The organism is Cellulomonas composti (genome assembly GCF_007990245.1).
Lineage (GTDB): Bacteria > Actinomycetota > Actinomycetes > Actinomycetales > Cellulomonadaceae > Cellulomonas > Cellulomonas composti.
This window is the reverse complement of the sequence record NZ_BJWG01000003.1, coordinates 230,687-288,357: the sequence shown is the minus strand read 5'-3', so window position 1 is coordinate 288,357 and position 57,671 is coordinate 230,687. Positions and strand designations below refer to the sequence as shown.

The 57,671-nt window shown below is 72.8% G+C and carries 47 protein-coding genes, 1 tRNA gene and 1 pseudogene (2 of these 49 running past the window's edge); 30 read left to right on the top strand and 19 right to left on the bottom strand.

All coding sequences use genetic code 11. From position 1 onward, the window contains the following. Positions 1–199 carry the 3' portion of a choice-of-anchor L domain-containing protein gene (locus CCO02nite_RS05470; protein ID WP_186812582.1) on the top strand. It extends 2,759 nt beyond the left edge of the window, so the window shows 199 of its 2,958 coding nt (coding positions 2,760–2,958); its start codon lies beyond the left edge, outside the window; the stop codon is at positions 197–199. A 55-nt stretch (positions 200–254) separates the two neighbouring features. On the opposite strand, the gene CCO02nite_RS05465 is transcribed toward CCO02nite_RS05470, so the two are convergent. Beyond that, positions 255–887 (bottom strand): GNAT family N-acetyltransferase, encoded by a 633-nt coding sequence (locus CCO02nite_RS05465; protein WP_146842066.1) that lies wholly within the window; start codon positions 885–887, stop codon positions 255–257. 117 nt (positions 888–1,004) lie between these two features. Here CCO02nite_RS05465 and CCO02nite_RS05460 point away from each other — a divergent pair, with 117 nt between their 5' ends. The 6 genes from CCO02nite_RS05460 (at position 1,005) to CCO02nite_RS05435 (ending at position 8,968) form a co-directional block, all read left to right on the top strand. Beyond that, on the top strand, positions 1,005–2,543 hold the full coding sequence (locus CCO02nite_RS05460) for a type I restriction-modification system subunit M (RefSeq protein ID WP_146842064.1): 1,539 nt from the start codon (positions 1,005–1,007) through the stop codon (positions 2,541–2,543). Then, positions 2,540–3,664 carry a restriction endonuclease subunit S gene (locus CCO02nite_RS05455; protein WP_146842062.1) on the top strand — a complete coding sequence of 375 codons (1,125 nt, stop codon included), beginning with the start codon at positions 2,540–2,542 and terminating at the stop codon, positions 3,662–3,664. The genes CCO02nite_RS05460 and CCO02nite_RS05455 overlap by 4 nt, the downstream gene beginning before the upstream one ends. Continuing rightward, entirely contained in the window at positions 3,664–4,572 is a 909-nt protein-coding gene (locus CCO02nite_RS05450) for a restriction endonuclease (protein ID WP_146842061.1), read from the top strand. The genes CCO02nite_RS05455 and CCO02nite_RS05450 overlap by 1 nt, the downstream gene beginning before the upstream one ends. A 43-nt stretch (positions 4,573–4,615) precedes the next feature. Continuing rightward, the gene (locus CCO02nite_RS05445; RefSeq protein ID WP_146842059.1) at positions 4,616–5,074 is read left to right on the top strand and encodes an XRE family transcriptional regulator; all 459 of its coding nucleotides are present in this window, start codon (positions 4,616–4,618) and stop codon (positions 5,072–5,074) included. Continuing rightward, on the top strand, positions 5,071–5,433 hold the full coding sequence (locus tag CCO02nite_RS05440; protein WP_222593141.1) for a HepT-like ribonuclease domain-containing protein: 363 nt from the start codon (positions 5,071–5,073) through the stop codon (positions 5,431–5,433). The genes CCO02nite_RS05445 and CCO02nite_RS05440 overlap by 4 nt, the downstream gene beginning before the upstream one ends. A gap of 91 nt (positions 5,434–5,524) precedes the next feature. Then, positions 5,525–8,968 (top strand): DEAD/DEAH box helicase family protein, encoded by a 3,444-nt coding sequence (locus CCO02nite_RS05435; protein ID WP_146842057.1) that lies wholly within the window; start codon positions 5,525–5,527, stop codon positions 8,966–8,968. A 371-nt stretch (positions 8,969–9,339) separates the two neighbouring features. Here the strand turns inward: CCO02nite_RS05435 and CCO02nite_RS05430 are convergent, their stop codons facing one another. From CCO02nite_RS05430 to CCO02nite_RS05420, 4 genes and pseudogenes are all read right to left on the bottom strand, one after another. Continuing rightward, positions 9,340–10,590: a protein NO VEIN domain-containing protein gene (locus tag CCO02nite_RS05430; RefSeq protein WP_146842055.1), complete on the bottom strand. Its 1,251-nt coding sequence runs from the start codon at positions 10,588–10,590 to the stop codon at positions 9,340–9,342. Between the two features lie 146 nt (positions 10,591–10,736). After that, positions 10,737–13,259, bottom strand: coding sequence for a hypothetical protein (locus CCO02nite_RS05425; RefSeq protein ID WP_146842053.1), 2,523 nt, complete (start codon positions 13,257–13,259; stop codon positions 10,737–10,739). A gap of 13 nt (positions 13,260–13,272) precedes the next feature. Next, positions 13,273–13,689, bottom strand: a pseudogene (locus CCO02nite_RS16330) (sacsin N-terminal ATP-binding-like domain-containing protein); the annotation flags it as partial. Between the two features lie 308 nt (positions 13,690–13,997). After that, positions 13,998–14,068: transfer RNA gene (locus CCO02nite_RS05420), tRNA-Gly, on the bottom strand. Between the two features lie 110 nt (positions 14,069–14,178). Here CCO02nite_RS05420 and CCO02nite_RS05415 point away from each other — a divergent pair. The 7 genes from CCO02nite_RS05415 (at position 14,179) to CCO02nite_RS05385 (ending at position 21,174) form a co-directional block, all read left to right on the top strand. Continuing rightward, positions 14,179–14,946 carry a class I SAM-dependent methyltransferase gene (locus tag CCO02nite_RS05415; protein ID WP_146842051.1) on the top strand — a complete coding sequence of 256 codons (768 nt, stop codon included), beginning with the start codon at positions 14,179–14,181 and terminating at the stop codon, positions 14,944–14,946. Positions 14,947–15,110: 164 nt separating this feature from the next. Continuing rightward, on the top strand, positions 15,111–16,472 hold the full coding sequence (gene tig / locus CCO02nite_RS05410; protein WP_146842049.1) for a trigger factor: 1,362 nt from the start codon (positions 15,111–15,113) through the stop codon (positions 16,470–16,472). A gap of 168 nt (positions 16,473–16,640) precedes the next feature. After that, positions 16,641–17,258, top strand: coding sequence for an ATP-dependent Clp protease proteolytic subunit (locus CCO02nite_RS05405; protein ID WP_146842047.1), 618 nt, complete (start codon positions 16,641–16,643; stop codon positions 17,256–17,258). Positions 17,259–17,307: 49 nt separating this feature from the next. After that, complete coding sequence (locus CCO02nite_RS05400) at positions 17,308–18,003, top strand: ATP-dependent Clp protease proteolytic subunit (RefSeq protein ID WP_146842045.1); 696 nt, start codon at positions 17,308–17,310, stop codon at positions 18,001–18,003. A gap of 190 nt (positions 18,004–18,193) precedes the next feature. Further along, complete coding sequence (clpX, locus tag CCO02nite_RS05395; protein WP_146842043.1) at positions 18,194–19,471, top strand: ATP-dependent Clp protease ATP-binding subunit ClpX; 1,278 nt, start codon at positions 18,194–18,196, stop codon at positions 19,469–19,471. Positions 19,472–19,479: 8 nt separating this feature from the next. Next, a complete protein-coding gene (locus CCO02nite_RS05390; protein ID WP_246117361.1) occupies positions 19,480–19,809 on the top strand; it encodes a chorismate mutase in 330 nt (109 codons plus the stop codon). Positions 19,810–20,007: 198 nt separating this feature from the next. After that, complete coding sequence (locus CCO02nite_RS05385; protein ID WP_146842039.1) at positions 20,008–21,174, top strand: baeRF2 domain-containing protein; 1,167 nt, start codon at positions 20,008–20,010, stop codon at positions 21,172–21,174. A 3-nt stretch (positions 21,175–21,177) separates the two neighbouring features. Here the strand turns inward: CCO02nite_RS05385 and CCO02nite_RS05380 are convergent, their stop codons facing one another. From CCO02nite_RS05380 to CCO02nite_RS05365, 4 genes are read right to left on the bottom strand one after another with little or no spacing between them, the layout of a single operon-like run. Continuing rightward, positions 21,178–22,962 (bottom strand): AMP-dependent synthetase/ligase, encoded by a 1,785-nt coding sequence (locus CCO02nite_RS05380; RefSeq protein ID WP_146842037.1) that lies wholly within the window; start codon positions 22,960–22,962, stop codon positions 21,178–21,180. 1 nt (position 22,963) lies between these two features. After that, on the bottom strand, positions 22,964–23,803 hold the full coding sequence (locus CCO02nite_RS05375; RefSeq protein WP_146842035.1) for an aldo/keto reductase: 840 nt from the start codon (positions 23,801–23,803) through the stop codon (positions 22,964–22,966). A gap of 28 nt (positions 23,804–23,831) precedes the next feature. Next, positions 23,832–26,492 (bottom strand): valine--tRNA ligase, encoded by a 2,661-nt coding sequence (gene valS, locus CCO02nite_RS05370; RefSeq protein ID WP_146842033.1) that lies wholly within the window; start codon positions 26,490–26,492, stop codon positions 23,832–23,834. Between the two features lie 39 nt (positions 26,493–26,531). Beyond that, positions 26,532–27,017: a levansucrase gene (locus CCO02nite_RS05365; protein ID WP_146842031.1), complete on the bottom strand. Its 486-nt coding sequence runs from the start codon at positions 27,015–27,017 to the stop codon at positions 26,532–26,534. Between the two features lie 184 nt (positions 27,018–27,201). Here CCO02nite_RS05365 and CCO02nite_RS05360 point away from each other — a divergent pair, with 184 nt between their 5' ends. The 3 genes from CCO02nite_RS05360 (at position 27,202) to CCO02nite_RS05350 (ending at position 33,663) form a co-directional block, all read left to right on the top strand. Next, positions 27,202–28,287, top strand: a complete 1,086-nt coding sequence (locus CCO02nite_RS05360; RefSeq protein WP_146842029.1) for a DsbA family protein — start codon at positions 27,202–27,204, stop codon at positions 28,285–28,287. A 160-nt stretch (positions 28,288–28,447) separates the two neighbouring features. Beyond that, on the top strand, positions 28,448–32,353 hold the full coding sequence (locus CCO02nite_RS05355) for a Pls/PosA family non-ribosomal peptide synthetase (protein ID WP_146842141.1): 3,906 nt from the start codon (positions 28,448–28,450) through the stop codon (positions 32,351–32,353). Then, positions 32,350–33,663: a M1 family metallopeptidase gene (locus CCO02nite_RS05350; RefSeq protein WP_222593140.1), complete on the top strand. Its 1,314-nt coding sequence runs from the start codon at positions 32,350–32,352 to the stop codon at positions 33,661–33,663. The genes CCO02nite_RS05355 and CCO02nite_RS05350 overlap by 4 nt, the downstream gene beginning before the upstream one ends. A gap of 8 nt (positions 33,664–33,671) precedes the next feature. Here CCO02nite_RS05350 and CCO02nite_RS05345 read toward each other — a convergent pair whose 3' ends face one another. Further along, positions 33,672–34,265 carry a CGNR zinc finger domain-containing protein gene (locus tag CCO02nite_RS05345; RefSeq protein ID WP_146842025.1) on the bottom strand — a complete coding sequence of 198 codons (594 nt, stop codon included), beginning with the start codon at positions 34,263–34,265 and terminating at the stop codon, positions 33,672–33,674. 92 nt (positions 34,266–34,357) lie between these two features. On the opposite strand from CCO02nite_RS05345, the gene CCO02nite_RS05340 reads away from it, so the two are divergent. Genes CCO02nite_RS05340 through cofE form a run of 3 tightly spaced genes read left to right on the top strand, consistent with a single transcriptional unit; the run spans position 34,358 to position 37,155 of the window. Next, positions 34,358–35,335, top strand: coding sequence for an EamA family transporter (locus CCO02nite_RS05340; RefSeq protein ID WP_246117360.1), 978 nt, complete (start codon positions 34,358–34,360; stop codon positions 35,333–35,335). After that, positions 35,332–36,336, top strand: a complete 1,005-nt coding sequence (locus tag CCO02nite_RS05335; protein ID WP_281284566.1) for a TIGR03557 family F420-dependent LLM class oxidoreductase — start codon at positions 35,332–35,334, stop codon at positions 36,334–36,336. The genes CCO02nite_RS05340 and CCO02nite_RS05335 overlap by 4 nt, the downstream gene beginning before the upstream one ends. Then, on the top strand, positions 36,337–37,155 hold the full coding sequence (cofE, locus tag CCO02nite_RS05330; protein ID WP_146842021.1) for a coenzyme F420-0:L-glutamate ligase: 819 nt from the start codon (positions 36,337–36,339) through the stop codon (positions 37,153–37,155). On the opposite strand, the gene CCO02nite_RS05325 is transcribed toward cofE, so the two are convergent. Then, entirely contained in the window at positions 37,110–37,475 is a 366-nt protein-coding gene (locus CCO02nite_RS05325; RefSeq protein WP_146842019.1) for a YbjQ family protein, read from the bottom strand. The two genes, cofE and CCO02nite_RS05325, sit on opposite strands and share 46 nt — an antisense overlap. A gap of 70 nt (positions 37,476–37,545) precedes the next feature. Here CCO02nite_RS05325 and CCO02nite_RS05320 point away from each other — a divergent pair, with 70 nt between their 5' ends. Next, positions 37,546–38,748 (top strand): glycoside hydrolase family 3 N-terminal domain-containing protein, encoded by a 1,203-nt coding sequence (locus tag CCO02nite_RS05320; protein ID WP_146842017.1) that lies wholly within the window; start codon positions 37,546–37,548, stop codon positions 38,746–38,748. Between the two features lie 53 nt (positions 38,749–38,801). Here the strand turns inward: CCO02nite_RS05320 and CCO02nite_RS05315 are convergent, their stop codons facing one another. From CCO02nite_RS05315 to CCO02nite_RS05290, 6 genes are all read right to left on the bottom strand, one after another. Continuing rightward, positions 38,802–39,371: an HhH-GPD-type base excision DNA repair protein gene (locus tag CCO02nite_RS05315; protein ID WP_146842014.1), complete on the bottom strand. Its 570-nt coding sequence runs from the start codon at positions 39,369–39,371 to the stop codon at positions 38,802–38,804. Then, a complete protein-coding gene (locus CCO02nite_RS05310) occupies positions 39,368–42,175 on the bottom strand; it encodes a helix-turn-helix transcriptional regulator (RefSeq protein ID WP_146842012.1) in 2,808 nt (935 codons plus the stop codon). Before CCO02nite_RS05310 ends, CCO02nite_RS05315 begins: the two co-directional genes overlap by 4 nt. A gap of 78 nt (positions 42,176–42,253) precedes the next feature. After that, positions 42,254–43,051, bottom strand: coding sequence for a putative F420-0 ABC transporter ATP-binding protein (locus CCO02nite_RS05305; RefSeq protein ID WP_146842010.1), 798 nt, complete (start codon positions 43,049–43,051; stop codon positions 42,254–42,256). 1 nt (position 43,052) lies between these two features. Beyond that, the gene (locus CCO02nite_RS05300) at positions 43,053–44,090 is read right to left on the bottom strand and encodes a putative F420-0 ABC transporter permease subunit (protein ID WP_146842008.1); all 1,038 of its coding nucleotides are present in this window, start codon (positions 44,088–44,090) and stop codon (positions 43,053–43,055) included. After that, positions 44,087–45,121 carry a putative F420-0 ABC transporter substrate-binding protein gene (locus CCO02nite_RS05295; RefSeq protein ID WP_246117359.1) on the bottom strand — a complete coding sequence of 345 codons (1,035 nt, stop codon included), beginning with the start codon at positions 45,119–45,121 and terminating at the stop codon, positions 44,087–44,089. The genes CCO02nite_RS05300 and CCO02nite_RS05295 overlap by 4 nt, the downstream gene beginning before the upstream one ends. Positions 45,122–45,266: 145 nt before the next feature. Beyond that, positions 45,267–46,295, bottom strand: a complete 1,029-nt coding sequence (locus CCO02nite_RS05290; RefSeq protein ID WP_281284570.1) for a glycosyltransferase family 4 protein — start codon at positions 46,293–46,295, stop codon at positions 45,267–45,269. A 215-nt stretch (positions 46,296–46,510) separates the two neighbouring features. Between CCO02nite_RS05290 and CCO02nite_RS05285 the strand changes: the two genes are divergently transcribed. The 7 genes from CCO02nite_RS05285 to CCO02nite_RS05255 all read left to right on the top strand — a co-directional run bounded on the left by CCO02nite_RS05285 (position 46,511) and on the right by CCO02nite_RS05255 (position 55,119). Continuing rightward, complete coding sequence (locus CCO02nite_RS05285; protein WP_146842006.1) at positions 46,511–47,638, top strand: glycosyltransferase; 1,128 nt, start codon at positions 46,511–46,513, stop codon at positions 47,636–47,638. Between the two features lie 56 nt (positions 47,639–47,694). After that, the gene (locus tag CCO02nite_RS05280) at positions 47,695–48,693 is read left to right on the top strand and encodes a glycosyltransferase (RefSeq protein WP_146842004.1); all 999 of its coding nucleotides are present in this window, start codon (positions 47,695–47,697) and stop codon (positions 48,691–48,693) included. After that, positions 48,690–50,240, top strand: a complete 1,551-nt coding sequence (locus CCO02nite_RS05275; protein WP_246117357.1) for a glycoside hydrolase family 130 protein — start codon at positions 48,690–48,692, stop codon at positions 50,238–50,240. The genes CCO02nite_RS05280 and CCO02nite_RS05275 overlap by 4 nt, the downstream gene beginning before the upstream one ends. Continuing rightward, positions 50,237–50,644, top strand: a complete 408-nt coding sequence (locus tag CCO02nite_RS05270) for a cupin domain-containing protein (RefSeq protein ID WP_222593139.1) — start codon at positions 50,237–50,239, stop codon at positions 50,642–50,644. The genes CCO02nite_RS05275 and CCO02nite_RS05270 overlap by 4 nt, the downstream gene beginning before the upstream one ends. 75 nt (positions 50,645–50,719) lie before the next feature. Then, positions 50,720–51,472, top strand: coding sequence for an SDR family NAD(P)-dependent oxidoreductase (locus CCO02nite_RS05265; protein WP_146842002.1), 753 nt, complete (start codon positions 50,720–50,722; stop codon positions 51,470–51,472). 102 nt (positions 51,473–51,574) lie between these two features. Continuing rightward, positions 51,575–53,353 carry an ABC transporter ATP-binding protein gene (locus CCO02nite_RS05260; protein WP_246117356.1) on the top strand — a complete coding sequence of 593 codons (1,779 nt, stop codon included), beginning with the start codon at positions 51,575–51,577 and terminating at the stop codon, positions 53,351–53,353. Next, positions 53,350–55,119: an ABC transporter ATP-binding protein gene (locus CCO02nite_RS05255; RefSeq protein WP_146842000.1), complete on the top strand. Its 1,770-nt coding sequence runs from the start codon at positions 53,350–53,352 to the stop codon at positions 55,117–55,119. The genes CCO02nite_RS05260 and CCO02nite_RS05255 overlap by 4 nt, the downstream gene beginning before the upstream one ends. Before the next feature lie 31 nt (positions 55,120–55,150). Here CCO02nite_RS05255 and CCO02nite_RS05250 read toward each other — a convergent pair whose 3' ends face one another. Together CCO02nite_RS05250 and CCO02nite_RS05245 are read right to left on the bottom strand one after the other, a co-directional pair. Next, positions 55,151–55,909 (bottom strand): MerR family transcriptional regulator, encoded by a 759-nt coding sequence (locus CCO02nite_RS05250; protein WP_146841999.1) that lies wholly within the window; start codon positions 55,907–55,909, stop codon positions 55,151–55,153. Positions 55,910–55,961: 52 nt separating this feature from the next. After that, positions 55,962–56,627: an HAD hydrolase-like protein gene (locus CCO02nite_RS05245; RefSeq protein WP_146841998.1), complete on the bottom strand. Its 666-nt coding sequence runs from the start codon at positions 56,625–56,627 to the stop codon at positions 55,962–55,964. 140 nt (positions 56,628–56,767) lie between these two features. Between CCO02nite_RS05245 and CCO02nite_RS05240 the strand changes: the two genes are divergently transcribed. Together CCO02nite_RS05240 and CCO02nite_RS05235 are read left to right on the top strand one after the other, a co-directional pair. Further along, positions 56,768–57,550: a glycerophosphodiester phosphodiesterase family protein gene (locus tag CCO02nite_RS05240; protein ID WP_146841996.1), complete on the top strand. Its 783-nt coding sequence runs from the start codon at positions 56,768–56,770 to the stop codon at positions 57,548–57,550. A gap of 92 nt (positions 57,551–57,642) precedes the next feature. Continuing rightward, on the top strand, positions 57,643–57,671 hold the 5' end (the start) of the coding sequence (locus CCO02nite_RS05235) for a glycoside hydrolase family 9 protein (protein ID WP_186812580.1). Its footprint extends 1,726 nt past the window's final position; only the first 29 of its 1,755 coding nucleotides appear in the window; it begins with the start codon at positions 57,643–57,645; the stop codon falls past the right edge of the window.

The window sequence follows — 57,671 nt, the reverse complement described above, 5'->3', positions numbered from 1 at the left end:
GGTGGTGCCCGGCGCCGCCGGCGCCTGCACCGGTGGGGGAGTCGCCGTGCCGAACGGCCTGACGACGGTCGGGCCCGTGGTGACCTCGCTGGTCGCGCCGGGCCGGATCCAGCTCAACGGCGGCGTCGACCTGACCGGCACCGTCACGGGCGGCTGCCTGGCGGCGACCGGGAGCGTGACGATCCGATCCGTGTCCTGAGGCTCGTCGGCCGACCCGTCGCCCCCTGCGGCGGGCCGGCCGACGCGGCTGACGATCACCGCGGCCGGCCGTTGCGCGTGACCGTCACCCGCTCGTGCTCGTGCTCGACCCGGTCGATCACGTCGGAGAAGTGGTGGGTCGGAGAAGTGGTGGTCGGAGCGTCGTCGCGGGCTTCGAGGATCGCGTAGTGGTAGGAGTCGTGCCAGACGGGCCGGCCGTGTTCGTCGTCGGCGAAGGTGGCCGCCTGGAGCATGTGCGCCTCACGCCGCATCCCGAGCCGCTCGAGCAGGCGCCAGGACCGCTCGTTGCGCACGTCGCAGGCCGCGACGACCCGGTGCGCGCCCTCGACCTCGAACAGGTCGCGCACCAGCCGGGCCGCGGCCTCGGTCGCGTACCCGTGGCCCCAGAACCGGGGACCGAACACGTACCCGATCTCCCACGTCCGCCACGTGGGCGGACCCTCGACGGACCGGTACAGGTTGCCGATCAGTGTCCCGTCCCGCAGGCACACCGCGACGAAGCGCTCGTCGTGGGCGCGGTCGGCGGCCAGCGCGTCGCACTCCTCGCGCGTCGGCACCCCGTACGGCTCGAAGCGCACCGCCTCCGGATCGGCGAGGTAGCCGAAGATCCCCGCGCCGTCGTCCGGCGCGAACGGACGCAGCTCGAGACGTTCGGTACGGGTAGCCATCGCCAGCAACCTAGCCACGCCCCGCGCCGGCCGGAACCAGCCCTTAGTCCCGAGCCCCCGCCGCCGAACCGGATGCTCGGGCATCGACGCGGGGCTGCGTGACCTAGGCTCGCCACCGTGATCACGGGTGAGCTGAAGGCCAAGGTCGACCGCGTCTGGGACGCCTTCTGGTCCGGCGGTATCTCCAACCCGCTCGAGGTGATCGAGCAGATCACCTACCTGCTGTTCATCCGCCGGCTCGACGACCTGCAGACCGCCGAGGAGAACAAGGCCAACCACCTCCGCACCCCGCTCGCGCAGCGGTTCTTCCCCGCGGGGGAGGCTCCGACGGGCGTGCCCTACGCGCACCTGCGCTGGTCGCACTTCAAGGACGAGGCGCCGCAGACGGCGTTCGACCTGGTGGACAAGCACGTCTTCCCGTTCCTGCGCACGCTGGGCGGCGACGGCTCGACGTATGCCGCCCACATGGAGGGCGCACGTCTGACCATCCCGACGCCGGGCTTGCTCGCCAAGGTCGTCGATCTGCTGAACGACATCCCGATGCACCGCCGCGACACCAACGGCGACCTGTACGAGTACATGCTCGGCAAGCTCGCGACGTCCGGCCAGAACGGCCAGTTCCGCACCCCGCGGCACATCATCGAGCTGATGGTGCGGCTCATGGCGCCGACGCCGAAGGACGAGATCTGCGACCCGGCGTGCGGCACCGCGGGCTTCCTGATGTCCGCCGCGCGCTACGTGCGCGAGGAGCACCCGAGCGTGCTGACCGACGCCGTTCAGCGCAGCCATTACCACTCGTCGATGTTCCACGGGTACGACTTCGACCGCATCATGCTGCGCATCGGCTCGATGAACATGCTCATGCACGGCGTCGAGACCCCGGACATCCGCTACCGGGACTCGCTCTCGGAGTCCGCCGCCGGCGACGAGGGCAAGTACTCCCTGATCCTGGCCAACCCGCCGTTCGCCGGGTCGCTGGACTACGAGGCCGTGAGCAAGGACCTGCTCAAGGTCGTCAAGACGAAGAAGACCGAGCTGCTGTTCCTCGCGCAGTTTCTGCGGCTGCTCCAGCCGGGCGGGCGTGCCGCCGTGATCGTGCCCGACGGCGTGCTGTTCGGCTCGTCGACCGCGCACAAGGCGCTGCGCAGGATGCTCGTCGAGGACCAGAAGCTCGACGCCGTCATCAAGCTGCCGTCGGGCGTGTTCCGCCCGTACGCCGGTGTCTCGACCGCGATCCTGGTGTTCACCCGCACCGACTCCGGCGGCACCGACGACGTCTGGTTCTACGACGTCCAGGCCGACGGTTACTCCCTCGACGACAAGCGCAACCCACTGCTCGACGACGGTCAGCTCGGCGTCGCGCCCACCGAGCCGTTCGTCGTGGCGAACCATGCGAAGAACAACCTCCCCGACGTGCTCGACCGCTGGCGCCAGCGCGCGGCCTCAGAGCGCTCGCGCGCACGGACCGAGCAGTCCTTCTGCGTGCCGAAGGCCGAGATCGCCGCGCAGGGCTACGACCTGTCCCTCAACCGCTACAAGGAGATCGTCCACGACGAGGTCGAGCACCGAACTCCGACCGAGATCCTCGGCGACATCAAGTCCCTCAACGACGAGATTACCCAGGGCATCGCCAATCTGGAGGCGATGCTCGGATGACGACGACGGTTCCAAGGGTCACGCTCAGTGAGGTCGTCGCAATCGAGCGGACGGGCGTGGACCCAGCGAGCCTCGCCCCAGACGTGCGATACCTCGGCCTCGAGCACATCGAGCGCGGTGGCCGGATCATCGGTCACGACACCGTCGGTGCTGCGGCGCTTGCGAGCACGAAGTTCCAGTTCACTCCGGAGCACGTGCTCTTTGGAAAGCTGCGTCCGAACCTGGGGAAGGTCGCGCGTCCTGACTTCGAGGGCGTATCGAGCACCGACATCCTGCCGATCAAGCCTGGCCTGCGCCTGGACCGAGACTACCTGGTCCATTTCTTGCGGCAGCCGTCGATGGTCGAGTACGCGGCGACCCGAGCGAGCGGAGCGAACCTTCCTCGACTGAGCCCAACGGTGCTCGGAACCTTCGAGATCCCGCTCCCGCCGATCGAGGAGCAGAGGCGGATTGCGGCGATCCTCGATCAGGCCGACGCTATCCGCACCAAGCGCCGCCAGGTCCTCGTTCGCCTGGAGGACCTCATTCGGTCGGCCTTCCACACTACGTGTGAGACCGGAGAGGTATTTCCCGTCAAGCCGCTCGCCTCCCTAGGTGCCATTTCGACGGGGAGGACTCCCCCCACGGCCCAAGCCGCTATGTTCGGCGGCCCGATCCCCTTCGTTACGCCCGGGGACCTCGACTCGGGTCGACCGGCATCTCGATCGGTCACAGAGGCTGGCGCCGCGGTCAGCCGCACAGTCCGCGCCGGATCGACCCTCGTGTGCTGCATCGGGGCCACGATCGGCAAGACCGGGATCGCTCGTGAGCGATCCGCCTTCAATCAACAGATCAATGCCGTCGAGTGGGGCGATGACGTCGTCGACGAGTACGGATTTCAGGCGGTGCGTGCCCTGAGGCCGGTAATCGTGGCACGCGGGGCATCCACAACGCTTCCCCTTCTCCCGAAGAGCAAGTTCTCCCAACTGGAAGTTCCCGTTCCTCCCCTCACTGTCCAGCGAGCGTTCGCCCGACAGGTCGATGCCATCTTGAAGCAGCGTGCAGCAGTTGAGAACGCGCTTCTCAGGGACGAGGAGTTGTTCGCATCACTCCAGTCGCGTGCGTTTCGAGGGGAGTTGTAATGGTTGCTCCGACGTGGGAGCAGTACATGATTCCGTCGCTGCAGGTGTTGGCCGACGGGCAGGTGCACCGGGCTCGCGCTGTCACCGAGGCGGCGGCCGACCTGCTCGGCCTGTCCGACGACGAGCGTTCCACGCGGATCCCCTCGGGGATGCCGAGGTACCGCAACCGGGCGATGTGGGCCCTGTCGTACCTGTTCCGGGCTGGTGCGGTCGAGCGTCCCGCGCGCGGCCAGTACCGGATCGGCGAGCTTGGTCGTCGCCTGTTGTCCGAGCACCCGGACGGGCTGACGGAGCGCGACCTGCGAGGGCTCCCGGGCTACGTCTCGCCCTACGTGAAGGGTGCGGCGGCGGCGCCCGATAGCGGCGTCGTGGTCGAGGAGGACGCGACACCGCTCGACCCGGTCGAACAGATCGAGACCGGCATCGCCCGCATTCACGCCGAGGTCGCTGCGGAACTGCTGTCGAGGCTGCACGCGCAGGACCCGGCGTTCTTCGAGCAGGCCGTGCTCGACCTGCTGATGAAGATGGGCTACGGCGGGACCGAGGGGACCGCGACGCGCACGCAACTGTCCAACGACGGCGGGATCGACGGCATCATCGACCAGGACGCGCTGGGGCTCGCCCGTATCTACGTGCAGGCGAAGCGCTACGCGCTCGACTCGTCGATCGGGCGGCCGGAGATCCAGGCGTTCGTCGGCGCTCTGCACGGCAACCAGGCGAACCAGGGCGTGTTCATCACGACGGCGCGGTTCAGCTCGGGCGCCCGCCAGTACGCGGACTCGGTCGCGACGCGGGTCGTCCTGATCGACGGCGACCGCCTGGCGCGGTTGATGATCCGTTACGGCGTGGGTGTCCAGGTGAAGCAGACGTACCACCGGGTCGAGATCGACGAGGACTTCTTCGAGTAGCGGGAGGTCGACGCGTGATAACGCGCGAGGTTATCGTGACCGTGTGACGACCCCATACGGGCAGTTCGTGCGGGCTCGGCGGCAGATCCTCGGCCTGACCCAGCGCGAACTCGCCGAGCGGTCGGGTGTCAAGCAGCCGCTCATCGCGGCGATCGAACGCGGCCGCCGTGCCCCGTCGGAGGCGGCGCGCGAAGCCCTGGGCGCGTCGCTGGAGCTGCGCCCGTCGACGGCTCTGGCGGCGCGTCGCGCACAGGTGCGTGACGTCTTCCTCCGGTCCGGGCTCGTGGAGCCCCGAGTCTTCGGATCGGTGGCGCGAGGCCAGGACGGCCCGTCGTCGGACGTGGACCTGCTGGTCCCGTTCAGCGACAAGCACGACATCGTCGACCTGCTCGACCTCGAGGCGGAGCTCGAGGAGCTCCTGACGGTGCACGTCGACTTGGTCGACGCCCGGGCCGACGGTGCCGTCGTCGAGCGAGCCCGGGCCGAAGCGGTCGCCCTGTGACCGACGAGGAGCACGCCGCCGAGGACGAGCGGATCGCCTGGCGGTTGGCCGATCTCGCCGAGTTCGGACATGACGCCGCCTACACCGTCGCGCAGGGCCTTGATGCGTACCTCGACGAGGGGCCGGCGGGGCGGGTGCTGCGCAACAACGGGCGTCAGATCCTCATCCAGACCGCAACCGTTGTCGAGAAGTTGCCGGAGGACTTCAAGCGCGCGCATCCGGACGTCGAGTGGGTGCGCATCGCCCGGATGCACAACCTCATCGCCCATCACTACGACAGGGTCAACGACCGGCTCGTCTTTACCGCGCTCGCCCAGCGCGTCCCGCAGATGCTGCAGGCCCTCGGCATCGTCGCGTGATCCGGGATGTCGTCGCACTCAGATGCGGTCCGTCTGCGAGGCTGTCCGCCGACGGGGCGACGAGCTCCGAGGCCGTGAGCAGGGAGGACACGTGACCAACTTCGCCTTTCTGCAGGAGGAGTGCGGCGCGGTCTTCGTCGAGGCATCCCGGGCCGAGCAGTTCGCCAAGGTGGACCCCCGCACGTCGTGCTTCTACGCCCGGCGTGCACTGGAGGTCGCGCTGACCTGGATGTTCCAGTACGACACGTCGCTCAAGGCGCCCTACCGCGACGATCTCGCGGCGATGATCCACGAGCCCACCCTGCGGTGGCTCGTCGGCAACGACGTGCAGGCGAAGATGGAGATCGTCCGCAAGAAGGGCAACGCCGCAGTGCACGCGGTGCGACCGACGTCAGCGCAGGACGCCGTGACGACGCTCCAGCAGCTCTTCCACGTCCTGTACTGGTATGCGCGCACGTACACGTCGAACCCGGGGAGTGTGCCGGCGAGTCTGCAGTTCGACGTCGCGGCGCTGCCCGACCCCGGAGCCACGAGGGTCAAGACGCAGGCGCAGCTCCAGTCGCTCGCGGCCGATCTGGAGAACAAGGACACGCAGCTCGCGGCCGCTGCCGAGAAGGCGGCGGGCCTGGAGGCCGAACTGGCAGCGCTGCGCGCGCAGGTCGCGGCGGCGAAGGCGGCGAACGAGACCGTCCCGGACACCCACGACTACGACGAGGCCGCGACTCGCGACCTGTTCATCGACACGCTCCTGGAGGAGTCCGGCTGGGCGCTGGCCGAGGGCCAGGTGCCCACGGCCGGCGCGCCCGCGTCGTACACGGTCGAGGTCGAGGTCGCGGGGATGCCCAACGCGCAGGGCGTCGGGTTCGTCGACTACGTGCTGTGGGGCGCGGACGGGCTCCCGCTCGCCGTCGTCGAGGCCAAGCGCACCCGGCGCGACCCGCAGGTAGGACAGCAGCAGGCCAAGCTCTACGCCGACACGCTCGAGGCGAGGTACGGCCGCCGCCCGGCCGTCTACTACACGAACGGCCACGAGCACTGGCTGTGGGACGACCACGCTGGCGCCGGGTACCCGCCGCGCCGTGTCGCGGGATTCCGCACCCAGGACGAGCTCGAGTACCTGATCGGGCGCCGCGGGAACCGCAAGAGCCTGCTCGTCGCACCGATCGACGAGGCCGTCGCGGGGCGCTACTACCAGCAGCGGGCCATCCGGGCGATCGACAAGGCCTTCGAGACGGACAACCAGCGCCAGGCGCTCCTGGTCATGGCGACCGGCTCAGGCAAGACGCGCACCGTCGTCGCCCTGGTGGACCAGCTCATGAAGGCCGGCTGGGTGCGGCGGGTGCTGTTCCTCGCCGACCGCGTCGCCCTGGTGAACCAGGCGACAGGCGCCTTCAAGGAGCACCTGCCCTCGTCGTCACCCGTCAACCTGGTGACCGACCGGCACGGCGACGGGCGCGTGTTCGTCTCCACGTACCCGACGATGATGAACCTCATCGACACCCGCTCGGAGGGCGCGCGCAGGTTCGGTCCGGGCTACTTCGACCTGGTCATCGTCGACGAAGCGCACCGGTCGGTGTACCAGAAGTACCGCGCGTTGTTCGACTGGTTCGACGCGCTGCTCGTCGGGCTGACCGCCACCCCGAAGGACGAGATCGACCGCAACACCTACGAGCTGTTCCACCTGGAGAACGGCGTGCCGACCGACGCCTACCCCCTGGACCAGGCCGTCGCCGACGAGTACCTCGTACCGCCGACGCCGATCTCGGTCCCGCTGAAGTTCCAGCGCGAGGGCATCCGATACGCCGAGCTGTCCGAGGCGGAGAAGGACGAGTGGGACGCCCTCGAGTGGGGCGAGGACGGACCGCCCGACGAGGTGGACCCTGACGCGGTCAACAAGTGGCTGTTCAACACCGACACGGTCGACAAGGTGCTGCAGACCCTGATGACGCACGGTCTCCGGGTGGCTGGCGGCGACCGGATCGCCAAGACGATCGTCTTCGCCAAGAACGACGCTCACGCCCGATTCATCGCCGAGCGGTTCGACCTCGCCTACCCGCAGCACAAGGGGGAGTGGGCGCGCGTGATCACCTACTCCACCGAGTACGCGCAGTCCATCATCGACGCATTCTCGACGAGCGAGCGGGCACCGCACATCGCGATCAGCGTCGACATGCTCGACACGGGGATCGACGTGCCCGACGTCGCCAACCTGGTCTTCTTCAAGATCGTGCGGTCCAGCTCGAAGTTCTGGCAGATGATCGGCCGCGGCACCCGCCTGCGCCCGGACCTGTTCGGCCCCGGTCAGGATAAGAAGGAGTTCTACGTCTTCGACTTCTGCCAGAACCTCGAGTACTTCGGGCAGAACCCCACCGGCCACGATGGCTCGGTGCAGCAGTCGGTGTCCCAGCAGATCTTCACCGCCCAGGTCGAGCTCCTCCTCGGCATCGCCAGGGCCGACGGCGACACGGTCGTCGGCGCGGGCGACGACGGCACGACGTCGCTGCCCGCGCTGGGCGAGGACCTGCGTGCTGTCCTGCACGAGAAGGTCGCCGGGATGACGCTGGACAACTTCGTCGTCCGTCCGCACCGGCCGTGGGTGGAGCGGTTCTCCGAGCGCGAGTCATGGGCCGGCATCGACGAGCAGGCCGCGCGCGACGTCGTCGGACACCTGGCGGGACTGCCAACGACCGTCGTCGACGAGGACGAGAAGGCCAAGCGGTTCGACCTGACCATGCTCAAGCTCCAGCTCGGCGTGCTCGACCCGACCCTGTCCACCGACCGGTTGCGTCGCCAGGTCCAGGAGATCGCCTCAGGTCTGCTCGAGCAGACCAACATCCCGCAGGTCAAGGCCCAGGCGGCACTGCTGGACGACCTCTCCGGGGACGAGTGGTGGGTCGATGTCACGCTCCCCATGCTGGAGTTCGCCCGGCAACGGGTGAGGTCGTTGGTGCGCCTGTTGGCCCGCACCAAGCAGGCGATCGTCTACACCAACTTCGAGGACACTCTCGGCCGGTTCGAGATCATCGACCTCGGCCGGCCGCACGTCGGCGTCGACCCGCAGCGGTTCCGCGAGAAGGCGCGCGCCTACCTGCGCGCCCACGAGAACCACACGGCTCTGCAGAAGGTGCGCCGTGGGCGTCAGCTCACGCCGACCGACCTTGACGAGCTCGAACGGATGCTCCTCGAGTCCGGCGTCGGCACCGACGTCGAGATCGCCGCGGCCAAGGCCGTCGAAGGTGGGCTCGGAGTCTTCATCCGGTCGCTCGTGGGGCTCGAACGGTCAGCGGTCGAGGATGCCTTCGCCGAGTTCCTCGCCGGCACCACGTACTCCGCCGAGCAGATCGACTTCGTGCACCTCGTCGTCGAGAACCTCACGTACAACGGCGTCATGAAGGTGGATCTTCTGTGGTCGCCGCCGTTCACCGACGACGCACCCGGTGGACCGGACGATGTGTTCGAGTCCGGACTGGTCGACGTCCTGCTCGCGAAGATCCGCCACTTCACCACGACAGCCGAGGCTTCGGCCGCCTCGTAGCGCGTGATCGCGCCGCGACCCGCCGACCGCCGAGCGGACGCACTGCTCGACCTCCGCTCCACGGAATGGCAGGCGACCGGCGGGGGGCCGCGGCCAGCACCCGTGCGCCGCACGTCGGGCACATCGCGGCGATGGCGGGGAGCGAGGTTTCGGAAAGCGGTCTGACCTCGCTGATCGGTGACCATCCTGCTTGACGCACCACACCAAGGGTGTCACGCCGCCACAGGTCGAGTCGCTGGAAGCGCTGCACCACTTCCAGGGACTCGACCACGTGCCGCGCTGAGCTTCGGTGTCGTCCGGCTCGAGGCCGAGTCCATGTAGGTGTTCGACCTGCTGGCGCGCTTGCGTGCGGCCCAACCGGCGCAACGGTTCTACTCGTCGGCCCCGAAACGCATGCGTGCGCTCGCTGTGTCCAGAGTGGCCTTCCCGGACCTGACCAATGCGATCGGGTCCAGGTACGCAGTCACGTGCGGTGACGAGGAGCGAGCGGACGTCACCCGGTAGATGCGGTACCGGTCGCCGTGCCGAATCGCCTGCATCAGCTCCGCGTGCGAGATGTCGAACGGCGCAGACGGGTCGTCGCCGCTCGTCGCCTTCACTTCGATGTACACCCGCACACCGTTCTCGTCGACCGACTCGATGTCGTACGGGGCGAACTGCTGAAGGTCCGCGCGGTGCACCACGACCGACGGGTCGTACCCCATCGCCACGACCCTCTGGCGTTCGACCTCAAGCGCCGCGAGCTCACCCTGCCGTCCGAGCAGATGCCGGTCCGGGCCGACCAGGTCCGCAGTCCACGCACCACCTCCGCCTCCCCCTCCGCTGCCGCCACCGGCGCCGGGGTTTGGGGAAGGCACCTGGCCGGGGTTCGCCACCTCGAACGTGATCTCGGATAGTTCGAGCTTCGGCAGAGCCGGTGGTGCCGTCCTGCTCGTCCCACCAGGAGCTGCGCCACCTGTGCCGCTGCCGCCGGCAGGGGCATCGACCCCGGTCGGCGGCGCAAGCTCGGGAGCGTCGGGCGCCGGCGTACCCTTGCCCGGAGGTAGGGCGTCGCCGGCCGTTGGTGTGGCGTCCCCTTGCGCTGCTGGCTCGCCCCCCGGCTCTTGCGGGTCGCCAGATGGCCTCTGCGCGGGCAGCGGCGGTTCCAGCACGTCCTCGAGGTCCAGCTCGTGGGCGCGGCCGAGCAGGTCGGCAGCTGCCGCCAGGTCGTCGCGTGTGACCTTCTTCGCCGCGAGGATCTGCTCACGAGCTCGGTCGTCGGACGCGAGGATGTGCCCGAACTGGTCCCCGTACGCGTCCACGCCCATGAACGCGGCCAGCTGCGGCCCGAACTCGTACCAGTACGGCACTTGCGTGACCCGGTCGACCTCCAGGTACGCGGTCCCGACCAGGGCCGCGAACGCGCCCTGGCGTTCGGACGGCTCCCGGCTCGTGGCGATGTGCGCGACGGCCTGCGCCAGCTGCTGCGTCTGCCCGTCGTACTCGTATTCCAGGACCAGCTCGTTGCACACGATCACGCTCAGGCGCGCGATCCGGCGCACGAAGTCGTCCACGGCTGACGGGCGCCCCTTCGCCAGCAGCGCCAGCATCCAGGCCGCTGCCGCGTCGATCTGCGTCCGCACCTGGGCGGTGAGATCTTCTCGCGTCCCGTACGCCAGTGGCCGCGGCGTGACGACGTCGTCCAGCGTGACCAGTCCGAGCGCCGCCGGCAGGGCGCGGATGTCGTCGTCGACCGCGAGGACTGCGCTGGTCGCACCCCACGCCTCCTTCAGCAGCGGTCACGCACCACCAGCGGGTCGGACACGAACAGGCGCTGGCCGTCCCTGACTGACAGCAGCGGGAGCGGGTCGTCCGGCGCGGGCACCTGCCGAGTGCGCAGAACCTCGTCGAGCTGGCGTGCCGCCCACTGCGCCGCCTTCACCAGCTCACCCTCAGGCTCACCGGCCTCACCTTCGGCGGCCAGCGCCCGAAGCAGGTCGAACAGCTCGTCGGCGTCCAGTCGAGCTGCGTCGATCACCCCGAGCTCGTTCACCAGGCGCGAACCTGGGCCGTGCACCATCGCATCCGGCAACGTCGGCACCCGCCGGCTGACATGCCTGGGGGTCTGGTTCGCTGCGCGCCACGCGCTGCCTGGCGCTACCTGGACTCGTTGCGCACCGAGGTGTGCCGGAACCCACTGCCCGGTCGTCAGCTGGTGCCACAGCAGCGAAGGGACCAGGCGGTTGCGCTCTCCGGAGTGCGACCCGTGTACGCACCGGAACACTGCGGTGGTCGCACGCTCGTACCGATGACCCCAGTCCTGGGCAAGTGCGTCCCACAGGTGCTGCAGCCGGTCAGGGTCGCCGGCCTCGACGAGCTCGTCGAAACGGTCCAGCGCGAACGACGCGCTCAGCCGCTGCGACTGCGGATGGTTCTGCGGGCACGGCAGCGCACCCTGCACCTCATCCAGCGCGAGCCATGCCGCCCACCCGGGTGCGTCGCGGTGCGGGTGCTCCCACAGGGCCGTCGTCGAATACGCGTACGGGCCTCCAGCCGTGGCCTCCATGACCCGGGGGTTGTGGTCCACGCTGAGGAACTCCCAGAACGTCTGCTCCTGCGTGAGCTCCTGCTCGTCGGCTGGGACGGGTGCGTCGAGGAACTCGGTGGCTCCGAACGCGCCGTAGATCTTCTCGGCGCGGCCGGAGCTGTCCCAGTCGGCCCCGAAGTACACCTGCCCAGCGGGCACCAGCGCACGCTGGGTGCCGGACGCATCCCGAGCCGGGACGAGGACCGCCGCGACGGCTTCCCGCAGCGACGCGTCACCGGCTCGCTGGACCCGCAGGACGTACGCACGCAGCGCGTTCAGTGCCCGCTCCCGCTCGTCCGGGTCCTGCTGCGGGTCGGTCAGCAGCGGCACCAAGTACCCCGGGATGATGGTTCGCCAGTCGAACTCGCTAACCCCAGCGTCCTTGAGCAGCGACCGGAGCACGGCGTCGTCCGGAATCACCGCGATCGGCAGCGGCAGGTCGTCCGGGATGTTGTCGTCGGTGCGGGGAAAGTACACCCGAGAGACCGGGGTCATGACCTGCGCGTACTGCGTCAAGACGCACGGGATGGCCTTCAAGGACCGAATGAACTCGGAACGCCCCGTGTGCTCGCTCCACGCGACCAGGTGCCCGTAAAACTCCGGCGCCGACTCGGGCGTCGGTGGGCGCAGCATCCTGAGGGTGTCGGTCAGGTCCAGCGCCCGGTCGCCCGGCCCCAGCGTGCCGAGCTCGCGAATGAACGCCCGGGTGAGTACATCAGCCTCAATGTCGGGCAGCACCAGAGCGGGGTGCGAGCGCACGTCCGCCAGAGCGTGAAACTCGTGCACGTCCGGGCACGCGGAGTTCAGCAGATCGACCTGGGCTGGCTGCAGCGCGTGCCCGCCGACCGTCGGGACGAACGGCACACGTGGGAGGGCTGCGAGCAGCGCCTTGTGCAAGCGGGCTCCGAACCCAGCCGAGGTACCACGTGGAGTCAGCACGGCCGCCGTCGCAGTCGGGTCATCCAGGCGGATGGCGAGGTCAGGGGCAACCACGTCGCAGATGAGCTCGACGACAGCCGCCGTCAGGAGGTCGTTGTACGGCACGGCCTCGGGAGCGTTCGACAGCTGGCGCCGGTCCAGGTGCAGCGCCCAGTCCGCGTGCGCGATGAAGGCGAACCCGCCCTCCTCCTCGGTCGGGAAGTACACGTGCAGCGGGTAGGTCCGCTCCGTGTGCACGGTCTCATCCGCACCGAGCGGAACGGCCACCGCGGTACCTACCGCATGGACCTGCTTCCAGCCCTCACCCATCGGGTCGACCAGGTCGCGTTCGACCGGAAGCTGCCGGGTGTACACCAGCCACTCGGTCGACGTGCCGTCCGCTTCGAGCAACACCTGCTCGACGCCGTCCTGTTTGGTCTCCCTGGTCACGAAAGCGACGAAGTCGTTCGCGGTCCCCGACAGATGGAGCTCCTCGAGCGAGCGCAGGAACAGCATCAGTTGCGGAGCAAGGTTGTCCTGCAGGTGCTGCTCCACCTCGGCGCGGTCTACCCCGGCCCGAAGTGGAAGCCGCATCACGGTGCTGTATCCGGACGCCAGGAGCTCGTCCACGATGCCGCGGTCCGGCCCGAGGGCGGCGTCCGACAGCGTGAACGGGAACGTGTATGTCGGCAGCCGCTGGCCTGTAGGCAGATCCCCGAGCATTCGGGTCACCTCCTGCAGGACACGCTCGTCGTCGAACTCGAACCCCACCTCGGACGTGATGACCTGAGGGCGGTCGGTGATCACCGACGGACTTGAATCCGAGCCCCTTGTACCCGATGGACTTCGCCGGGTTCTTCGACGAGCGCGCCAGCGAACAGATCGACTCGATCTGTTCTGGTCCGAACCCCGTGCCGTTGTCAGCGACCAGTAGCGCAGACCCCGACAGGTGAAACCGGACCCTGCCCGGTCGGCCGGCCTCAGCGGACGCGTCCGCCGCGTTCTGCATCAGCTCGAACGGGTACCGGCCCGAGTACTGCTGACGCACCAACTGCTGCCCTGCGCCGCGCTCGTCGAGCGACTTCAGCTCGCGACGACGTCCGGGCGCGGTCTCGGCCGCACGCTTGATCCCGTCGAGCTCGTCCTTCGTCACCTGAAGGACGAGATCCCGGACCGTCACAGGCGGCCCGCTCTCTGTGCGGACGGCCACGTCGCCTCCTCGCGCTGGGTACGCCATAGGTACCACAGGGCTGGCTCGACCCGGCCACCGCCCGCCGCGAGGTCCACCCGCCACAACCTCCGCCACTCCACCTGCGGCCGCCGAAGCCCCATCGACTGCGAGAACGCCCACCACGCGCCTACGCTGACGCTCGCCGCGTGAGACCACCCGCGTGTCCACCATCAGGGGTCAAGGCCCCAGAGGCGCGTCATGGGAGCTGTCGGACACTCCTGTTCTGGTGCCTGCACCAGCGAACGACGGTGCGTACGGGCCTCGAACAACGGGTTCCGGGACTGCATCGGGCTCAAGTACTGAACCACCCTGGGAGCGGACGACGGGAATCGAACCCGCGTAGCCAGTTTGGAAGACTGGGGCTCTACCATTGAGCTACGTCCGCGCTGGTCCGGGGCGCGCACGCCGGCCGGACCGCGCACCAGGGTACCGGGTGGGCGCGGCGCATCTGACACCGCACGTGACGGCCCGCGCTGACGGGCCTACCGTCGCAGGGTGGGCTTCGATGTGGGCGCGGACGCTTACGACCGGTTCATGGGCCGGTTCTCCCGGCCCTTGGCGCGCCGACTCGTCGAGATCGTGGGCGCGCGGCCCGGCCAGCAGGCGCTCGACGTCGGGTGTGGTTCGGGGGCCGTCACCGAGCGGCTCGTCGAGGTGCTCGGCATCCACGCCGTGCACGCGATCGACCCGACGGTGCCGTTCGTCGAAGCGGTCCGCGAGCGGCTGCCGGGCGTGGACGTGCGGCTCGGGGCGGCGGAGAGCCTGCCGTACGACGACGACGCGTTCGACCTCGTCGTCGCGAACCTCGTCGTGCCGTTCATGGCGGACCCGGCCGCGGGGATCGGTCAGATGCGGCGGGTTGCGCGACCGGGTGCCTCTGTCGTCGTGACCGTGTGGGACCACGTGCACGACAGGGGAGCGGCGTCCATGTTCTGGCGGGCGGTGCGGGACGTGGTGCCGCAGCCCGAGGCGGTGGGTGAGGGGATCCTGATGGCGGCGATCGAGAGCCGGCTCGAGGCGCTCTGCGAGGAGGGCGGTCTGCGCGGGCTGCGCACCTCGGACGTGACCGTCACGCTCGGGTTCGACTCGTTCGAGCAGTGGTGGGACCCGTTCGAGCTCTCGGTCGGTCCCGCGGGGGACTACTACGCCGGGCTCGACGACGAGCTGCGCGTGGCGGTGCGCGCGCGGGCGGCGGAGCTGTTCGGGCCGGGCCCGTTCGACGTCGCGGCGACCGCGCGCGTCGTCGTCGGGACCGCGCCGTAGGACCGGAGCGCCCGACCGGCCGGGTCAGCGGCTTTGGCGACGTATCCCCTCGGTGGCGTAGCATCGAGGGTCGCGCGTGCGCGCCTTCTGGCTGCGCGCGCCCTCACCTGTCCCAGGCACCGGAGTCGCCGGCGCCGGGCCCCTATCCGTTGGAGAGCATCGAAGTGAAGAGCGCCGTCGAGACCCTGGAGCCCACGAAGGTCAAGCTGACCATCGAGGTGACCTACGACGAGCTGCGGCCGAGCATCGAGCACGCCTACCAGCACATCGCCGAGCAGGTGACGGTGCCGGGCTTCCGCAAGGGCAAGGTGCCGCCGCGCATCATCGACCAGCGCGTCGGGCGGCCCGCGGTCATCGAGCACGCGGTCAACGAGGGCCTGGGCGGGTTCTACGCGCAGGCCGTGCGCGAGAACAAGCTGCGCCCCATGGGTCAGCCCGAGGTCGAGGTCACCAAGGTCCCCGGCCTCGTCGCGGGCGACGAGAGCGGCGAGCTGGTCTTCGAGGCGCAGGTCGAGGTCCGGCCCGAGCTGACGCTGCCCGAGCTCGACGCGATCGCGCTGACGGTCGACGGCATCGAGGTCTCCGACGAGGACGTCACGGAGCGCCTGGACGCGCTGCGCGAGCGGTTCGGCACGCTGGTCGGCGTCGACTCGCCGGCGGTCGAGGGCAACTTCGTCGTGGTCGACCTCGTGGCGTCGATCGGTGACGAGCAGGTCGACCAGGTCTCCGGCGTGAGCTACCAGATCGGTTCGGGCAACATGCTCGAGGGCCTCGACGAGGCGCTCACGGGCCTGTCGGCGGGCGAGACCACGACGTTCGAGACCGTGCTCGCCGGCGGCGAGCACGAGGGCGAGAAGGCGCAGGTCACCGTGACCGCGGTGAGCGTCAAGGAGCGTCAGCTCCCCGACGCGGACGACGACTTCGCGCAGCTCGCCTCCGAGTTCGACACGCTCGACGAGCTCACGGCGGACCTGCGCGAGCAGGCGGCACGCACCAACGCGTCGAACCAGGCCGTTCAGGCGCGCGACCTGCTCGTCGAGAAGCTCGTCGAGGCCACCGAGATCCCGATCCCGGCCGGCGTCGTGGAGGCCGAGGTGCACCGTCACCTCGAGTCGGAGAACCGCCTGGCCGACGACGAGCACCGCGCCGAGGTCACCGAGCAGGCCCAGACCGCGCTGCGCAACCAGATCCTGCTCGACACGCTCGCCGAGACGCTCGAGGTCAAGGTCAGCCAGGCCGAGCTCGTCGAGTACCTGGTCAGCGCGTCGCGGCAGTACGGCATGGACCCCAACACGTTCATCAAGACGATCGACGAGGGCGGTCAGATCCCCGCGATGGTCGCCGAGGTCGCGCGCTCCAAGTCGCTCGCGGTCGCGCTGCGTCACGTGACGATCACGGACGGTGACGGCGGAGCCGTGGACCTGTCGGACTTCATCGGTTCCGACGAGGACGACGCGGCCGACGAGCAGGACGACGTGGCCGCCCAGGCGGCGGCCGTCGCGGACGCCGCGGTCGCCGAGAACTGATCGAACCAGCTTCCCGACGAGGGCCTCGCACCGGCTGCCGGTGACGGGGCCTTCGTCGTACCCGGCCGTGCTGCGCCCACAGCGAAACGGGGCCGCGGAGGGCCCTGACGGGCCACGGCGTCGCGTTAGGGTCACAGCAAAGCAGGACCGTCAGACGAAGGAGCCTTCGTGAACCAGCAGGTGCCGGCAGTGGCTCGGGCAGAGACCCCGGGCCTCGGCCTCAACGACCACATCTACAACCGACTGCTGCGTGAGCGCATCATCTGGCTCGGTTCCGAGGTGCGCGACGAGAACGCGAACGCGATCTGCGCGCAGATGATGCTCCTCGCCGCGGAGGACCCGGAGAAGGACATCTGGCTGTACATCAACTCGCCGGGTGGCTCGATCACCGCGGGCATGGCGATCTACGACACCATGCAGTACATCCAGCCGGACGTCGCGACGATCGCGATGGGCATGGCGGCGTCGATGGGGCAGTTCCTGCTCTCGTCGGGCGCCAAGGGCAAGCGCTACGCGACGCCGCACGCCCGCGTGATGATGCACCAGCCCTCGGGCGGCATCGGCGGCACGGCGACCGACGTGCGGATCAACGCACAGCTCATCCTGCACATGAAGACGGTGCTGGCCGAGCTCATCGCGGAGCAGACCGGTAAGTCGGTCGAGCAGATCACCAACGACTCGGACCGTGACCGCTGGTTCACGGCGCCGGAGGCACTCGAGTACGGCTTCATCGACCACGTCGTTGAGTCCGCCGGCTCGGTCACCGGCAAGGGCGGCACGGCCTGAGCGCCGCGTGCCACCAGCCACCCCTTCTGCTTCACCGAGGAGACCTGAGATGAGCACCGAGTCCCAGTTCGTCGCCCGAGCCGCCGCGCTCGCCGGCGGCATGGCGCCGGCGTCGCCCGCCGGGCGCTACGTCCTGCCCCAGTTCGAGGAGCGCACCGCCTACGGCATCAAGCGCCAGGACCCGTACACCAAGCTGTTCGAGGACCGCATCATCTTCCTCGGTGTCCAGGTGGACGACGCGTCGGCGGACGACGTCATGGCGCAGCTGCTCGTGCTGGAGGGCATCGACCCCGACCGCGACATCATCCTGTACATCAACTCGCCCGGCGGCTCGTTCACGGCGCTCACGGCGATCTACGACACGATGCAGTACATCAAGCCGCACATCCAGACGGTGTGCCTGGGCCAGGCCGCGTCCGCGGCGGCCGTGCTGCTCGCGGCGGGCTCGCCCGGGAAGCGCCTGGCGCTGCCGAACGCGCGCGTGCTGATCCACCAGCCGGCCATGGAGGGCGGCGGCTACGCGCAGGCCTCGGACATCGAGATCCACGCCAACGAGCTCATCCGCATGCGCGAGTGGCTCGAGGAGACGCTGGCCCACCACACGGGCAACCCGGTGGACAAGATCCGCGCGGACATCGAGCGCGACAAGATCCTCACGGCGCACCAGGCGCTCGAGTACGGGATCGTCGACCAGGTGCTCGCGTCCCGCAAGGGTGTGAAGGCGACGGTCGTCGAGCCCTCCTGAGCTCGCGCACCCCACCAGTTGGGGGACACGCCGCGCCCGATGTCGGGGGTTCGCCTGACATCGGGCGCGGCGTAGTGTCCAATGGGTGGGTCACCGCGGTGCGCGGCTCCCGACGGGGGCCGGCTGCGCGGGACGACGGCAGCTCGACGGCGGTTCGACGGCAGGGATGCCCACGACGGAAGGGGACGCAGTGGCTCGGATCGGGGACGGTGCCGACCTCCTGAAGTGCTCCTTCTGCGGCAAGTCCCAGAAGCAGGTCAAGAAGCTCATCGCGGGCCCCGGCGTGTACATCTGCGACGAGTGCATCGAGCTGTGCAACGAGATCATCGAGGAGGAGCTCGCCGAGGCGAGCGAGGTCGGCCTGGTCGAACTGCCCAAGCCGAAGGAGATCTTCGAGTTCCTCGAGCAGTACATCATCGGACAGGAGTCCGCCAAGAAGGCGCTGTCCGTCTCGGTGTACAACCACTACAAGCGGATCCAGGCCGGCGACGGCCCGCGCTCGGCCGAGGACCACGTCGAGATCGCGAAGTCCAACATCCTGCTCGTCGGGCCCACGGGCACCGGCAAGACGTACCTCGCACAGACGCTCGCCCGGATGCTGAACGTGCCGTTCGCGATCGCGGACGCCACGGCGCTCACGGAGGCAGGCTACGTCGGCGAGGACGTCGAGAACATCCTGCTCAAGCTCATCCAGGCCGCCGACTACGACGTCAAGAAGGCCGAGCAGGGCATCATCTACATCGACGAGATCGACAAGATCGCCCGCAAGAGCGAGAACCCGTCGATCACGCGTGACGTCTCCGGCGAGGGTGTGCAGCAGGCGCTGCTCAAGATCATCGAGGGCACCACGGCCTCGGTCCCGCCGCAGGGCGGACGCAAGCACCCGCACCAGGAGTTCATCCAGATCGACACGACGAACGTGCTGTTCATCGTGGCCGGCGCGTTCTCGGGACTCGACGACATCATCGCCGCGCGTGCCCGCAAGCGCGTCGTCGGGTTCGGCTCGGCGCTCGTCGAGGCGCACGACGAGGGCGACCTGTTCTCCGAGGTGCGCCCTGAGGATCTGCAGAAGTACGGCCTGATCCCCGAGTTCATCGGCCGCCTGCCCGTCGTGGCCGCGGTCGCCCGGCTCGACCAGGGCGCGCTCGTGCGGATCCTGTCCGAACCGCGCAACGCGCTGGTCAAGCAGTACCAGCGGATGTTCCAGATCGACGGCGTCGAGCTCGAGTTCGACGAGGGTGCGGTCGCGGCGATCGCCGACCAGGCGCTCCTGCGCGGCACGGGCGCGCGCGGTCTGCGCGCGATCATGGAGGAGGTCCTCCAGCAGGTGATGTTCGAGGTGCCGAGCCGCGACGACGTGGCTCGCGTGCTGATCACCCGCGAGGTCGTCCTCGAGAACGTCAACCCGACGCTGATCCCGCGCGACACGCCGCGCGACAAGCGCCCGCCGCGCGAGAAGTCGGCCTGACCGCGACAGTGGCCGATCCGACGACCGTCGCGCAGGGCGACGCCATCCCGCCGGACCTGGCGCGCCTGCGGCACAGCATCGACAACATCGACGCCGCCCTCATCCACCTGCTCGCCGAGCGGTTCAAGGCCACCCAGCAGGTCGGCGTGCTCAAGGCCGCCCGCGGGCTGCCGGCGTCCGACCCTGGTCGCGAGTCCGAGCAGGTCGCGCGACTGCGCGAGCTGGCCCGGCAGGCCGACCTCGACCCCGTCTTCGCCGAGAAGTTCCTCGCGTTCATCGTGGCCGAGGTGATCCGGCACCACGAGGCCATCGCGCTGGACCACGCCGATCGGCCCTGAGCCGGACCACGCCGATCGGCCCTGAGCCGGACCACGCCGATCGGCCCTGAGCCGGACCATGCCGTTCGGCCCTGAGCCGGACCATGCCGATCGGGCCCTGAGCCGGACGCAGACGTCCGAGAGTCGCCGGTGGGGTGGCGGCGTCGGCCGGGGTGCGGTTGGTTAGGGAGGGTCAGCCGCGCACGGGAGGACCACCGCATGGACCTGCACTGGCTCAAGCCGCTCCTGGGCCGTCCGGCCCCGTTCACCACCGTCTACCTCGACGTCACGCGCGCCGAGTCGGCGGGCGAGACGGAGGCCGCCGAACGATGGCGTGCCGCGCGTCGTCGGCTCGAGCGCGAGGGCGCTCCGGCGGGCGTCCTCGACGAGATCGGCGAACTGCTCGCGGTCCCGACGAGGCGGCGCGAAGCCTGTGGCCGCGTCATCATCGCGGACGCGAACGGCGTGGTCGTGGACCGGGAGCTGTCGGTCGCGCCCGCGCAGGACACGGTCGCGCACGGGCCCGTGCCGATGCTCCTGCCGGCCGTGCGGGCCGCGGCGGAGGCCGTCCGCTCGCTCGTGGTCGAGATCGACCGCGCGGGGGCGGACCTGCACTGGTCGGACGGCGCCGCGGAGAGCGTCGAGGGCGGGCACGACGAGCTGCACAAGACCCGCGACGGACTGTCCCGGCGCGGCCAGACGCGCGCGGAGGACTCCTGGCACCGCAACGCGGAAGCCGTCGCGCTCGTGCTGGACCGGCGGGCCGCGGAGCTCGATCCGGAGCTCGTCGTGCTCACCGGTGACGTCCGGGCGGTCGCGCTGGTGCGCGACCAGCTCGGCCAGCGCTGCTCCGAGCTCGTCGTCGAGGTCGCGGGCGGCGTGCGCGGCGAGGGCGTGCACCGCGCGTTCGGTGCCCGCGTGGCCGAGGCGGTCGACGAGTTCCGCGAGCGGCGTCGCGCGGCCGTGCTCGACCGCTTCGCCGGTTCGCTCGGCCGCGGCGAGGGTGCAGTGACGTCGTTCGAGGACGTCGTCGAGGTGCTCCGCCGTGGTCAGGTCGACGAACTGGTGCTGGCCGACGGCGCGGCGGCCGAGCGGTTCGGCGACCGCGAGCTGTGGGTGGGCCCGGAGCCGCTGCAGATCGCGACGGCGGTCGCCGAGCTCGACACGCTCGGGGTCTCGCGCGACGACGCCCGGCGGCTGCCGGCCGGGGTCGCGCTCGTGCGCGCCGCGCTCGGTCAGGACGCCGGCGTCACGCTCGCGCCCGACGGCCGGGTCGAGCTCGCGGACGGCATCGGCGCGGTGCTGCGCTGGTCCGACGGCTCGACGCCCAGCGAGTCGTTGCTCTCGCAGTCGGCGGACGTGCGACGGGTCCGCTCGATCCCCTGACGGTCAGCGCGTGTCGACGTACAGCTCGTCGATCTCGGCTGCGAAGTCCTGGAGCACCGCGGCGCGCTTCACCTTGAGGCTCGGTGTCAGGTAGCCGTTCGCCTCGGTGAGGTCGCCGGGCAGCACGGTGATCTTGCGGATCGACTCGGCGCGGGACACGACCTCGTTGGCACGCGCGACCGCACGGTCCAGCGCGTCGAGGACGACCGGGTTGGTGCGGGCGTCGTCCACCGTGAGCTCGGGCAGGCCGTGGTTGGCGAGCCAGCCCGGGAGCATCTCCTCGTCGAGCGTCACGAGTGCGCCGATGAACGGTCGCCCGTCGCCCACGACGACGACCTGGCTCACGAGCGGGTGTCCGCGCAGGCGGTCCTCGAGCACCGCGGGTGCGACGTTCTTGCCGCCGGCGGTGACGACGAGCTCCTTGGAACGGCCGGTGATGAACAGGTAGCCGTCCTCGTCGAGGTGGCCGATGTCGCCGGTGCGGAACCAGCCGTCGACGAGCGCGGCCCGGGTCGCCTCCTCGTCGTGCCGGTACCCGCGGAACACGTGCGGGCCGGACACCCAGATCTCGCCGGCGTCGTCGACGCGCAGCTCGGTGCCGGGGAACGCGGGGCCCACCGAGCCGACCTTGGTGCGCTCGGGACGGTTGACCGCGGTGGGCGCCGTGGTCTCGGTGAGCCCGTAGCCCTCCAGGACGCGCACCCCGATGCCGCGGTAGAAGTGCCCGAGCCGTTCGCCGAGCGGCGCACCGCCCGAGATCGCGAACTCGGCCCGGTCGCCGAGCGCCTGACGCAGCCGCGCGTGCACGAGCCGACCAGCGAGCGCGTGCTGCGCGCGCACGGACGCCGACGGCCCGGCGGGCGTGTCCAGCGCGCGCGAGTAGGCGATCGCGACCCTGGCGGCCCAACGGAACACGCGCAGCCGGGTGCCGCCGCCCGCCTTCTGCTCCGCGGAGTTGTAGACCTTCTCGAACACGCGCGGCACCGCGAGCACGAACGTCGGCTGGAACGCCGCGAGGTCCGGCAGGAGGTTGCGCGTGTCGGGCGTGTGGCCCAGCACGGCGCCCGAGGGCACGCACAGCACCTGGATGAAGCGCGCGAACACGTGCGCGAGCGGCATGAACAGCAGCGTGCGGGAGTGCGGCTGCGCGCAGACCTCGCCGAGGCCCTGCACGCCCAGCAGCGTGAGCGAGACGAAGTTGCCGTGCGTGAGCTCGACGCCCTTGGGGCGGCCCGTCGTGCCCGAGGTGTAGATCACCGTGGCGAGGTCGTCGCGCCCGGCGAGCGCGCTGCGGCGCGCGATCTCCGCGTCGGGCACGCCGGCGCCGTCCGTGACGAGCGCCTCGACCGCGCCCTCGTCGATCACCAGCACGTCGACCAGGCCCGGCAGGTCGTCGCGCACGGTCGCGAGGACGGCTGCGTGCGCGGGGGTCTCGACGAGCGCGAGCCGCACGCCCGCGTCGGCGCAGATCCAGCGCGCCTGCTCGGCCGACGACGTCTCGTACACCGGCACGCCGACGGCGCCGGCCGCCCAGACCGCGAAGTCGAGCAGGGTCCACTCGTAGCGGGTGCGGGACATGATCGCGACCCGGTCGCCGGGCGTGATCCCGCGCGCGACCAGCCCCTTCGCGACGGCTGTCACCTGCCCGACGAACGCGTGCACGCTCACCGGCGTCCACGCGCCGTCGGCGCCGGCCCGCTCGATCAGCGTCCCGTCCGGGTCCCGGGCCAGTCGCCGGGCGAGCAGGCCGGGGATGTTCGCCGGTTCGTCGGCGGGCGACTCGGGCACGTCAGAGCTCCTCGTAGACGGCGGGGTCCTGACCCTGGATGCGGCCGTCCGGCCGGGTCAGCGCGTCGATCGCGGCGACCTCGTCGTCGAACAGCGCGAAGCCGAACACGTCGAGGTTCTCGCGCCGCCGGTCCGCGGACGACGAGTGCGGCAGCGGCACGACGCCGAGCTGCACCTGCCAGCGCAGCACGACCTGGCCGGGCGAGACGTCGTGCGCCGCCGCGATCTCGGTGACCACCGGGTCGGCGAGCACCGAGCTGCCGCGACCCAGCGGGCTCCAGGCCTGGGTGATCACGCCGCGCGCTGCGTCGGCCGTGCGCTGCGGGCCCTGCGACCAGCGCGGGTGCAGCTCCACCTGGTTCACGGTCGGCAGCTCGCCGGTCGCCCCGCGCAGCGCGTCGAGGTGCTCGGGCAGGAAGTTCGAGACGCCGACCGAGCGGATCAGGCCGGCGTCGCGCAGCTCCAGCAGGGTCGCGAACGCCTCGATGTAGTGCCCCTGGACCGGGTTCGGCCAGTGGATGAGGTAGAGGTCCCAGTACTCCAGGCCGGCGCGCAGCAGCGACTCGTGCACCGCGGTGACCGCGGCGTCGTGACGGTGGTAGCGCCCGGAGAGCTTGGACTGCAGCACGACGTCGTCGCGCAGCAGACCCGACGCGCGCACGCCCGCGCCCACGCCGCCCTCGTTCTCGTAGTTGTACGCGGTGTCGATCAGGCGGTAGCCGGCGTCGAGCGCGTCGGCAACCGCGTCGCGGGCGGCCTGGCCGCGTGCGGGGTACGTGCCGTACCCGATCGCGGGCAGGTCGAGGCCGTCGGCGAGGCGCAAGGTCGGTGCGAGGGTCATCTCGCCACCGTACGCCCGAGAGTGCAGGTCAGCCGCGCGTGACCGGGTCGCCGAGCACGGCGTCGCGTGCGGTCACGACGTCGCCGTCCACGTCCACCAGCGTGAGGGCGCCCGTCGCGCGGCCGGCGGCGCGCACGTCGTCGAGCGCGAGCTGCACGCCCGCCGCCTGGGCGGCCGGCACCTCGAGTGTCACCTCGAGGATCTCGGTGCGCATCGAGACCTTCGCCTCGGACTTGACCTTGCGCAGTGCGGCGAGCGCCCCGCCGGCCGCACCGACGACCGCGAACGGCACGTCGCCCGCGGCGGCGCGCAGCGGCTCGGACGTCGGCCACGACGCGCGGTGCACCGAGCCCTCGCGCCACCACGACCAGACCTCCTCGGTCGCGAACGGCAGCACGGGCGCGAGCAGCCGCAGCAGCGAGTCGAGCGCGAGCGTGAGGGCCGCGCGCGCCGACGTCGTCTCCGCCGAGACGTCGTGGGTCTCGGCGCCGGCACCGTAGGCGCGGTCCTTGACCAGCTCGAGGTAGTCGTCGCAGAACGTCCAGAAGAACGTCTCGGTCAGCTCGAGCGCGCGCGTGTGGTCGTACGCCTCGTACGCCTCGGTCGCACGTTCGACGACGACCGCGAGGCCCGCGAGCATGGCGCGGTCCAACGGCACCGTGACGAGCGCCGGGTCGAGCGGCCGCGGCTCGTCGGGCGAGCCGAACGAGAGCGCGAACTTGGACGCGTTGAGCACCTTGATCGCGAGCCGGCGGCCGATCTTCATCTGCCCGACCTCGAACGCCGCGTCCGTGCCGAGCCGCGCCGAGGCCGCCCAGTACCGCACCGCGTCCGAACCGTGCTCCTCGAGCAGCCCCATCGGCGTGACGACGTTGCCCTTGGACTTGCTCATCTTCTTGCGGTCCGGGTCGAGGATCCAGCCGCTGATCGCGGCGTCGGACCACGGCAGCGAGCCGTGCTCCAGGTGCGCGCGCACCACCGTCGAGAACAGCCACGTTCGGATGATGTCCTGACCCTGGGGCCGAAGATCCATGGGGAAGACCCGCGCGAACAGGTCGGGGTCGGTGCGCCAGCCGCCCGCGATCTGCGGCGTGAGCGACGAGGTCGCCCACGTGTCCATGATGTCCGGGTCCCCGACGAAGCCGCCCGGCACACCGCGCTGGTCGGCGGTGTAGCCCGCGGGCACGTCCGACGAGGGGTCGACGGGGAGCTGGTCCTCGGTGGGCACCAGCGGGCGGGCGTGGTCGGGCTCGCCGTCGGCGTCGAGCGCGTACCAGACGGGGAACGGCACGCCGAAGAACCGCTGCCGGCTGATCAGCCAGTCGCCGTTGAGGCCGCCGACCCAGTTCTCGTAGCGCACCGCCATGAACTCGGGGTGGAAGTCGAGCTCGGCGCCGCGGGCGAGCAGGGCGGCGCGCAGGTCCTCGTCGCGACCGCCGTTGCGCAGGTACCACTGCCGGCTCGTGACGATCTCGAGCGGCTTGTCGCCCTTCTCGTAGAAGTTCGCCTTGCGCTGCGTCGCGGTGGGCTCGCCGTCGAGGTCACCCGTCTCGCGCAGCCCCGCGACGACGGCCTCGCGGGCCGAGAACGTCGTCTTGCCCGCGAGCTCGTCGTAGCGCGCGCGGCCGCCTTCCGTGGTGATCCAGTCCGGCGTCTCGCGCAGGAGGCGGCCGTCGCGCTGCATCACCGAACGCGTGGGCAGCTGCAGCTCGCGCCACCACTGCACGTCGGTGAGGTCGCCGAACGTGCAGCACATCGCGATGCCGGCGCCCTTGTCCGGCTCGGCCGCGGGGTGCGCGAGCACGGGGATCTCGACGTCGAACAGGGGAGTGGTCACGGTGGTGCCGAACAGGTGCTGGTAGCGCTCGTCGTCGGGGTGCGCGATGAGCGCGACGCACGCGGGCAGCAGCTCGGGACGGGTGGTCTCGATGAACACCGGGCCGTCGGCGCCGTGGAACGCGACGCGGTGGAACGCTCCCGGGTAGTCGCGGGCCTCGAGCTCGGCCTGCGCGACGGCGGTCTGGAACGTCACGTCCCACAGGCCCGGCGCCTCGGCCTGGTAGGCCTCGTCGCGCGCGAGGTTGCGCAGGAAGGCCTGCTGCGCGACGGCGCGGGCCTCGGCCGAGATCGTCTGGTACGTGCGTGACCAGTCGACCGACAGGCCCAGGTGGCGCCACAGCGCCTCGAACTGCCGCTCGTCCTCGACCGTGAGCCGCTCGCACAGCTCGACGAAGTTGCGCCGGCTGATCGGCACCTGGTCGGCGGCGCGGATCACCTTGCCGTCGGTGCCCTCGTGCGGCGGCGTGAAGTCCGGGTCGTACGGCAGCGACGGGTCGCAGCGCACGCCGTAGTAGTTCTGCACGCGGCGCTCGGTGGGCAGGCCGTTGTCGTCCCAGCCCATCGGGTAGAACACCTCGGCGCCCGTCATCCGGCGGTAGCGCGCGACGACGTCGGTGTGCGTGTAGGAGAACACGTGCCCGACGTGCAGCGAGCCCGACACCGTGGGCGGCGGGGTGTCGATCGAGTACACCTGCTCGCGCGTACGGGTGCGGTCGAACGCGTACAGGTCCTGCGCGGTCCATGCCGCGTCCCAGCGGACCTCCAGCCCTTCGAGCGAGACCTTGTCCGGTACCTGGCGGCCGGCGGAGGCGGTCGTCGGGGACGCGGGGCGGGAGGGGAGGTCGCTCATGGTCGCCCATCTTCCCAGATGCACGGACCCGCGCGGCACTCAGAGCGTGCGGGGCTCCGGCACGACGGCGTCGATCTGCGCGCGCATCCACGACGAGTAGATGCCGCCCAGGGCCACCCTGCCCTCGTGCGCGATCCGGCCGGCCGCGCCGAGGTCCACCACGACGGGCCAGGCGAACGCCGCGTAGCCGCGGACGATCTCGTGCCGGGCGTACTCCCGGGCGCCCTCGTCGGACCCCTCTCCGACGACGGCGGTGATCACCGCGACGCCCGACTGGAGGCCACGCAGCTCGCCCTTGGTGTCCTTGGCGTGCTGCAGCGCCTGGGCGGTGAAGGCCGCGAGCTCCGGCTCGGTCACCGTGGTCGTCGTCGCGACATGCACGAACAGGTGCAGGGTCGTCGCCATCCACGACATCCGGAAGTCCTTGCGGTACCCCAGCAGGCCGGTGGGCGTCGACGACCGGACCTCGTAGCCCGACGTGCGCATCCGACCCTCGACGAGCGAGCGGTACTCCTGGGTGTCCATCGGGCTCCTGTCCGGGGTGAGCGCGGCACCGGTGCCGGTGCCGCGCCGATCGTAGGACCCGCCGGCGGCTCGGTCGTGGTACCTCGGTCCCAGCGACTTCCCAGGCGTCTCACATCGTCGTCCCAGCGGTCCGCGCCACGGTGTCCGCGCAGGCCACCGCCGACGAAGGAGCGCACGACCGGCCATGAGCTACGCCAAGTCCGCCAGGAGCAAGACCGCCTACAAGCAGCGCCGGGCCTCCGACAAGGAGCTGGCCGCGATCGAGCGGGCGCGCCGGGTCCGCCGGGCCAGGCTGCGCCGGTTCGGGCTGCGCGCCGGAGCCGTCGTGGGGTGCGTCGCGGTGGTGGGAGCGATCGTCGTCGGCGTGCAGTCACGGGCGCGCGCGGCCGGGACGGGGCCGGCGAACATGGCGTCGGACGGCATCGTGCTGCTCGGCACCGAGTCCTCGACCTATGCGGTGCACAACGACGCGCTCGCGCCCGGCGACGAGCCCGTGCCCTCCGGCGCGAGCGCGGCCGACGGCGTGCTGCCGATCGTCATGTACGTGGACTACCGCGACCCGCAGGGCGCGGCGTTCTGGACCGCGTCGTCGGCCGACATCGCCGGCATGCTGGCCGACGGCAGCGCGACGCTCGAGGTCCACCCCCTCGCGCTGCTCGACGGCGCGGAGGTCGCGCAGCCTGCCCCCGTTGCCGACGCGGACCCGACGAGCGACCCGACGACGGACCCGACGGCCGACCCGACGACGGACCCGACCAGCGGTGCCACCACGTACACCGCGACCGGCGACTACTCGGCGCGCGCCGCCGGTGCGCTCGGGTGCGTGGCCAACTTCGACCCGGACCAGGCGCTGCTCGTGCACTCGGCGCTCGAGCAGGCGGTCGACACGCTGCCTGCCGACGGGCTCGACGACGACGCGCTCGCGGCCCTCGTCGCGGACGCGGGCGTGACCAGCGACGACGTCGCCGACTGCATCCAGGGGCACGACTACACCGACTGGGCCGCGCAGGTCACCGACCGCGCGGCCACCTCGGTGCCGTTCGACATCGGTTCGGTCACGACGTCGCCGGTCGTGCTCGTCGACGGGCAGCCGTACACCGGGGGGCTCGGCGACGCGGACGCGTTCCAGTCGTTCGTCACGCAGGTGTTCACGTCGCTCGACGGGACCGACCTCGGGACGACGGATCCCACCACGGATCCGACCACCGAGCCCAGCACCGAACCCACCACGGAGCCGACCATCGAGCCCAGCGCGGACGCGACCGAGTAGCGCCCGGACGAACATCGGGTGATCCGTCGGTGAACTCGTGGCGACGACGGATGCCGCAGCCGCCCGGCACTGCGAGGATCACCCGGGTCCGGCGGTCTGCGTCGGGCGGCGTGGACGACGACGAGGCAGGGCGTTGCGGGTGGACCCGAGCACGACAGGCATGTTCCGGCGGGCGCACCTCGCAGCCCCCGAGCGCACGCTGCTCGACGTCTTCTCCGCGAGCGTCGCCGCCCACCCGGACGCGCCGGCGATCGACGACGGTCGCGTGGTCCTGACCTACGCCCAGCTCGCGCGTGCGGTGAAGATGGCAGCGGCCGGGCTCACCGATCGTGGCATCGGCCCGGGCGACCGCATCGGCGTGCGCATCCCGTCGGGCACGGCCGAGCTCTACACCGCGATCCTCGCGGTGCTGGCCGCCGGTGCCGCGTACGTCCCGGTCGACGTCGACGACCCCGACGAGCGCGCTCGCCTGGTGTTCCGCGAGGCGCGCGTGGCGCGGGTCCTCACCGAGGGCGACCTGGCGACGCTGCGGGCCACGCGCCGCGGCGTCGATCGGCCGCTGCCGAGCGGCGACGACGACGCGTGGATCATCTTCACCTCCGGGTCGACGGGCACCCCGAAGGGGGTCGCGGTCACGCACCGGTCGGCCGCCGCATTCGTCGACGCCGAGGTGCGGATCTTCTGCGTCGACGCCCCGCTCGGTCCGGGGGACCGGGTGCTGGCCGGTCTGTCCGTCGCGTTCGACGCGAGCTGCGAGGAGATGTGGCTCGCCTGGGCGCACGGCGCGTGCCTGGTGCCGGCGCCGCGCGCACTGGTGCGCACGGGCATGGACCTGGGCCCGTGGCTCGTGGCGCAGGGGATCACGGTCGTCTCGACCGTGCCGACGCTGGCCGGGCTGTGGCGGCCCGACGAGCTCGCGGCCGTGCGGCTGCTCATCTTCGGCGGCGAGGCGTGTCCGCCCGAGCTCGTCGCGCGGCTCGCGACGCCCGGCCGGGAGGTGTGGAACACGTACGGACCGACCGAGACGACCGTCGTCGCGTCGGCCGCGCTGCTCGACGGGACCGGGCCCGTGCGCATCGGTCACGCGCTGGACGGGTGGGACCTGGCGGTGGTCGACGGCGCGGGGCGTCAGGTCGAGTGGGGCACGGTCGGCGAGCTCGTCATCGGCGGCGTCGGCATGGCGCGCTACCTCGACGAGGCCAAGGACGCCGAGAAGTACGCGCCCGCACCCGAGCTGGGCTGGCCGCGGGCGTACCGCTCGGGTGACCTGGTGCGCTACGAACCGCAGGGCCTGGTGTTCGTCGGCCGGGCCGACGACCAGGTGAAGGTCGGTGGCAGGCGCATCGAGCTCGGCGAGGTCGACGCGGCGCTCGCGGCCCTGCCCGGGGTCGCCGCGGCGGCGGCCGCCGTGCGCCGTACACCGGCGGGCACCGCCGTGCTCGTCGGGTACGTCGCCGCCGAACCGGGGCACGAGCTCGACCTCGACGCTGCACGCACCGCGTTGCGCACCGCGCTGCCGGCGGCGCTCGTGCCGATCCTGGCGCCCGTCGACGCGATCCCGACCCGCACGTCCGGCAAGGCCGACCGCGACGCGCTGCCGTGGCCGCTGCCCGACGACGCGTCGCTCGGCACCGGATCCGGCACTGGTTCCGGCACTGGTTCCGGCACAGAGGGCGGTCCGGCGCGGCTGACCGCGACCGAGCAGTGGGTCGCGACGCGCTGGACGGCCGCGCTCGGAGCCGCCGTGCGCGGCGTCGACGACGACTTCTTCGACGCGGGCGGCGGCAGCCTGGTGGCGGCGCAGCTCGTGTCCGCGCTCCGGGAGCGGTTCCCGACGGCGACCGTCGCCGACGTGTACGACTACCCGCGCATCGGGGCGCTCGCGCGCCGGCTCGACGAGCTCGACCCGCCGCCGACCGGCGCGGCGCGCGAGGTCGCCCCGACGCCCCGGCGCACGCAGGTGGTCCAGACGCTCGCGGGGATCCCGCTGGCGCTGCTCGTCGGGCTGCGGTGGGCGACGTGGGCGGTGGGCATCGATGCGCTGCTCGGCTCGTCGGGCTGGGGTCCGTGGGCGCCGAGCGTGCCCGGTGCGTGGTGGTGGTTCGTCGCGGGCTGGCTGCTGCTGGTGAGCCCCGCCGGCCGGATGGGCAGCACGGTGCTCGTGGCGCGCACCCTGCTGCGCGGGCTGACACCCGGCCGCTACCCGCGCGGCGGCAGCGTCCACCTGCGGCTGTGGTTCGTCGAGGCCTGGGCCCAGGCGGCGGGCGCGGGCAACCTGTCGTGCGCGCCGTGGACCGTCGGGTTCGCGCGCGCCCTCGGCGCGCAGGTGGGGGACGACGTCGACCTGCACACGCTGCCGCCCGTCACGGGCCTGCTGCGCCTCGGCGACGGCTGCTCGGTCGAGCCGGAGGTCGACCTGTCCGGCCACTGGCTCGACGGCGACGTGCTGCACGTCGGGCGGGTGCGCATCGACAAGCGCGCGACGATCGGCACGCGCAGCTTCGTCGGACCGGGTGTGCGCGTGGGGCAGGGCGCCGAGATCGCCCCCGGTTCAGCGGTGCTCCTGTCGGTGCCGCCCGGCGAGTCGTGGGCGGGTTCGCCCGCCCAGTTCGACGGTGCCGCACGCGAGCGTTGGCCGGCGCGTCGGGCCCCCCGGGGGCGCGGCTGGGTCGCGGTCTACGGCGTGAGCGCGGGGCTGCTCGCCGCGCTCGACCCGGTCGCGGTGGCGTGCGGCCTGCTCGTCGTCGCGCTGGGCGTGCGCGGCACGACGAGCCTGAGCGAGGCGCTGCCGAAGGCGCTCGTGCTCGCACCGGTCGGCGCTGTCGTCATGCTCGCGGTGCTGCTCCTCGCGACGCTCATCGGCGTGCGGGCGCTCTCGTCGGGCCTGCGCGCGGGCTACCACCCGGTGCGCGGCCGCAGCGGCTGGAAGGTGTGGGCGATCCTGCGGCTGATGGACGAGGCGCGCACCTCGCTGTTCCCGCTCTACGCGAGCTCGCTGACTCCCGCGTGGCTGCGCGCGCTGGGCGCGGACGTCGGCAAGGACGTCGAGGCGTCGACGGTGCTCCTGCTGCCGACCATGTCGAGCGTGGGTGACGGCGCGTTCCTCGCCGACGACACGCTCGTCGGCTCCTACGAGCTCGGTCGCGGCTGGATGCGGATCGAGCGGGCGCGGGTCGGCAAGCGCGCGTTCCTCGGCAACTCCGGGATGATCGCGCCCGGCCGGGCCGTGCCGAAACGCGGCCTGGTCGCCGTGCTGTCCGCCACGCCCGAGAAGGCCAAGCCGGGCACGTCGTGGCTCGGTTCGCCGCCCGTGCGGCTGCGCCGCGAGAGCGCGGACGTCGACGAGGGCGTCACGTTCGACCCGCCGACGAGGCTGCGGATCGCACGAGGGTGCGTCGAGGCCGCCCGGGTGCTCGCGGTGATGACGTCGTTCACGCTCGGGGTCGCGGTGCTCGTGGCGCTGTCGGCGGCGCTCGGCCGGGCCGGTGACCTCGGCGGCGCTCGCGGGTTCGGGCTCGTCGTCGGCGCGGCCGTGCTCGTGGTGCTCGCTGCCTCGGTGCTCGGGTGCGCGTCGGCGACGGTCACGAAGTGGCTGCTCGTCGCGCGGATCCGTCGCGGCGACCACCCGCTGTGGTCGTCGTTCGTGTGGCGCAACGAGCTCGCCGACACGTTCCTCGAGTCGGTGGCGATCCCGTGGCTGGCTCCCGGCGCAGCGGGTTCGCCTGCGTTCGTCGCGTGGCTGCGCACGCTCGGCGCGCACATCGGTCGCGGCGTGTGGTGCGAGTCCTACTGGCTGCCCGAGGCCGACCTGGTGCACCTGGGCGCGGGCTCGACCGTGAACCGCGGTTGTGTGCTGCAGACCCACCTGTTCCATGATCGGGTCATGAGCGTCGACGAGGTGCGGCTGGGAGCGGGCGCGAGCATCGGCCCGCACGGGGTGGTCCTGCCCGCCGCGCAGCTGGGCGACGGCGCGAGCGTCGGACCCGTCTCGCTCGTGCTGCGCGGCGAGCACATCCCCGCCGGGTCACGCTGGACGGGCAACCCGGTCGCGCCGGTGGGCGCGTGACCGCTGAGCTGCCCTCCGACCCGTACCTGGCGGGCCGGGTCGACGGCGGGCTGAGCGTGTCCCGGTACGAGCTCGAGCTCGACTACCGGGTGGCGACCAACCGCCTCGAGGGCCGGGCACGCATCCACGCGACGACCAGGCGTGGGCTCGACCGGTTCTCGCTCGACCTCGACCGGCTGCGGGTGTCCGAGGTGCTCGTCGACGGTCGACGGCCGGCCCGCTGGTCCCACCGCGCCGGCCGGCTGTCCGTGCGGCCGGCCCGTCCGCTGCCCGTCGGGACCAGCCTGGTCGTCGAGGTGGCCTACAGCGGCTCGCCCGCACCCTCGCGCGGCCCGTGGGGCGAGGTCGGGTGGGAGGAGCTCGCCGACGGCGTCATCGTCGCGGGCCAGCCCGACGGCGCCCCGTCGTGGTTCCCGTGCGTCGACACCCCCGCGGACAAGGCGAGCTTCCGGATCGTCGTCACGGCGGACGCCGGGTACGAGGTCGTGTGCAACGGCACGCTCTTCTCGCGCACCGTGCGGGCCAGCCGGGTGCGCTGGGTGTACGACCAGCCCGAGCCGACCGCGCCGTACCTCGCGACCGTGCAGATCGGGCGCTACCGGCGCACGCTGCTGTCGCTGGCCCCCGTGCGGCAGCAGGTCGTGGCCCCCGCGCGTCTGGCGGCTCGCGTCGCACACGACCTGGAACGCCAGCCGCGGATGCTCGAGCTCTTCGCGGGGTTGTTCGGGCCCTACCCGTTCCCGGAGTACACCGTCGTCGTGACCGACGACGCGCTCGAGATCCCGCTCGAGGCGCACGGCATCTCGGTGTTCGGCGAGAACCATGTCGACGGCGAGCGTGGCAGCGAGCGGCTCGTCGCGCACGAGCTCGCGCACCAGTGGTTCGGCAACAGCCTGACCGCGACGACGTGGCGGGACATCTGGCTGCACGAGGGCTTCGCGTGCTACGCCGAGTGGCTGTGGGCGCAGGAGTCGGGGGAGCGGTCCGCCGACGAGTGCGCGCGCGACGCGTGGCGTCGACTCGCCGCCCTCCCGCAGGACCTCGTCGTGGCCGAGCCGGGGCCCGATCTGATGTTCGACGACCGGCTCTACAAGCGAGGTGCGCTCACGTTGCACGCGCTGCGCCTGACGGTCGGCGACGACGCGTTCTTCGACCTGCTGCGGATCTGGACCGCGCGGCACCGGCACGGCGGGGTGAGCACCGCGCAGTTCGAGGAGCTCGCGTCCGTCGTCGCGCGCGTCCCGCTCGGGCCGCTGCTCGACGACTGGCTCGCACACCCGGCGCTGCCCGCGTTGCCCGCGCCGCGCTGACCGGGCCGTCAGCCGCCGCGCGGGTCGACCTGGGGTACCCGCACCGCGCGCGACGGGCCGGCGGTGCGCCGGGCGCGGTAGGCCGCGACGTTGGCCCGGTTGCCGCAGCTGTTCACGTCGCAGAACCGGCGGGACCGGTTGCGGGACAGGTCGACGAGCACCGCCGTGCAGTCCTCGCCCGCGCACCGTCGCATCCGCTCGTACTCGTCGGACCGCACGACGTCGACGACGCCCATCGCGGTCTCGACGAGCATGACGGTGGCCAGCGGCGCGCTCGGGACGGTCGCGTGCAGGTGCCAGTCCATCGCGTCGTGCCGGGTGAGGAACGGGACCGCCTCGGCCTCGCGCAGGATCGCGTTGACGAGCTCGGCGGCCTCGTCGCGGTCGACCTCCCACAGCCGGCCCAGGCGCTCGCGCGTCGCCCTGACCTGCGCGAGCTCGTCGTCGTCGCGGTCGTGGCGGCCCGAGTAGCCCCAGCGCGCGTAGAACGCGTCGAGGTCGGCGACGGTGCTCATCGCGTCGTGCCCGTCGCGCCGCCGGTCGGAGTTGACCAGCTCGACCGCGGCCCGGAGGTTCGCCTCCGTGTCACGAGCGAAGACCATGTTGACTCCTGTCGCCGGTGGGCCTTACTGTCACGAGTCTAGGAGCCGTTCACCCCTGACGGCCCACCCGCCCGACGCAGCCGGAGGCCGTGGTGCCGCGCACCCGCACCCACAGCCGTGGCGTCGGCATCGGGGCAGGCCTCGTCGCCGCGCTCGCGTTCTCGACGAGCGGGCCCGTGGTCAAGCCGCTGCTCGTGGCGGGCTGGAGCCCGGGCGCCGCGATCCTCGTGCGGCTGTGGATCGGCGCGGTCCTGCTCGCCGTGCCCGCCGCGCTCGCGCTGCGCGGGCAGTGGTGGGCGCTGCGCGTGCAGTGGCGCACGGTCGTGCTGCTGGGCATCTTCGGCGTGGCGGGGGCCGCCGGGCTGTACTTCCTCGCGGTGCAGCGGCTGCCGGTCGCGGTCGCGCTGCTCGTCGAGTACACCGGGCCGTTGCTGCTCGTCGCGTGGTCCTGGCTGCGCACGCGCCGACGGCCGGCCCGCGCGACGCTCGTCGGGTCCGCGCTCGCGATGGGCGGGCTCGTCCTGGTCCTCGACGTCACGGGCAACCTGGACCTCGACCCCGTCGGGGTGGCGTTCGCGCTCGCGGCCGCGGTCGGCAACGCCGCGTACTTCGCGCTCACCGCGCGGCCGATCGCGCTGCCGCCCGTCAGCCTCGCGGGTGCGGCGATGGTCGTCGGGGCGCTCACGATCAGCCTGCTCGCGCTCGTCGGACTGCTGCCCGTGGTCGCGCCGAACGTCCAGGTGACGATGCTGGGGCACGAGGTCTCGTGGGTCGTCCCGGTGCTCGTCGTCGGGGCCGTGCCCACCGCGTTCGCGTACGGCGTCAGCGCGGTGTCGGTGCGCCTGCTCGGCGAGCGGCTCGCGTCCTTCCTCGCGCTGACCGAGGTGCTGTTCGCGGTGCTGCTCGCGTGGCTGCTGCTGGGTGAGGCGCCGCTGGCGGTCCAGCTCGTCGGCGCGGTGCTCGTGGTGGCCGGCGTCGCGCTCGTGCGGGTCGGCGCGCAGGCCGACGGCGAGCTGCGGGGCGAGCAGGCCGCGACCGAGCGGGAGGCCGGGGTTAGGGTCGCGTTGTGACGAACGGACTGACGGTCGGCTACGCCGCGATGCTCGAGCAGTTCCACCCGACCGAGGCCGTCGAGCTCTCGGTGCACGCCGAGCAGCACGGCTTCTCGGGTGTGATGGCGGCGGACCACTTCCAGCCGTGGGTGCCCGCGCAGGGGCAGTCGGCGTTCGTCTGGAACGTGCTGACGGCCCTCGGCGAACGCACCCGCGGTGATCTCGGACCCGGTGTGACCGCGCCGACGTTCCGGTGGCACCCCGCGATGGTCGCCCAGGCGTCCGCGACGCTCGCCGCGATGTACCCCGGGCGGCACTGGCTCGGGCTCGGTTCGGGCGAGGCGCTCAACGAGCACATCGTGGCCCGGTACTGGCCCGAGGCGCCCGAGCGGATCAACCGGATGTTCGAGGCGATCGACATCATCAAGAAGCTGTTCCACGCCTCGCTCGCGGGCAAGGACGTCAAGCACTCGGGCGAGTTCTACCAGCTCGAGTCGACACGGCTGTGGACCATGCCGCAGGTCGCGCCGGAGATCCTCGTCGCGACCGCGGGCCCGATCACGGCCAAGCGCGCCGGGCGGCACGCGGACGGCCTGATCACCGTCGGCGCACCTCTGGAGAAGATCTCCGGCCTGTTCGCGCGGTTCGACGACGGCGCACGCGAGTCCGGGCGCGACCCGTCGACCATGCCCAAGGTGCTCCAGCTGCACCTGTCCTGGGCACCGACCGACGAGGAGGCGCTGACCAACGCGATGGTCGAGTGGCCCAACGGCGGCATGAAGTTCCCCAAGGCCGACATCCGCTCGCCGTTCGACTTCGAGCAGATGGCCAAGCTCGTGCGGCCCGAGGACTTCGAGGGGCGCATGGTCATCTCGTCGGACCCGGACGTGCACCGCGCCGAGATCCAGCGCTACGTCGACCTGGGCTTCGACCGCGTCTACCTGCACAACGTGGGCCGCAACCAGCGCGAGTGGATCGAGACGTTCGGGGCGCAGGTGCTCCCGAAGCTGGTGCGCTGAGTGGCCGAGCTGCGGGTCTGGGCGCCTGCGGGGCTGCGGGAGGTCGTCCCGGGCGACGACCTCGTGGGCCTGCTCGTCGGGCTGCTGAGGGCCGATGCGCGCGAGCGACCGGACCGCGCGCCCGCGGACGGTGACCTGCTGGTGCTCACCTCCAAGGTCGTCTCCAAGGCCGAGGGTCGCGTGGTGGCGGCCGACGACCGTGAGCAGGCGATCAGCGACGAGACCGTCCGCGTCGTGGCGACGCGCGAGCACCCCGGCGGCGTGACGCGGATCGTCGAGAACCGGCTCGGCCTGGTGATGGCGGCCGCGGGTGTGGACGCGAGCAACACCCCGGAGGGCACGGTGCTGCTGCTGCCGCTCGACCCGGACGCGAGCGCCCGGGCCCTGCGCGCGGGCGTCGCCGCGGCGTTCGGGGTCCGCGTCGGGGTGCTCGTCACCGACACCGCCGGCCGACCGTGGCGCGAGGGCGTCACGGACATCGCGATCGGCGCCGCCGGCGTGCACGTGCTCAACGACCTGCGAGGGCAGCCGGACTCGTTCGGCCGACCGCTGACCATGACGGTGGCGGCGGTGGCCGACGAGGTCGCCGCAGCCGCCGAGCTCGTCAAGGGCAAGTCCGACGGCCGCCCGCTCGCGGTCGTGCGCGGGCTGGCGCACCTCGTCGTCGACGGTGACGGCCCGGGCGCCCGCGCGCTGGTGCGCACCGGCGAGCAGGACATGTTCCGCCAGGGCAGCGCCGAGGCGTACGCGCAGGGCTGGAAGGACGCCGCGGATCAGGCGTCGACGACGCGCGCCGACTGGGGTGTGGAACCGGGCTGACCTGCCGGGATGGCCTCGATGACGACCGCGGTGCCGTACGCCGTGAACTGCGTGAGCGTGTCGATCGAGTCGCACTCCTGACGCATCCCGACGATCGCGTTGGCGCCCCTGCTCGTCGCCTCCGTCACGAGCCGGCTGATCGCCTCGCGGCGGCTGTGGTAAGCGCTGGTGCTCGCCTCGGGCACCTCGCCCCCGTTGCCCGCGCGCAGACCCGAGCTGAAGCCGGGACGGACCGTCGTGCACACCACCACGCCGAGCGCCTCGCCGAGCACGGCGTCGATGCGGTAGCCGGGTACCTCGGACGTGGTCACGACGATCATGCGGCGAAGCATGCCACGGGCGCGGGGTGTCGGGGATGCTGCGCGTGCACCGGCGGGCCACGATGAGCGGATGACACGTGCCGCATGGTGGGGGCTGGGCGCCTTGGTCGCCGTCGTGCTGGGCATCTTCGTCGCCGTGCTGTGGAACGAGTCGCTACGGCCCGACGAGACAGCGGCGTCACCGACCCCGGCGCCGAGCGAGGTCGCGACGACCACCGCGGAGCCGACGCCGTCGCCGACGCCGACGACCGACGGGTGGACGCTCGAGCAGAAGGTGGGTCAGCTGTTCGTCGTGGGCGTGGACCTCACCGAGCAGGCGAAGGTCAGCGAGGACTCGATCACGGCCCACCACGTCGGCAACATCTTCCTGCACGGCCGCTCGCAGGCGTCGGCGGCCGACGTGGCGACGCTCGTCGGGAGGTACACCTCGCTCGTCGGACCCGACACGACCGGCGGCCTGCCGATGTTCGTCTCGACCGACCAGGAGGGCGGGCAGGTCCAGGTGCTGCAGGGCCCGGACTTCCCGGCGATCCCGTCCGCGCTGGACCAGGCGACGTTCGAGCCCGCGGACCTGCAGCAGCAGGCGACGACCTGGGGCATGCAGCTCGCCGCCGCCGGCGTGAACCTCAACCTCGCCCCTGTGATGGACCTGGTGCCGGCGGGCACCGAGGCGTCGAACCCGCCCGTCGGGGCGCTCCAGCGCAACTACGGCACGGATCCGGCCGGCGTCGCCGCGCACGCGAACGCCTTCGCCGCGGGGATGCGCGACGCCGGCTTGTGGGTGGCGATCAAGCACTTCCCGGGCCTGGGCCGGGTCACGGCCGACACGGACTCGACCGCCGACGTGACCGACGACGTCACGACGGGCGACGACGACGCGATCGGCGTCTTCCGTGAGGGCATCGAGGCGGGCGCCGAGCTGGTCATGGTGTCGACGGCGGTCTACACGCACCTCGACCCGTCGGCACCCGCGGCGTTCTCGTCGGCGGTGGTCACCGACCTGCTGCGCGGTGACCTGGGCTTCGGCGGGCTCGTGATCACCGACGACGTGTCCGGCGCCGAGCAGGTGCAGTCCTGGTCGCCCGCCGACCGCGCGATCGCGGCGATCGACGCGGGCGTCGACCTCGTGCTCGTCTCGAAGGTTCCCGACGTGTGCCCGGAGATGGTGGATGCCGTCGTCCACCTGGCGCAGTCGGACCCCGACTTCGCGGCCAAGGTCGAAGCCGCCTTCCAACGCGTCCAGGCAGCCAAGCAGACCCTCCCCGCCCCCTGACCCCAGCCCGTCCACCACACCGCCGAGGGCGCCAGTTGGGCGCCCTCGAGGGGTTAGGAGGGGCGCGCGGCGGCCTTGGCCGCCTTCTTCGTCGCGCGGACCTCCGCCAGGCTGGTGGCGTCGGTGACGTCGGCGATCGAGCGGCGCGAGCCCTCCTCGCCGTAGGCGCCCGCGGCCGCGCGCCAGCCGGTCGGCTGCACGCCGCGCTGCTTGCCGAGCAGCGCGACGAAGATGCGCGCCTTCTGGTCGCCGAAGCCGGGCAGCGCCTTGAGCCGCTTCAGCACGGTCGCGCCGTCGGGGTCGCCGTCGGTCCAGATCCGCGTCACGTCGCCGTCGTAGTCGTCGACCACCGCGCGCGCGACGGCCTGGATGCGTGCCGCCATCGACCCGGGGTAGCGGTGCACCGCGGGCGGCGTCGAGCACAGCGCGACGAACTCCTCGGGGTCGGCGTGCGCGATCGCGGCCGGGTCGAGCCCGCCCATCCGGTCGACCAGCTTCGCCGGCCCGGAGAACGCGGCCTCCATCGGGTACTGCTGGTCGAGCAGCATCCCGACGAGCAGCGCGAAGGGGTCCTCGTCGAGCAGGCGGTCCGCGTCGGGGTCACCGGTCAGCCACAGCGTCATGGGGCCATCCTGCCCGAGTGCTCGGCGAGCGCCCCGGCGAGCCCGTCGCGGCCCGTGACGCCGAGCTTGCGGTAGGCGTGCGACAGGTGCGTCTCGACGGTCCTGCGGGCGACGAACAGGCGGCGCGCGATCTCGACGTCGGGCAGCCCCGACGCCGCCAGCTCGGCGACCCGCCGCTCGCTCACGGTGAGCGACCCCACGCCGGACAGGTCGACGGGCCGCACGCGCGAGCCGGCCGCCGCGAGCTCGGCCTCGGCCTCGGCCGCGAGGGGGAGCGCGCCGACCTCGAGCGCGAACGCGTGTGCCGTGAGCAGGTGCGGCCGGGCCTGCGACCGGCTGCCCGCCCGGCGCAGCGCGGCGCCGAGTGCGGCGCTCGAGGCGGCCTCCTGCAGCCGGCTCTCGGAGCGTGCGGCCACGTCGACGGACCGGGTGAGCAGCGCGATCGACCCGGCCGGCGTCGGGGCCACCCGGCCCGCGAGGCGCAGCGCCTCGGCCAGCAGCTGCGGCACCTCGCTGCGCTCGCAGAGCGCGACGTGCTCGGCGGCCAGCGCACGCGCCTCGTCGAGACGACCGAGCGAGCGCAGCGGCTCGACCGCGTACGCGCGCCATGCGGCCCAGGTGGGGGAGTCGACGTCGAGCGTCCGGACCAGCTCGCCCGCGGCCTGCGCAGCGTGCAGCGCACCGGCGTGGTCACCCAACGCCTGCCGCACCGTCGCCCGCGCGAAGCTCATCGCGGCGACGCCGGCCGGCCCGACGGGCCCGAGCTCCTCGGGGAACGGCGCGAGCAGCTCGAGCCCCTGCTCCGCGCGACCCTGCAACGCGAGCACCTGCGCGAGGTTGCTGCAGGCCAGCGTCTGCACCATGCCGCCAGGTTCGAGGCCCGCGCTGTGCTCGAGCATCGCGCGCAGGTGCCCCTCTGCCGCGACGAGCGAGCCGCCCCAGCTCTCGTCGAGCCCGCGCATGAAGCTCACGGTCACGTAGCCGACGACCGAACCGCGCCTCGCGACCTGCGCGAACCCCACGTCGGTGAGACGACGGACCTCGGCATGGTCGCCGATCGCCGAGAGGAACAGGCGTGCCCACACCCAGTCGGTCGTCTCCGGGGTGTCCTCGGGGTGCAGGGCACGGTGGGCGTACGCACGGATCACGTCCGCGGGCTGGTTCGTGCCGGCGGCGTCGGCCATCTGCTGGATGAGGAAGTGGCGTTCGGCGCGCGTCGCGCCGGCGAGGTCGGGGCGTGCGGCGAGCCGCCGGCGCGCGTCGGCGATCCGCGTGGGCACCAGCAGGCTCGACGCGACGAGGGCGGCCTCGACGTCGAGCTCCGACGCCGTGCCGCGCACCGCGTCGAACGTGCGCGCCAGCACCTCGGCGGCGTCCTCGTGCCGGCCCGCGAAGCCGTAGGCCTCGGCGAGCGCGATGGCCGCGCGGGCGCGGTCCTCGGGTGCCGTGACGAGCGCGTGCGCGCGCAGCAGCGTCGTCAGGCACGCGCGGTCGGCGGCGCGCAGCTCGGCGAGCCCGAGGCGGAGCAGGAGCCTCGGCAGCCGGTCGTCGTCGGCGGGTTCGGCGACGGCCCGGCGCAGCAGCGCGACCGCCGAGTGGGGCGCGCCGTCGTCGAGCGCCGTCTGCGCGGCCGTCGCGAGCAGGTCGACCGCCCAGGGGTCGCCCGTGCCGTCGGTCACGAGCAGGTGCGCGGCGGCGTGGTGGGGGTCGCCCGCGAGCAGCCGGGCGGCCTCGCGGTGCAGCCGGGCGCGCGTGTCATGGCCGGTCGCGGCGAGCGCCGCCGAGCGCAGCAGTGCGTGACGGAAGGTGAGCGTGGGCGCGTCGGCGGTCAGACCCACGTCGCGCAGCACGTCGGCCGCGGCCGCGGCGTCGTGCGGGTCCAGGCCGGCCAGCTGCGCCGCGACGTGCAGCGGCGCGGCGTCCAGGACGGCGATCGCCGTCGCGAGCGCGCGCTGTGCCGGGGTGAGGGCCGAGAGCCGCGCCGCGACCGCGTCCACGACGGTCCCGGGCACCGCCTCGCGCACGTGCGCCGCCGAGCGCTCGCCCGCGGGCAGCAGGCGCGCGAGCGCGAGCAGGAGGAACGGGTTGCCGTCGGTCGCGGCCGCCGCGGCCGCCGCGACGTCGGTCCCGACCGGCTCCCCCCAGGTGCGCTCCAGGAGCCGGCCCACGGCGTGGTTCGACAGCGGCGTGAGTCGCAGCACGTGAGCGTCGGGGTCCGCGACGAGCGCCGCGAGCACGTGCCCGCGGTCCTGCGTGCCGACGTCACGCACCGCGACCACCGCCAGCACGGGCAGATCGCGCAGGCGTTCGCGCAACGAGGCGAGGAACAGCAGCGACTCCTCGTCCGCCCACTGCGCATCGTCGACGACGACGATCGCGGGGCGCCCGGCGCTGAGCGCCTCGAGGAGCCGGTAGAGGCTCGCGAGCAGGTCGCCGGGATCGACCGGACCGTGCTCGGCCCCGAGCACGTGCTCGAGCGCGAGGCGGGCGGGCCCGTCGCCCACGGCCGCCCGCTGCTCGGGCGGCAGCGCCCTCGCCGCCAGGTCGAACAGGTGGTGCACCACGCCGTACGGCGTGCGCGAGTCCAGCACACCCGCGGATGCGGACAGCACCTCGACGCCCCGCTCGCGCGCGGTGGCGACGAGCGTGCGCAGCAGCGCCGTCTTCCCGGCGCCGGGCGGCCCGAGCACCCGCACCGCGCGGCCCTCACCGGCGACGGCCCGGGCGAGCAGTCCCCGCAGCTCGGCAAGCGCGTCGTCGCGTTCGAGCAGGTCGGGGCCCGCGAACGGCTCGGGGGGCGGCACGGGCAGGAGTCTAGGACGCCCGACCGCCCCGCGAGCCGGTCGGAGGACCGGGCCGCGGATGAAGTCCGAGAACAGCCCTTACCCGCGCGGACCCGGTCGTCGGTCAGGGGTCGCCCTGCCCCAGGCGATCAGGGGGCGGCCCGTGCGGGGGTGGGTCAGGACGTCGGCCTGCACACCCCAGACCTCGTGGATCAGGTCGGCGGTCAGCACGTCCGTCGGGGGCCCGGCCGCGACGAGTCGGCCCTGCGCGAGGACCAGCACGTGGTCGCAGAACGTCGCCGCGAGGTTGAGGTCGTGCAACGCGGCGATCGTCGTCGTGCCGTCGGCGCCGAGCCGGTGCACGAAGTCGAGCATCGAGAGCTGCGCGGCGATGTCGAGGTGGTTCGTCGGCTCGTCGAGCAGGAGCAGCGCGGGCTGCTGGGCGAGCGCGCGCGCGACATGCACGCGCTGGCGCTCGCCGCCCGAGAGCTGCGCCCACGGGCGGTCGGCGAGGTGCGTGGCGCTCGCCGACGCGAGCGCGACGTCGACCGCGCCCGGGTCGGGGTCCGCGCCCCACGCCGAGCGGTGCGGGATGCGCCCGAGCGCGACGACCTCGCGCACGGTCAGGGGCAGCGCGCTCGACGAGTCCTGCTCGAGCAGCGCGATCCGTCGCGCCCGCTCACGGCGCTCGACGTCGTGCACCGCACGCTCGTCGAGAAGGACGGCGCCGGCCTCGGGGGCCAGCAGGCCCGCGACGAGCCGCAGCAGCGTCGTCTTGCCCGCGCCGTTGGGCCCGAGCAGGCCGGTCAGCGCGCCCGACGGGGGAGTCGCGACGACGCCGTCGACGACCCAGCGACCGCCGAGCCGCACGCCCAGGCGCTCGATCCGCACGTCCACGTCAGGCCCCCCAGGTCCCGGCCCGGCGCCGCAGCAGCACGACGAACACGGGCACGCCGACCAGGGCCGTCACGACGCCCACGGGTAGCTCGCGCGGGTCGAACAGCGTGCGCGCGATGGTGTCCGCCCACACGAGGAAGACGGCGCCGGCGATCGCCACGGACGGCAGCAGGCGCCGGTGCAGCGGTCCGCTGAGCGCGCCGACGGCGTGCGGCAGCACGAGCCCGACGAACCCGATCGACCCGCTCACGGCGACCATCGCCCCGGTGAGCAGCGCGACCAGGACCAGGAGCGTCCAGCGCGTGCGCTCGACGTCGATCCCGAGCGACGCGGCCGCGGTGTCGCCGAACGCGAACGCGTCGAGCCGCACGCCCTGGGCGAGCACCACGCTCCCGACGACGACGACGGCCGAACCGGCGATCGCGACGGACTGCCAGGTCGCACCGGCGAGCGACCCCAGCAGCCACGTGAGGATCTCGCGGTAGGAGTCTCCGGTCGCGGTCCAGAAGATGACGAGCGACGTGCCCGCCGCGCACAGCTGGGCCACGGCGACGCCCGCGAGCACCGCGCGTCCGGGTGTGAGCGTCCCGCCGACCCGCGCCAGCGTGAGCGTCACGACGAGCGCGAGCAGCGCGCCCGCGAAGGCCGCGACGGGCAGCAGCAGCGACACGCCCAGGACGAGCACCGCGACGGCCCCGAGCGACGCACCCGACGACAGCCCGAGCAGGTACGGGTCGGCGAGCGGGTTGCGCGTGAGGCTCTGCATCACGGCGCCGGCCAGCGCGAGGCCGGCGCCCACGCACGCGGCGGTGAGCACGCGCGGCAGCCGCAGCTCCCACACGATCGCGTCGTGCAGCCGCGGCACGGGCGCGACGTCGAGGCCCAGGTGCCCCGCGATCGAGCGCGCGACCTCGCCGACCGACAGGTCCGCCGGCCCGATCGCCACCGTGACCAGCAGGGTCACGACGAGCACGCAGAGCCCGGCCGCGACGAGCGGTCCCGGCCGGACCCGCCGCGCGGTGTCGACGTCGGTCGTCATCCCAGGCCGAGCTCCGCGAGCTGCTCGTCGAGCGAGACCACGGCGTCGGCGTTGCGCACGCCCGCCTCGGACGCGGCGAACGGAACGACGAGGTAGCGCCCCTCGCGCACCGCGGTCAGGGCCGCGGTCGCCGGGTTCGACGCGAGGGACTCCTTCTTGTGCTCGGCGGTGTTCCACGACGAGTCGACGAGCACGATGACGTCCGGGTCGGCCGCGACGACCTGCTCCCAGCCGACCGAGGTCCACGTGTCGTGCACGTCCGCCACGACGTTGGTCAGGCCCGCGGCGTCCATGAGCATCTGCGGCGCGCCGATCCCGGCGCCCACGTAGGGGGTGTCGGTGCCCGACGACCACCACAGCGCGCTGACCTCGTCGGACGGCCGCTGTGCGGTCGCGAGCGTCGCCTGCATGTCCGCGACGACGTCGCGGGCGACCGCGGGAGCGCCGAAGACGTCACCGGCCTCGAGCACCTCGTCGTACACGTCGTCGAACGTGAGCGGGTCGGGCATGTAGCCCGGCTCCTTGCACGCGGACGGGGACACGTACGTGCCGATCCCGAGCGCGGCCAGCGACGCGCGCTCACCGACGCCGTCGGCCGAGAAGTTCGACTCCCAGCCGCCGTAGACGAAGTCCGGCTCGACCTCGAGCAGCGCCTCCTGGCCCGGCACCTTGTCGGACAGCACGGGCACGTCGGCGGCGGCTGCCGCGTACTCGTCGGGCACGGGTCCGTCCGAGAACGCGGTCCCGACGAGCCTGTCGGCGAGCCCGAGCGCCAGCATCATCTCGGTGGTCGACGACTTGATCGTCACCACGCGCTGCGGGGCCGACTCGACGGTGACCGAGGTGCCGCAGTTGTCCACCGTGACGGCGGACGGCGCGGCCTGCGACGACGTGGCCGTCGGCGACGACGACGCGGGTTCGGCCGTGCCGGCGCAACCGGCGAGCGCGACCAGCAGTGGTCCGACGAGCAGTGGTCCGACGATCAGTGGCGCGCCGAGCAGGGCGCGGCGCGGGTGGGACGACAGGGTCACGAGAGCTCCGGTGCAGGGTGACGGGCGCCGCGCACGCCGGTGGGCGCGGAAGTGGGCGGGGCCGGCGCACGTCGCACCGTGGAGGGCCGGCCCAGTCGGGGCCGACGCGACCCGGTCACGGTCGAGCCGGGTTCCAGGCGCCACCCTAACCCAGTGGTCTCACGCGTCGGCTGTGCGGCCCGCGCGGCCCGCGCGCCACGACGTCCGCGAACAGCCGCTCGTAGTCGTCGACCATGCGCCCGGACGAGAACCGCGCGACCGCGTCGGCGCGGCACGCCGCCCGGTCGGTCGCCCCGACGCCGCCGACCGCGGCGACGGCCTCCGCGGTGCTCGAGACCAGGTGGCCCGAGACGCCCGGTCGGATCAGCTCGGGCATCGACCCGCGCGCGTAGGCGATCACGGGCGTGCCCGTCATCAGCGACTCCACGACCGACAGCCCGAACGGCTCGTCGAAGTCGATGAGGTGCAGCAGCGCGCGTGCCCCGCCCAGCAGGCGGTCGCGGTCCCGTGGCCCGACCGGACCGACGCAGCGGACCCGGTCGCCGTCCACGTGCGGCTCGACCTCGCGCCGGTGGTACTCGGCGTCGTGGACCACCCCGGCGATCACGAGCGGCAGCCCCGCGCGGCGGGCGACCTCGATCGCGGTCGCGGTGCCCTTGTCCGGGTGGATCCGGCCGAGGAACAGCAGGTAGCCGCCGTCGCCCGCGCCCGGGGAGAACGCGTCGACGTCGATGCCGTGGTGGATCGTCGCGTCGTACGTGAGGTCCGGGTGGCGATCGGCGTCGCTGATCGACACGTAGTGCGCGACGTCGTCGTAGGCGCGGTACACCGGGACGATCCGCTCCGAGGAGAAGCCGTGCACGGTGGTCACGACGGGTGTCGTGGTGAGTCGGCTGAACACCAGCGGCAGGAAGTCGAACTGGTTGCTGATGACGTCGAACCGGTCCGCGCGCTCGAACACGGCGGCGATGTGCAGCGCCTCGGCGACCTTGGCGTCGACGGAGGCGTCCTCCTCGTAGCCCGCGGGGGCCTCGGCGTGCAGGCGCGCGGCGGTGATCGAGTCGGCGGTGGCGAACAGGGTCACCTCGTGGCCGCGGGCGACCAGGCCCTCGGTGAGCGTGGCCGCGACCTGTTCCCACGGCCCGTAGTCGCGCGGCGGGACGCGGTGCGCGATCGAAGCGAGAACGGCGACTCTGACGACGGCCTCCCGGGGTCGGGCCGAGCGTACGCCGCCCGTCGCGCTGGTAGGCTCGGGGCGATCTCGTCGGACGTTCGTCGTCCAGGCGACCCGGCGCCGGATGTCACGGCGCCCCCGGGGACGCGGCCTTCTCTCTCGCACCGTGGACGGCAGCACACACGCTGCGTGCAGGTACCAGGGAAGAAGTCCCGATGAGTGTCCGACTCGGAGTTCTGTCGACCTATCCGCCCACCCCGTGCGGGATCGCCACCTTCAGTGCGGCCTTCGTCGAGCACCTGCTCGGTGCGGGCGCCGACGTGGGTGTGGTCCGGCTCGTCGACGAGCCGCAGCCGCCGACGGCGCAGGTCGTCCACCAGTGGGTGACCGGCCAACCGGGTGGTGCGGGCGCGGCGGCCGCGGCGCTCGACGACCACGACGTCGCGCTCGTGCAGCACGAGTACGGGATCTTCGGCGGCCCCGACGGCCAGGACGTGCTCGACGTGGTCGCGCGGGTACGCGTCCCCGTCGTGACGGTGCTGCACACCGTGCTGACCCGGCCGACGGCGAACCAGTACCGGGTGCTCGCCGGGCTGGTCAGCCGGTCGGCGGCGCTGGTCACCATGACGGTGACCGCCAAGGACCGCCTCGTCGCGGGCTGGGGTGTGGACCCGTCGCTGGTCACGGTCGTCCCGCACGGCGCCGTGGACAACCGGGCCCCCGCCGCGACGACGACCGCGCACCGTCGCCCCACGGTGCTGACGTGGGGGCTGCTCTCGGAGGGCAAGGGGATCGAGTGGGCGCTGCTCGCGCTCGCCGAGCTGCGCGGGCGCGCACCGCTGCCGACCTACCTCGTCGTCGGGCAGACGCACCCGCGCGTGCTGGAGCGCGAGGGCGAGGCGTACCGGGACCGGTTGACGAAGCTGACCCGCGACCTGGGTCTGTCCGCGTCGGTCCGGTTCGACGGTCGGTACCTGTCCGGCCCCGAGCTGCGCGCCGTGGTCCGGAGCGCCGACGTGGTGCTGCTCCCGTACGACTCGAGCGAGCAGGTCACCTCGGGTGTGCTCACCGAGGCGGTCGCCGCGGGCCGGCCGGTCGTCTCGACCCGGTTCCCGCACGCCGTCGAGCTGCTCTCGAGCGGTGCCGGGCTGCTGGTCCCGCAGCAGGACCCGTTCGCGATCGCCGCGGCGCTCGAGCAGGTGCTCACCGTCGACGGCGCGGCGGAGTCGATGGCCGCCGAGTCGCACCGGCTGGCCGCCGCGCTGCTGTGGCCCGCGGTCGCCGAGCAGTACCTGGACGTCGCGGCGAGGGTGCAGCACGCGGCGCTCGCGGCCGCCGTCTGATGGCGTCGGCCACGGCGGCCCCACCGGCCGCCACACCGGGCGCCCAGGGGCGCACGGTGGTCCTGGGCCAGCTGGTCCGACTGTCGACCTCGACGGGGCTGTACGAGCACGCGCTCGGCACGGCGCCGCGCACCGAGCACGGCATGTGCGTCGACGACGTGGCGCGCGCCCTCGTCGTGACGGCCCGGATCGCCGAGCCGGACCACGAGGTCGCCGCCCTGACCCGCACGTACCTGTCCTTCGTGCGTGCGGCGCAACGTCCCGGCGGGTTGGTGCACAACCGTCGCAGCCCGGACGGGACCTGGCTGGACACGCCGTCGACCGGCGACCACTGGGGGCGGGCGTTGTGGGCCCTGGGCACCGCGGCCGTGCACCTGCCGCACGGCCCGCTCGCGGACGACGCGCGCGCGGGCGCGTCCGACGCGACGGACGCGCGGTCGTCGTACCCGCGCGCGACCGCCTACGCCGCGCTGGGCGCGGTCCAGCTGCTGCGTGCGGACCCGTCCGACGAGGGTGCGCGGCGGCTCCTGCAGGACGCCCGCGACACGCTCGGCCGCCCGCTGACCGACGCGCGCTGGCCGTGGCCCGAGCCCCGGCTCACGTACGCGAACGCCGTGCTGCCCGAGGCGATGCTCGCCGTCGCCCACCTGCTGGGCGACGACGACCTGCTCGCCGACGGACTCCTGCTGCTGCAGTGGCTGGTCAGCGAGCAGACGGTCGACGGTCGGCTCTCGGTGGTGCCCGCAGGTGGCCGGGGACCGGACGACCTCCGGCCCGGCTTCGACCAGCAGCCGATCGAGGTGTCGGCGCTCGCGGAGGCCGGCGCGACCGCGCTGCGCGTCACCGGCGAGGCCCGCTGGGCGGTGCTCGTCGAGCGGTGCGTGGCCTGGTTCGAGGGCGCCAACGACTCCGGCGTCCCGGTGCGCGACGCGGCGACCGGCGGCGGGTTCGACGGCCTCGAGCGTGACGGGGTCAACCAGAACCAGGGCGCCGAGTCGACGCTCGCCTGGCTGGCCTGCGCCCAGCTGTCCTCGACGGCCGTGGTCGCCCCGTGACGCACCCGGGCGACGGGGGGTCCGGCAAGCCGTGGGTGCGTCGCACGGCCCACGTGCTGCGCCCCGATCCCGACCGTGTCCTGGCCCGCCTGTTCCTGCCGGGCCAGGAGATGGTGACGTCGGGCGAGTCGCGGTCGGCGGCCGTCATCGCGCGCGTCCTGGCGCTTGCCGACGACGAGGTCGAGCGCGAGCTGCTGGACCTCACGACCGACTTCGGGCACCGCCATCACGACCTCGAGGCGACCTGGGACCAGCACTTCGGGCTCGTCCGGCACCGGCTGCCGCACGCCGAGCGGCTGCCCGCGCACCGGCGGCGCCTCGTCGGCGCGTACTTCACGCAGGAGTACGCCGTCGAGTCGACGGCGCTGTTCAACCCCTCGATGGTCGCCCACCCCGACCAGGACGGGCTGCCGTCGGGCTCGACGCGTTTCGTCATGACGGTGCGCGCGGTCGGCGAGGGGCACGTCTCCAGCCTCGAGCTACGCACCGGCACCGTCGATGCCGCCGGCGCGATCGAGCTCGACGCACCTCCCGCGCATGCCCGCGTGCCGGTCGTGACCGAGCCGCGGTTCGCGCGCGCGGCCTTCGAGCACCAGCTCGACGAGGACCCCGACGGCGATCGTGCCAATGCGGACTTCGTGCTCGACGCCCTCGGCCTCGAGTTCGGCCGGGCCGAGCTCGACCTGGCCTACGGCGAGCTGCGCTCGCAGCGGCTCACCCGCGGGTCGGCGCTGCGCACGATCGAGCGCTTCGAGCGGATCGCCCGCCGCAGCTACGAGGTCACCTTCCCGCCGGACTCGGCGCTGCGCGAGCGGATCCTGATGCCGCAGGGCGCGACCGAGAGCCACGGGGTCGAGGACGTGCGGATGGTGCGCTTCGAGGCATCCGACGGTCCGCCGACCTACCTCGGCACCTACACCGCGTACGACGGCCGGGACATCGCGATGCAGCTGCTGAGCACGCACGACTTCGCGCACCTGACGAGCCGTCCGCTCAGCGGACCCGGGGCCCGCAACAAGGGGCTCGCGCTGTTCCCCCGCCAGATCGGCGGCCGCTACGTGGCCCTGTCCCGAGCCGACCGCGAGACCAATGCGATCACCACGTCCGACGACCTGCTGTGGTGGGGACCGCCGGCGGTCGTGCAGCGTCCCGAGCGGGCGTGGGAGCTGGTCCAGCTCGGCAACTGCGGGCCCCCGGTCGAGACGGAGCGCGGCTGGCTCGTGCTCACCCACGGTGTGGGACCGATGCGCACCTACAGCATCGGAGCGCTGCTGCTCGACCTCGACGATCCGACGCAGGTGGTCGGACGACTCGAGCACCCGCTGCTCACCGGGACGGGCCAGGAGCGTTCCGGCTACGTGCCCAACGTCGTGTACTCGTGCGGCGCCATGCGGCACGGGCGCTCGCTCGTCGTCCCGTACGGCAGCAGCGACACCGCGACCCGCTTCGCGATCGTCGACCTCGACCCTCTGCTCGACACGCTGTGCCGCCGGGCGGCCGCAGTCACCAGGCAGGACCACGCACGCGTCGCCGGAGGAGCATCATGACGATCCACGTCGGAGCACACGCCCACTTCTCGCCCGGAACCATGCAGGACAAGCCGTGGGGTCACGAGCACATCTATGCCGAGGGCGAGCACGGCTACGTCGGCAAGCTGCTCGTCGTGCGCGTGGGCGAGCAGCTCAGCCTGCAGTACCACGTCGAGAAGGACGAGACGATGCTCGTCGTCTCCGGCGAGGCCGTGATCGAGCACGGCGAGTCCGTCGAGCGGCTCGTCTCGCACCGGCTGCGCACCGGCGACGTGGTGCATCTGCCCGCCGGTGTGCTGCACCGGCTCACCGCCGTGAGCGACGTGGTGCTCGCGGAGTCGTCCAGTGCGGCGCCGGGCTGGCGGGACGACGTCGTGCGGCTGCAGGACCGTTACGGTCGCGAGGCCACCTCCCGGCCCTGATCAGGGCGACGTCGGCACCAGGAGAGCTCTCGCGTACCGTGTCCACGACGATCCGGTCGAACGAAGGAGCCTCCTGTGACCGCCACCCGCCGCGCCGTCGTCACCGGCGCGTCGTCCGGGATCGGCGCCGCCACGGTGCGCCGGCTGCGCGCCGACGGCTGGGACGTGCTCGCGACCGCGCGCCGGGCCGACCGGCTCGAGGCGCTCGCGGCTCAGACCGGCGCGCAGGTGCTCGCCGCCGACGTGACCTCCGAGCAGGACGTCGCCGCGCTCGTCGCGCACGTGCGGGCGACCGGGGGCGTGGACGCCGTGGTCAACAACGCGGGCGGGGCGCTCGGCCAGGACACCGTGGCGGACGGCGACCTCGAGCAGTGGCGCGCGATGTACGAGCTCAACGTGCTCGGGACGTTGCGCGTGACGCAGGGGCTCCTGCCGCTGCTGCGCGAGCGCGGCGCGGGGGACGTGCTGGTCGTGACGTCGACCGCCGCGCACGACGCCTACCCCGGCGGCGCGGGCTACGTGGGCGTCAAGCACGCCGAGCGGATGCTGGCGACCACACTGCGCTGGGAGCTGGTGGGCGAGCCGATCCGGGTGATCGAGGTGGCCCCCGGTGCGGTCGCGACCGAGGAGTTCTCGCTCGTGCGCTTCGGCGGGGACGTGCAGCGTGCCGCGAAGGTCTACGAGGGGTACCAGCCGTTGGTCGCGGACGACATCGCGGACGCGATCGCGTGGACCCTGTCGCGGCCGGCGCACGTCAACGTGGACCTGATGGTGGTCCGTCCGCGCGCGCAGGCGAACAACACGACGATCGCGCGGACCGGGGTCTGACGCGACGTCTCCCGCCGCGGGGACGGTGAACAAAGGTCATTACCTCTGGTCACTAGTTGGACGCCTGACGCACGTGTCGGTATGCGTTCGTAGGGTGGTCCGGTGCCCACCTCCACGACCGCCGTGCTGCTGCGACTGGTCCGGTGGGCGCGACCCGCGCTGCCGCGCATCGTGCTCGGCGGCCTCACCGCTCTCGGGGCGAGCCTGCTGGCGCTCGCGGTCCCGCAGGTGCTCGCGCACGTCGTGGACGGCCCGCTGCTGACCGACGGTTCGCGCGGGGCGGTCGTCGTGGCGGCGGGGCTCGTGCTGGTGCTCGGGCTCCTCGAGGCCTTCCTCGTCTGGTGCCGCCGCGCGCTGATCGTCACGCCGGGCACGTTCGTCGAGCTCGACATGCGCTCGGACCTGTTCCGGCACCTGCTCGACCAGCCCGCCGAGTTCCACGACCGGTGGTCCGGCGGTCAGCTCCTCTCGCGCTCGATGTCGGACCTCGGCACCATCCGGCGCTGGACCGTGTTCGGGCTGGTCATCATGTGCGTGAGCGCGACGACGGTGGTCGTCGGCGTGGTGCTCATGCTGTGGACCGCCCCCGCGCTCGGGGCCGTGTACCTGGTGGGTGCGGTGCCGATGATCTGGCTCGGCTTCCGGTTCCGCGAGGACTACAAGGTCGTCGCGCGCCGCGCCCGCGAGCAGGCGGGCGACCTGGCGACCGCGGTCGAGGAGTCCGTGCACGGCATCCGTGTGCTCAAGGCGTTCGGTCGGGGTGACGACGCGCTCGACGAGTTCGTCCGCCAGGCCGACGAGCTTCGAGAGACGGAGCTCCACAAGGCGCGCACCCAGTCGCGCGTGACGCTCGCCCTCGGGGCGATCCCCGAGGCCGTGCTGGCCGTCTCGCTCGCGGTCGGCGTCTCGCTCGCCGCCGCCGGCCGGCTGTCCGTCGGAGCGCTCGTCGCCTACTTCGCGACCGCCGCCGTGGTCAACGCGCCCGTGGAGCGGCTCGGCCAGCTGCTCGCGATGACGCTCGACGCGCGCGCCGCGACCGAGCGCTATCTCGAGGTGATGGACACCGTGCCGTCGTTGACGGACCCGGCCGAGCCGGTGCACCTGCCGCCGCGACCGGAAGCCGGCTCGCGGGTCGAGCTGCGCGACGTGCGGTTCACGCACCCTCGTTCGGGTCGCGAGACGCTCGCCGGGATCGACCTCGAGCTGCGCGCGGGGGAGACGACCGCGCTCGTCGGGCTGACCGGCAGCGGCAAGACGACCCTGCTGCAGCTCGTGCCCCGGTTCGTCGACGTCACGGCGGGAGCCGTCCTGCTCGACGGGGTCGACGTCCGGGACCTCTCGCGTGGCGAGCTGCGCCGCGCGGTCGCGGTCGCGTTCGAGGACCCGGTGCTGTTCTCGGCGTCGGTGCGCGAGAACGTGCTGCTGGGCGTGGACGACCTGCCGCCGGTCGAGGCGGACGAGCTCCTGCGACGCTCGCTCGACGTGGCCCGGGCCGGGTTCGCCCGCACGCTGCCGGACGGCCTGGACACCGTCATCGGCGAGGAGGGGCTGAGTCTGTCCGGCGGGCAGCGCCAGCGCATCGCGCTCGCCCGCGCGATCGCGGTACGGCCGCGCGTGCTCCTGCTCGACGACCCGCTCTCGGCGCTCGACGTCGCGACCGAGGCCGACGTCACCGCTCGGCTGCGCGCCGAGCTCGTCGGCACCACGACGCTCGTCGTCGCCCACCGGCCCTCGACCGTCGCGCTGGCGGACCGCGTCGCGGTGCTCGAGGACGGGCGCATCACCGGCGTCGGCACGCACGCCGAGCTGATGGCGCACCACCCGCACTACCGCCACGTGCTCACGGCCTCGGCCGCCTCCCACCAGCTGGTGACGCCGTGACCGACGACTCCCGCGCCGTGCGGCGGCGCTCGCTCGCGCTGCTCGGCTCGCTCCTGGCGCCGGTCGCGGCGCCGGCGTGGGCGACCGTCGTGCTCGTCGTGCTCGCACAGCTCGCCGCGGTGGCCGGGCCGCTGCTGGTCGCCTACGGGATCGACTCGGCGCTGCCGCTTCTCGACGAGGGTGGCGACGCGCGCCCCGTCGTGCTCGCCTCCGCCGCGTACCTGGTGCTCGCGGTCGCCGGCGGGCTGCTGGCGGCGGCGGTCGTGCGCGCGTCGGCGCGCGTGAGCCAGTCGGTGCTGCTCGACCTGCGCGGGCGGCTGTTCCGGCACACCCAGCGGCTCAGCCTCGAGTTCCACGAGCGGTACACGTCGGGCCGGATCATCTCGCGTCAGACCTCGGACACCGACGCGCTGCGCGAGCTGCTCGACGGTGGCGTGACGACGCTGGCGTCCAGTGCGTTGGCGATGGTGTTCACGGCGGTCTCGCTCGCGGTGCTCGACTGGCGCAGCGGACTGGTGCTGCTCATCGCGGTCGTGCCCGGCGTGATCCTGACCCGGTGGTTCCAGCTGCGCTCGCAGCGCCAGTACCGGCTCAACCGCACCGCCGCGGCGCGCCTGATCGTGCGGTTCGTCGAGACCATGACCGGCATCCGCGCGGTCCAGGGCTTCCGACGTGAGGAGCGTTCGGCGCGCGAGTACGACGAGGCGGCGGAGGTCTACCGCGGCACCTCGGCGGCTGCGATCCGCGTCAACGGCGTGTTCGACACCGGCCTGACGCTGATCGGCAACACGACCGTCGCGGCGGTGCTGCTCGTCGGCGGCCTGCGCGCGTTCGAGGGCGACCTCGCGGTCGGCGTGCTCGTGGCCGCGGTGCTCTACGCGCGGCGGTTCTTCGCACCGCTGGCGCAGATCGGCATGTTCTACAACTCGTTCCAGTCCGCGGTCGCGGCGCTCGAGAAGCTCTCGGGGCTGCTCGCGGAGGAGCCGACCGTGCCGGAACCGGCGCACCCGGTCGCGCTGGAGCACCCGCGTGGTGACCTGCGGCTGACCGGCGTCGAGTTCGGGTACGGCTCCGGGCCCGTCGTCCTGCCGCGGCTCGACCTGCACGTCCCGGCCGGCCAGTCGGTCGCGCTCGTCGGGGAGACCGGGGCGGGCAAGTCGACGATCGCCAAGCTCCTCGCGCGGTTCTACGACGTGCGCGCGGGTGCGGTGCTGCTCGACGGCATCGACGTGCGCGAGCTCGACCCGCTCGACCTGCGCCGCGCCGTCGTCATGGTGACCCAGGAGTCGTACCTCTTCTCGGGTTCGGTCGCGGCGAACATCGCGCTGGGCCGGCCCGGCGCGTCCCGGGCCGAGATCGAGGCGGCGGCACGCGCGGTCGGCGTGCACGACGTCGTGACCGCGATGCCGCAGGGGTACGACACGCCGGTCGACAAGCGCGGCGTGCGGCTGTCGTCGGGTCAGCGACAGCTCGTCTCGTTCGCGCGTGCGTTCCTGGCCGACCCCGCCGTGCTCGTGCTCGACGAGGCGACGAGCTCGCTCGACGTGCCCGGCGAGGCGCTCGTGCAGCGCGGTCTGCGCACGCTGCTCGCCGGGCGCACGTCGATCGTCATCGCGCACCGGCTCTCCACCGTGATGGGGGCCGACCGCGTGCTCGTGGTCGACGCCGGCCGCGTGGTCGAGGACGGTGCGCCCGACGAGCTCGCGGTCGGCGATGGCCGGTTCGCGGACCTGCATGCCCAGTGGCGGGCCAGCCTGCTGCGCTGAGCACGGTGCTGGCGGCCGGCCCGCCACACGGTCAGCGGTTGCGCTCGACCCACGTCCGGATCGCGTCGCGCACGAACGGCGCCTGCTCCGCCCCGCCGTACCCCTGCGCGAACCTCGGGTCGGCCACGTACATGTCGGCCAGGCCCAGCAGGTACTCGCTCGTCGGGCCGCCTGCGCCGTACCCGGGTGTGCCGGGGATGCTGGCCAGCCAGGCCACGTGCCGGTCGGCGAGCGACTGCGCCTCGTCGGACGCCGGATCCGTGCCTGCCGCGGCGGCATCGGCCCATGCGGTCGCGAGCGCCGCGGCCTGCGACTTCCAGCCCGCCTGCTCGTCGGCGGACATGCCCGTCCACCAGCGGTCGGACGCGGCGTACGTGTCCACGCCCCAGCGCTGCTCGACCTCCTGCCGGTACTGCGTGTGGTCGAACCCGTCGAACATCTCCTCGGTCATGAGTCCGTCTCCTTCCTCTCGTGCGGTGATGGTCCGTTCGACGGAGCCGACGAGCCGGGCGAGCCGGTCCTGCTCGGAGCGCAGCCACGCGAGGTGCCGGCGCAGCGCCGCCGCCTCGTCCTGGTCGCGGTCGAGCACCCGGCCGATCTCGGCCAGGCCGAGCCCGAGCTCGCGCAGCAGCAGGATCCGCTGCAGGCGCACCAGGGCGTCCTCGTCGTACCAGCGGTAGCCGTTGTCGGCCACGTGCGTGGGCGCCAGCAGGCCGATCGCGTCGTAGTGGCGCAACGTCCTGCTGGTGGTGCCCGTCGCCCGGGCGACCTCGTGGATCGAAGCCCGCATCGTCGTCTCCTTCCGAACCTGCTCCACGGTAGAAGTTGACGCGACGTCAAGGTCAAGCCGTCGGGCGCTCCGGCTCGACCGGCCCGAGCAGCTCGAGCACGGTGGCGACCAGCGCGCCGGGCGACTCGACGATGCGGGTCGCACCCGCGGCCTCGAGCTCGCCCGGTCCCGCGAAGCCCCAGCGCACGCCGATGCTCGCGAGCCCGTTCTCGATCGCGCCCTCGACGTCGTGCTCGCGGTCGCCGACCATGAGCGCCGCACCCGGATGGTCCGCCGCCGCGCGGCGGATGATGTCGCCCTTCGTGGTGCCCTCCTCGAGAGGCGCCCCGACGATGCCCTCGAGCAGCGGCGTCAGCCCGAGGTGAGCGCAGATCGGCACCGCGAACACCTCCGGCTTCGCGGTCGCGACCGCGAGGCGCAACCCCGCCGACCGCAGACCCCCGAGCGCCTCGCGCACCCCGTCGTAGAGCGCCGCCTCGTACATCCCGCGTGCGGCGAACTCGGTGCGGTAACCGGTGACAACGGTTTCGACGAGCGGCTCGGGGACCCCCGCACGGCGCATCGAGTCGTGGATCGGCGGCCCGATGAACGTGCGCAGCACGTCCGGCGGCGGGACGCGCAGGCCCGCCGCGGTGAAGCCGGCGCGCAACGACCCGAGGATCCCCTCCGACGAGTCGATGAGCGTGCCGTCGAGATCGAGGAGGACCAGGGGAGTCATGCGTTCGATCCTGCCTCAGGTCCCGGACCCCACGTGCGGGACCACCGACCGGTGGATCACGTTCCCGTGGTCCGACCAGCCGGCGAGCCGGTCGGCGTCGCGCTGACGACAGGCCCCACGTGGTGGAGCAGGGTGGGGACATGAGGCATCCGTACTTCGGCGAGCCGGGCAGCGTGCTCGCGCTCGCGCACCGCGGGTTCTCGCCCACGGGGCTGGAGAACACGATGGCGGCGTTCCAGGCGGCGATCGACCTCGGGTTCCGGTACGTGGAGACCGATGCCCACGGCACCTGTGACGGGGTCGCCGTCGCGCTGCACGACCCGACCCTCGACCGCACGACCGATCGCACCGGCGCCGTCGCCGAGCTGCGCTGGACGCACGTCGGGCGCGCACTCGTCGGGGGAGTGGAGCCGGTCCCGCGCATCGAGGACGTGCTCGGCACGTGGCCGGACCTGCGGCTGAACATCGACATCAAGGCGCGGTCCGCGATCGGTCCGGTCGCCGCGGCGATCGAGCGCACCACCGCCCACGACCGTGTGTGCGTCACCTCGTTCTCCGCCGAGCGTCGGGATGCGACGCTCGCACGGCTCTCGCGGCCGGTCGCGACCGGCGCCGCCACGGCAGAGTGCGGGCTGTTCCTGGCGGCCGGTGCGACGGGACGGCTGCCGGCGCGGGCGGCGCGCCGGGTGGACGCGTTCCAGGTGCCGTGGCGGCTGCGGGCGGGCCGCGACCCGCGGCGGCCGCTCGTCACGGAGCATCATGTGAGCGCGGCGCACCGCTCGGGCCGGCTCGTGCACGTCTGGACCGTCGACGACGCCACGACCATGCGGGCGTTGCTCGACCGCGGCGTCGACGGGATCATCAGCAACCGCGCCGACCTGCTGCGCGACGTGCTCGTCGAACGCGGCCTCTGGGGTGTCTGAGTCGACCCGGGCCACATCCGGGCCGCATCCGGGCCGGGCCTCGAGGTGGCAGGGTGGACCCGCAGCGTGCCAGCCGACGGGGGAGGTCACCAGTGGGACCGGACGTGCCGCGCCTGCTCGT

Bases quoted from the DNA above. Each gene is read 5' to 3' on its own strand.
- CCO02nite_RS05465 (WP_146842066.1), bottom strand. From the start codon at position 887: ATGGCTACCCGTACCGAACGTCTCGAGCTGCGTCCGTTCGCGCCGGAC.
- CCO02nite_RS05455 (WP_146842062.1), top strand. From the start codon at position 2,540: ATGACGACGACGGTTCCAAGGGTCACGCTCAGTGAGGTCGTCGCAATC.
- CCO02nite_RS05450 (WP_146842061.1), top strand. From the start codon at position 3,664: ATGGTTGCTCCGACGTGGGAGCAGTACATGATTCCGTCGCTGCAGGTG.
- CCO02nite_RS05400 (WP_146842045.1), top strand. From the start codon at position 17,308: ATGAGCACCGAGTCCCAGTTCGTCGCCCGAGCCGCCGCGCTCGCCGGC.
- CCO02nite_RS05385 (WP_146842039.1), top strand. From the start codon at position 20,008: ATGGACCTGCACTGGCTCAAGCCGCTCCTGGGCCGTCCGGCCCCGTTC.
- CCO02nite_RS05375 (WP_146842035.1), bottom strand. From the start codon at position 23,803: ATGACCCTCGCACCGACCTTGCGCCTCGCCGACGGCCTCGACCTGCCC.
- valS (WP_146842033.1), bottom strand. From the start codon at position 26,492: ATGAGCGACCTCCCCTCCCGCCCCGCGTCCCCGACGACCGCCTCCGCC.
- CCO02nite_RS05365 (WP_146842031.1), bottom strand. From the start codon at position 27,017: ATGGACACCCAGGAGTACCGCTCGCTCGTCGAGGGTCGGATGCGCACG.
- CCO02nite_RS05360 (WP_146842029.1), top strand. From the start codon at position 27,202: ATGAGCTACGCCAAGTCCGCCAGGAGCAAGACCGCCTACAAGCAGCGC.
- CCO02nite_RS05355 (WP_146842141.1), top strand. From the start codon at position 28,448: ATGTTCCGGCGGGCGCACCTCGCAGCCCCCGAGCGCACGCTGCTCGAC.
- CCO02nite_RS05345 (WP_146842025.1), bottom strand. From the start codon at position 34,265: ATGGTCTTCGCTCGTGACACGGAGGCGAACCTCCGGGCCGCGGTCGAG.
- CCO02nite_RS05325 (WP_146842019.1), bottom strand. From the start codon at position 37,475: ATGATCGTCGTGACCACGTCCGAGGTACCCGGCTACCGCATCGACGCC.
- CCO02nite_RS05320 (WP_146842017.1), top strand. From the start codon at position 37,546: ATGACACGTGCCGCATGGTGGGGGCTGGGCGCCTTGGTCGCCGTCGTG.
- CCO02nite_RS05315 (WP_146842014.1), bottom strand. From the start codon at position 39,371: ATGACGCTGTGGCTGACCGGTGACCCCGACGCGGACCGCCTGCTCGAC.
- CCO02nite_RS05300 (WP_146842008.1), bottom strand. From the start codon at position 44,090: ATGACGACCGACGTCGACACCGCGCGGCGGGTCCGGCCGGGACCGCTC.
- CCO02nite_RS05285 (WP_146842006.1), top strand. From the start codon at position 46,511: ATGAGTGTCCGACTCGGAGTTCTGTCGACCTATCCGCCCACCCCGTGC.
- CCO02nite_RS05270 (WP_222593139.1), top strand. From the start codon at position 50,237: ATGACGATCCACGTCGGAGCACACGCCCACTTCTCGCCCGGAACCATG.
- CCO02nite_RS05250 (WP_146841999.1), bottom strand. From the start codon at position 55,909: ATGCGGGCTTCGATCCACGAGGTCGCCCGGGCGACGGGCACCACCAGC.
- CCO02nite_RS05245 (WP_146841998.1), bottom strand. From the start codon at position 56,627: ATGACTCCCCTGGTCCTCCTCGATCTCGACGGCACGCTCATCGACTCG.
- CCO02nite_RS05240 (WP_146841996.1), top strand. From the start codon at position 56,768: ATGAGGCATCCGTACTTCGGCGAGCCGGGCAGCGTGCTCGCGCTCGCG.